Source organism: Cognatiyoonia sediminum (assembly GCF_900129845.1).
Lineage (GTDB): Bacteria > Pseudomonadota > Alphaproteobacteria > Rhodobacterales > Rhodobacteraceae > Cognatiyoonia > Cognatiyoonia sediminum.
In genome coordinates, this window is record NZ_FQXB01000001.1 from 1 (window position 1) to 56,071 (window position 56,071).

Annotated in this window: 59 protein-coding genes, 2 tRNA genes and 1 pseudogene (1 of these 62 cut by a window edge); 33 read left to right on the plus strand and 29 right to left on the minus strand. The window is 54.3% G+C overall.

The genetic code is table 11. The features are described from left to right. From BUA85_RS00005 to cls, 4 genes are all read left to right on the plus strand, one after another. The coding region (locus tag BUA85_RS00005) for an IS3 family transposase (protein ID WP_110559039.1) at positions 1-1,038 on the plus strand (1,038 nt) is incomplete at its 5' end. Positions 1,039-1,243: 205 nt separating this feature from the next. Further along, a complete protein-coding gene (locus tag BUA85_RS00010) occupies positions 1,244-3,082 on the plus strand; it encodes an amidohydrolase (RefSeq protein ID WP_072898319.1) in 1,839 nt (612 codons plus the stop codon). A gap of 196 nt (positions 3,083-3,278) precedes the next feature. Then, positions 3,279-3,962: an endonuclease/exonuclease/phosphatase family protein gene (locus tag BUA85_RS00015; protein ID WP_072898320.1), complete on the plus strand. Its 684-nt coding sequence runs from the start codon at positions 3,279-3,281 to the stop codon at positions 3,960-3,962. Further along, entirely contained in the window at positions 3,959-5,395 is a 1,437-nt protein-coding gene (cls, locus tag BUA85_RS00020) for a cardiolipin synthase (protein WP_072898321.1), read from the plus strand. The genes BUA85_RS00015 and cls overlap by 4 nt, the downstream gene beginning before the upstream one ends. Positions 5,396-5,497: 102 nt before the next feature. Here the strand turns inward: cls and BUA85_RS00025 are convergent, their stop codons facing one another. Beyond that, complete coding sequence (locus BUA85_RS00025) at positions 5,498-6,016, minus strand: HdeD family acid-resistance protein (protein WP_072898322.1); 519 nt, start codon at positions 6,014-6,016, stop codon at positions 5,498-5,500. A 262-nt stretch (positions 6,017-6,278) separates the two neighbouring features. Further along, entirely contained in the window at positions 6,279-7,349 is a 1,071-nt protein-coding gene (locus tag BUA85_RS00030) for an alpha/beta hydrolase (RefSeq protein ID WP_072898323.1), read from the minus strand. A 199-nt stretch (positions 7,350-7,548) separates the two neighbouring features. Here BUA85_RS00030 and BUA85_RS00035 point away from each other — a divergent pair, with 199 nt between their 5' ends. After that, positions 7,549-9,105, plus strand: a complete 1,557-nt coding sequence (locus BUA85_RS00035) for a phospholipase D family protein (protein WP_072898324.1) — start codon at positions 7,549-7,551, stop codon at positions 9,103-9,105. Between the two features lie 76 nt (positions 9,106-9,181). On the opposite strand, the gene BUA85_RS00040 is transcribed toward BUA85_RS00035, so the two are convergent. From BUA85_RS00040 to BUA85_RS00050, 3 genes and pseudogenes are all read right to left on the minus strand, one after another. Then, positions 9,182-9,562, minus strand: coding sequence for a DUF333 domain-containing protein (locus tag BUA85_RS00040; RefSeq protein WP_072898325.1), 381 nt, complete (start codon positions 9,560-9,562; stop codon positions 9,182-9,184). Next, positions 9,559-10,602 (minus strand): annotated as a pseudogene (locus BUA85_RS16875) (linear amide C-N hydrolase). Before BUA85_RS16875 ends, BUA85_RS00040 begins: the two are co-directional and overlap by 4 nt. Before the next feature lie 211 nt (positions 10,603-10,813). Then, a tRNA-Cys gene (locus BUA85_RS00050) sits at positions 10,814-10,887 on the minus strand. A gap of 144 nt (positions 10,888-11,031) precedes the next feature. On the opposite strand from BUA85_RS00050, the gene BUA85_RS00055 reads away from it, so the two are divergent. From BUA85_RS00055 to BUA85_RS00065, 3 genes are all read left to right on the plus strand, one after another. Beyond that, the gene (locus BUA85_RS00055) at positions 11,032-11,685 is read left to right on the plus strand and encodes a protein-L-isoaspartate O-methyltransferase family protein (RefSeq protein ID WP_072898327.1); all 654 of its coding nucleotides are present in this window, start codon (positions 11,032-11,034) and stop codon (positions 11,683-11,685) included. Between the two features lie 54 nt (positions 11,686-11,739). Continuing rightward, positions 11,740-13,098, plus strand: coding sequence for a TolC family outer membrane protein (locus tag BUA85_RS00060; RefSeq protein ID WP_072898329.1), 1,359 nt, complete (start codon positions 11,740-11,742; stop codon positions 13,096-13,098). Positions 13,099-13,186: 88 nt separating this feature from the next. Continuing rightward, the gene (locus tag BUA85_RS00065; RefSeq protein ID WP_131802741.1) at positions 13,187-14,287 is read left to right on the plus strand and encodes a hypothetical protein; all 1,101 of its coding nucleotides are present in this window, start codon (positions 13,187-13,189) and stop codon (positions 14,285-14,287) included. Here BUA85_RS00065 and BUA85_RS00070 read toward each other — a convergent pair. Beyond that, a complete protein-coding gene (locus tag BUA85_RS00070) occupies positions 14,279-15,736 on the minus strand; it encodes a cobyric acid synthase (RefSeq protein ID WP_072900316.1) in 1,458 nt (485 codons plus the stop codon). The genes BUA85_RS00065 and BUA85_RS00070 overlap by 9 nt on opposite strands. Positions 15,737-15,788: 52 nt before the next feature. Between BUA85_RS00070 and BUA85_RS00075 the strand changes: the two genes are divergently transcribed. Then, a complete protein-coding gene (locus tag BUA85_RS00075) occupies positions 15,789-16,364 on the plus strand; it encodes a cobalamin biosynthesis protein CobQ (RefSeq protein WP_072898333.1) in 576 nt (191 codons plus the stop codon). A gap of 79 nt (positions 16,365-16,443) precedes the next feature. Here BUA85_RS00075 and BUA85_RS00080 read toward each other — a convergent pair whose 3' ends face one another. Then, complete coding sequence (locus BUA85_RS00080; protein ID WP_072898335.1) at positions 16,444-16,767, minus strand: DUF6280 family protein; 324 nt, start codon at positions 16,765-16,767, stop codon at positions 16,444-16,446. A 224-nt stretch (positions 16,768-16,991) separates the two neighbouring features. Between BUA85_RS00080 and efp the strand changes: the two genes are divergently transcribed. Continuing rightward, positions 16,992-17,555 carry an elongation factor P gene (gene efp, locus BUA85_RS00085; RefSeq protein ID WP_072898337.1) on the plus strand — a complete coding sequence of 188 codons (564 nt, stop codon included), beginning with the start codon at positions 16,992-16,994 and terminating at the stop codon, positions 17,553-17,555. A gap of 1 nt (position 17,556) precedes the next feature. On the opposite strand, the gene ygfZ is transcribed toward efp, so the two are convergent. Genes ygfZ through BUA85_RS00100 form a run of 3 tightly spaced genes read right to left on the minus strand, consistent with a single transcriptional unit; the run spans position 17,557 to position 20,679 of the window. After that, the gene (gene ygfZ / locus BUA85_RS00090) at positions 17,557-18,288 is read right to left on the minus strand and encodes a CAF17-like 4Fe-4S cluster assembly/insertion protein YgfZ (protein ID WP_072898339.1); all 732 of its coding nucleotides are present in this window, start codon (positions 18,286-18,288) and stop codon (positions 17,557-17,559) included. Beyond that, positions 18,281-20,026: an ABC transporter ATP-binding protein gene (locus BUA85_RS00095; protein ID WP_072898341.1), complete on the minus strand. Its 1,746-nt coding sequence runs from the start codon at positions 20,024-20,026 to the stop codon at positions 18,281-18,283. The genes ygfZ and BUA85_RS00095 overlap by 8 nt, the downstream gene beginning before the upstream one ends. Beyond that, the gene (locus BUA85_RS00100; protein ID WP_072898343.1) at positions 20,023-20,679 is read right to left on the minus strand and encodes a fused DSP-PTPase phosphatase/NAD kinase-like protein; all 657 of its coding nucleotides are present in this window, start codon (positions 20,677-20,679) and stop codon (positions 20,023-20,025) included. The genes BUA85_RS00095 and BUA85_RS00100 overlap by 4 nt, the downstream gene beginning before the upstream one ends. A 155-nt stretch (positions 20,680-20,834) precedes the next feature. On the opposite strand from BUA85_RS00100, the gene BUA85_RS00105 reads away from it, so the two are divergent. Next, entirely contained in the window at positions 20,835-22,088 is a 1,254-nt protein-coding gene (locus tag BUA85_RS00105) for a pyridoxal-phosphate-dependent aminotransferase family protein (protein WP_083526200.1), read from the plus strand. Positions 22,089-22,186: 98 nt separating this feature from the next. On the opposite strand, the gene BUA85_RS00110 is transcribed toward BUA85_RS00105, so the two are convergent. Beyond that, positions 22,187-23,299, minus strand: a complete 1,113-nt coding sequence (locus BUA85_RS00110) for a pyridoxal phosphate-dependent aminotransferase (RefSeq protein ID WP_072898347.1) — start codon at positions 23,297-23,299, stop codon at positions 22,187-22,189. A 132-nt stretch (positions 23,300-23,431) separates the two neighbouring features. Continuing rightward, positions 23,432-26,485: a valine--tRNA ligase gene (locus BUA85_RS00115; RefSeq protein WP_072898349.1), complete on the minus strand. Its 3,054-nt coding sequence runs from the start codon at positions 26,483-26,485 to the stop codon at positions 23,432-23,434. 75 nt (positions 26,486-26,560) lie between these two features. Between BUA85_RS00115 and BUA85_RS00120 the strand changes: the two genes are divergently transcribed. Both BUA85_RS00120 and BUA85_RS00125 read left to right on the plus strand, forming a co-directional pair. Further along, positions 26,561-27,310, plus strand: a complete 750-nt coding sequence (locus BUA85_RS00120) for a DUF3592 domain-containing protein (protein WP_072898350.1) — start codon at positions 26,561-26,563, stop codon at positions 27,308-27,310. A 183-nt stretch (positions 27,311-27,493) separates the two neighbouring features. Then, positions 27,494-27,952: a hypothetical protein gene (locus BUA85_RS00125; protein ID WP_072898352.1), complete on the plus strand. Its 459-nt coding sequence runs from the start codon at positions 27,494-27,496 to the stop codon at positions 27,950-27,952. 121 nt (positions 27,953-28,073) lie between these two features. Here the strand turns inward: BUA85_RS00125 and BUA85_RS00130 are convergent, their stop codons facing one another. Further along, positions 28,074-28,667, minus strand: coding sequence for an HD domain-containing protein (locus BUA85_RS00130; protein WP_072898354.1), 594 nt, complete (start codon positions 28,665-28,667; stop codon positions 28,074-28,076). Continuing rightward, entirely contained in the window at positions 28,667-29,539 is an 873-nt protein-coding gene (locus BUA85_RS00135; protein ID WP_110559041.1) for a phytanoyl-CoA dioxygenase family protein, read from the minus strand. Before BUA85_RS00135 ends, BUA85_RS00130 begins: the two co-directional genes overlap by 1 nt. Positions 29,540-29,675: 136 nt before the next feature. Here BUA85_RS00135 and BUA85_RS00140 point away from each other — a divergent pair, with 136 nt between their 5' ends. Together BUA85_RS00140 and BUA85_RS00145 are read left to right on the plus strand one after the other, a co-directional pair. Continuing rightward, entirely contained in the window at positions 29,676-31,976 is a 2,301-nt protein-coding gene (locus BUA85_RS00140; RefSeq protein ID WP_072898356.1) for a xanthine dehydrogenase family protein molybdopterin-binding subunit, read from the plus strand. Continuing rightward, the gene (locus BUA85_RS00145) at positions 31,963-33,027 is read left to right on the plus strand and encodes a DUF2235 domain-containing protein (protein WP_072898358.1); all 1,065 of its coding nucleotides are present in this window, start codon (positions 31,963-31,965) and stop codon (positions 33,025-33,027) included. The genes BUA85_RS00140 and BUA85_RS00145 overlap by 14 nt, the downstream gene beginning before the upstream one ends. Before the next feature lie 41 nt (positions 33,028-33,068). Here the strand turns inward: BUA85_RS00145 and BUA85_RS00150 are convergent, their stop codons facing one another. Then, positions 33,069-33,551 carry a PaaI family thioesterase gene (locus BUA85_RS00150; RefSeq protein WP_072898359.1) on the minus strand — a complete coding sequence of 161 codons (483 nt, stop codon included), beginning with the start codon at positions 33,549-33,551 and terminating at the stop codon, positions 33,069-33,071. 36 nt (positions 33,552-33,587) lie between these two features. After that, positions 33,588-34,454: a methylenetetrahydrofolate reductase [NAD(P)H] gene (gene metF / locus BUA85_RS00155; protein WP_072900318.1), complete on the minus strand. Its 867-nt coding sequence runs from the start codon at positions 34,452-34,454 to the stop codon at positions 33,588-33,590. A gap of 94 nt (positions 34,455-34,548) precedes the next feature. Between metF and BUA85_RS00160 the strand changes: the two genes are divergently transcribed. Together BUA85_RS00160 and BUA85_RS00165 are read left to right on the plus strand one after the other, a co-directional pair. Beyond that, positions 34,549-35,472: a LysR family transcriptional regulator gene (locus BUA85_RS00160; RefSeq protein ID WP_072900319.1), complete on the plus strand. Its 924-nt coding sequence runs from the start codon at positions 34,549-34,551 to the stop codon at positions 35,470-35,472. Positions 35,473-35,565: 93 nt separating this feature from the next. Then, positions 35,566-36,357, plus strand: coding sequence for an inositol monophosphatase family protein (locus BUA85_RS00165; protein ID WP_072898361.1), 792 nt, complete (start codon positions 35,566-35,568; stop codon positions 36,355-36,357). On the opposite strand, the gene BUA85_RS00170 is transcribed toward BUA85_RS00165, so the two are convergent. Continuing rightward, positions 36,354-37,100, minus strand: a complete 747-nt coding sequence (locus tag BUA85_RS00170) for a rhomboid family intramembrane serine protease (RefSeq protein WP_072898363.1) — start codon at positions 37,098-37,100, stop codon at positions 36,354-36,356. The genes BUA85_RS00165 and BUA85_RS00170 overlap by 4 nt on opposite strands. A gap of 122 nt (positions 37,101-37,222) precedes the next feature. On the opposite strand from BUA85_RS00170, the gene BUA85_RS00175 reads away from it, so the two are divergent. From BUA85_RS00175 to BUA85_RS00190, 4 genes are all read left to right on the plus strand, one after another. Next, complete coding sequence (locus tag BUA85_RS00175) at positions 37,223-37,759, plus strand: tetratricopeptide repeat protein (RefSeq protein ID WP_072898365.1); 537 nt, start codon at positions 37,223-37,225, stop codon at positions 37,757-37,759. A gap of 40 nt (positions 37,760-37,799) precedes the next feature. After that, positions 37,800-37,885 (plus strand) — tRNA-Leu (locus BUA85_RS00180). Positions 37,886-38,054: 169 nt separating this feature from the next. Beyond that, the gene (locus tag BUA85_RS00185; protein WP_072898367.1) at positions 38,055-38,780 is read left to right on the plus strand and encodes a SpoIIAA family protein; all 726 of its coding nucleotides are present in this window, start codon (positions 38,055-38,057) and stop codon (positions 38,778-38,780) included. A 299-nt stretch (positions 38,781-39,079) separates the two neighbouring features. Further along, positions 39,080-39,649 carry a Hint domain-containing protein gene (locus BUA85_RS00190; protein WP_072898369.1) on the plus strand — a complete coding sequence of 190 codons (570 nt, stop codon included), beginning with the start codon at positions 39,080-39,082 and terminating at the stop codon, positions 39,647-39,649. Between the two features lie 4 nt (positions 39,650-39,653). Here the strand turns inward: BUA85_RS00190 and BUA85_RS00195 are convergent, their stop codons facing one another. Both BUA85_RS00195 and BUA85_RS00200 read right to left on the minus strand, forming a co-directional pair. Then, positions 39,654-40,076 (minus strand): hypothetical protein, encoded by a 423-nt coding sequence (locus tag BUA85_RS00195; protein WP_072898371.1) that lies wholly within the window; start codon positions 40,074-40,076, stop codon positions 39,654-39,656. A 141-nt stretch (positions 40,077-40,217) separates the two neighbouring features. Then, positions 40,218-41,420 carry a pyridoxal phosphate-dependent aminotransferase gene (locus tag BUA85_RS00200; RefSeq protein ID WP_072900320.1) on the minus strand — a complete coding sequence of 401 codons (1,203 nt, stop codon included), beginning with the start codon at positions 41,418-41,420 and terminating at the stop codon, positions 40,218-40,220. Between the two features lie 42 nt (positions 41,421-41,462). Here BUA85_RS00200 and BUA85_RS00205 point away from each other — a divergent pair, with 42 nt between their 5' ends. The 3 genes from BUA85_RS00205 (at position 41,463) to BUA85_RS00215 (ending at position 42,759) form a co-directional block, all read left to right on the plus strand. After that, positions 41,463-41,894: a helix-turn-helix domain-containing protein gene (locus tag BUA85_RS00205; RefSeq protein WP_242648962.1), complete on the plus strand. Its 432-nt coding sequence runs from the start codon at positions 41,463-41,465 to the stop codon at positions 41,892-41,894. Further along, positions 41,891-42,163, plus strand: a complete 273-nt coding sequence (locus BUA85_RS00210; protein WP_423219892.1) for a succinate dehydrogenase assembly factor 2 — start codon at positions 41,891-41,893, stop codon at positions 42,161-42,163. Before BUA85_RS00205 ends, BUA85_RS00210 begins: the two co-directional genes overlap by 4 nt. A gap of 74 nt (positions 42,164-42,237) precedes the next feature. Beyond that, the gene (locus BUA85_RS00215; RefSeq protein ID WP_072900322.1) at positions 42,238-42,759 is read left to right on the plus strand and encodes a MarR family winged helix-turn-helix transcriptional regulator; all 522 of its coding nucleotides are present in this window, start codon (positions 42,238-42,240) and stop codon (positions 42,757-42,759) included. Here BUA85_RS00215 and BUA85_RS00220 read toward each other — a convergent pair. The 4 genes from BUA85_RS00220 to BUA85_RS00235 form a co-directional block, all read right to left on the minus strand. Further along, on the minus strand, positions 42,753-43,478 hold the full coding sequence (locus tag BUA85_RS00220; protein WP_242648963.1) for a DUF1194 domain-containing protein: 726 nt from the start codon (positions 43,476-43,478) through the stop codon (positions 42,753-42,755). The two genes, BUA85_RS00215 and BUA85_RS00220, sit on opposite strands and share 7 nt — an antisense overlap. After that, entirely contained in the window at positions 43,445-43,873 is a 429-nt protein-coding gene (locus tag BUA85_RS00225; protein ID WP_072900323.1) for a VOC family protein, read from the minus strand. The genes BUA85_RS00220 and BUA85_RS00225 overlap by 34 nt, the downstream gene beginning before the upstream one ends. 68 nt (positions 43,874-43,941) lie before the next feature. After that, on the minus strand, positions 43,942-45,375 hold the full coding sequence (locus tag BUA85_RS00230; RefSeq protein WP_131802742.1) for a hypothetical protein: 1,434 nt from the start codon (positions 45,373-45,375) through the stop codon (positions 43,942-43,944). Further along, a complete protein-coding gene (locus BUA85_RS00235; RefSeq protein ID WP_131802743.1) occupies positions 45,344-46,381 on the minus strand; it encodes a hypothetical protein in 1,038 nt (345 codons plus the stop codon). Before BUA85_RS00235 ends, BUA85_RS00230 begins: the two co-directional genes overlap by 32 nt. 172 nt (positions 46,382-46,553) lie before the next feature. Between BUA85_RS00235 and BUA85_RS00240 the strand changes: the two genes are divergently transcribed. The 4 genes from BUA85_RS00240 (at position 46,554) to BUA85_RS16705 (ending at position 48,886) form a co-directional block, all read left to right on the plus strand. Continuing rightward, positions 46,554-47,345 (plus strand): thymidylate synthase, encoded by a 792-nt coding sequence (locus tag BUA85_RS00240; RefSeq protein WP_072898381.1) that lies wholly within the window; start codon positions 46,554-46,556, stop codon positions 47,343-47,345. After that, complete coding sequence (locus BUA85_RS00245; RefSeq protein ID WP_072898384.1) at positions 47,342-47,824, plus strand: dihydrofolate reductase; 483 nt, start codon at positions 47,342-47,344, stop codon at positions 47,822-47,824. Before BUA85_RS00240 ends, BUA85_RS00245 begins: the two co-directional genes overlap by 4 nt. A 286-nt stretch (positions 47,825-48,110) precedes the next feature. After that, a complete protein-coding gene (locus BUA85_RS00250) occupies positions 48,111-48,431 on the plus strand; it encodes a TraR/DksA family transcriptional regulator (protein WP_072898386.1) in 321 nt (106 codons plus the stop codon). A 299-nt stretch (positions 48,432-48,730) separates the two neighbouring features. Next, on the plus strand, positions 48,731-48,886 hold the full coding sequence (locus BUA85_RS16705) for a hypothetical protein (RefSeq protein ID WP_165611565.1): 156 nt from the start codon (positions 48,731-48,733) through the stop codon (positions 48,884-48,886). Positions 48,887-48,944: 58 nt separating this feature from the next. Here the strand turns inward: BUA85_RS16705 and BUA85_RS00255 are convergent, their stop codons facing one another. Then, entirely contained in the window at positions 48,945-49,154 is a 210-nt protein-coding gene (locus tag BUA85_RS00255) for a cold-shock protein (protein ID WP_072898388.1), read from the minus strand. Positions 49,155-49,312: 158 nt separating this feature from the next. Between BUA85_RS00255 and BUA85_RS00260 the strand changes: the two genes are divergently transcribed. Both BUA85_RS00260 and BUA85_RS00265 read left to right on the plus strand, forming a co-directional pair. Next, the gene (locus BUA85_RS00260; protein ID WP_072900324.1) at positions 49,313-49,645 is read left to right on the plus strand and encodes an arsenate reductase family protein; all 333 of its coding nucleotides are present in this window, start codon (positions 49,313-49,315) and stop codon (positions 49,643-49,645) included. Positions 49,646-49,685: 40 nt separating this feature from the next. Then, positions 49,686-50,051, plus strand: a complete 366-nt coding sequence (locus tag BUA85_RS00265; RefSeq protein WP_072898390.1) for a hypothetical protein — start codon at positions 49,686-49,688, stop codon at positions 50,049-50,051. Here BUA85_RS00265 and BUA85_RS00270 read toward each other — a convergent pair. The 5 genes from BUA85_RS00270 to thrS form a co-directional block, all read right to left on the minus strand. After that, on the minus strand, positions 50,011-50,577 hold the full coding sequence (locus BUA85_RS00270) for a DoxX family protein (protein ID WP_072898392.1): 567 nt from the start codon (positions 50,575-50,577) through the stop codon (positions 50,011-50,013). The genes BUA85_RS00265 and BUA85_RS00270 overlap by 41 nt on opposite strands. A gap of 13 nt (positions 50,578-50,590) precedes the next feature. Then, entirely contained in the window at positions 50,591-51,331 is a 741-nt protein-coding gene (locus BUA85_RS00275) for an HvfC/BufC N-terminal domain-containing protein (protein ID WP_072898394.1), read from the minus strand. After that, complete coding sequence (bufB, locus tag BUA85_RS00280) at positions 51,328-52,182, minus strand: MNIO family bufferin maturase (protein WP_072898396.1); 855 nt, start codon at positions 52,180-52,182, stop codon at positions 51,328-51,330. Before bufB ends, BUA85_RS00275 begins: the two co-directional genes overlap by 4 nt. A gap of 62 nt (positions 52,183-52,244) precedes the next feature. Beyond that, positions 52,245-52,547 carry a BufA1 family periplasmic bufferin-type metallophore gene (locus tag BUA85_RS00285; protein WP_072898398.1) on the minus strand — a complete coding sequence of 101 codons (303 nt, stop codon included), beginning with the start codon at positions 52,545-52,547 and terminating at the stop codon, positions 52,245-52,247. Between the two features lie 220 nt (positions 52,548-52,767). Then, complete coding sequence (thrS, locus tag BUA85_RS00290) at positions 52,768-54,714, minus strand: threonine--tRNA ligase (protein ID WP_072898399.1); 1,947 nt, start codon at positions 54,712-54,714, stop codon at positions 52,768-52,770. A 186-nt stretch (positions 54,715-54,900) separates the two neighbouring features. Here thrS and BUA85_RS00295 point away from each other — a divergent pair, with 186 nt between their 5' ends. The 3 genes from BUA85_RS00295 to BUA85_RS00305 form a co-directional block, all read left to right on the plus strand. Beyond that, the gene (locus BUA85_RS00295) at positions 54,901-55,464 is read left to right on the plus strand and encodes a hypothetical protein (RefSeq protein ID WP_072898400.1); all 564 of its coding nucleotides are present in this window, start codon (positions 54,901-54,903) and stop codon (positions 55,462-55,464) included. A gap of 106 nt (positions 55,465-55,570) precedes the next feature. Next, entirely contained in the window at positions 55,571-55,804 is a 234-nt protein-coding gene (locus BUA85_RS00300) for a hypothetical protein (protein ID WP_072898401.1), read from the plus strand. 158 nt (positions 55,805-55,962) lie between these two features. After that, positions 55,963-56,071, plus strand: the 5' end (the start) of a protein-coding gene (locus tag BUA85_RS00305; protein WP_131802744.1) for a hypothetical protein. 575 nt of this gene lie beyond the right edge of the window; only the first 109 of its 684 coding nucleotides appear in the window; the start codon lies at positions 55,963-55,965; its stop codon lies beyond the right edge, outside the window.

The window sequence follows — 56,071 nt, forward strand, 5'->3', positions numbered from 1 at the left end:
GGCCCTGGAACTTCGATTGCTCAAAAAAAGCATGATCGCGGATGGGGAGCTCGAAGAATGAGATACCCGGCATCCGAGAAGCTGGAGATCATCCGTCTCGTTGAAGGCTCGCACCTTCCAACCAAGCGCACACTGGACAAGCTGGGGGTTCCCAGAACCACCTTTTATCGCTGGTATGATCGGTATTTGGCTGGCGGCCCCAAGGCGCTTGAGGATCGCAGCCCTAGGCCATCCCGGGTCTGGAACCGTATTCCCGAACCGGTGCGCAAGAAGGTCAAAGACCTTGCCTTGGCGGAAAGCGATCTGTCGCCGCGTGAGCTGGCTGTGCGTTTCACTGACACAGAAAAGTATTTTGTGTCAGAGGCTTCCGTCTATCGCATTCTCAAGTCCTACGACCTGATCACCAGTCCGGCCCATGTCGTTCTGTCCGCTGCTGATGAGTTCAAGGACAAGACCACGCGTCCCAACGAGCTCTGGCAGACGGGCTTCACGTACCTGAAGGTCATCGGCTGGGGCTGGTTCTATCTCTCAACAATTCTCGATGATTACAGCCGATACATTATCGCCTGGAAGCTCTGCACGACGATGAAGACCGAAGATGTGACCGACACCCTCGACTTAGCGATGCAGGCATCGGGGTGTGACCAGGCAACGGTGCTGCACAAACCGCGCCTGCTCTCGGACAACGGATCGAGTTACATCTCTGGTGAACTGGCTGATTGGCTTGAAGATCAGAAGATGGATCACATCCGTGGCGCACCGTATCACCCGCAAACCCAAGGCAAGATCGAGCGATGGCACCAGACTCTGAAGAACCGGATCCTCTTGGAAAATTACTACCTGCCAGGCGACCTACGACAGCAGATCGACGCCTTCGTCGATCACTATAACCATCGTCGTTACCACGAGAGCCTGCAAAACCTTACGCCTGCTGATGTCTACTTCGGGCGAGGCCAGACCATCCTAAAACAACGAGAAAGGATCAAACGAAAGACCATCGAAACGCGACGCTTGCTTCACAGCAAATCCGCCGCATAATTAAACCAACGAGATGAGCCTGACCCTCTCTTAGCTCAAGCGCCCATCTGTTCCAAAATCCCTGACGACGGACACAACCACGCTTTCTTCTTCTGACCAAGCACCGGCACCTCCAATTTCTCACAGGTCCAGTTGGCCTTTTGTGCTATTAGAGACTTTTCTACAGAGCAAAGCGCTCGCTCAGATCATTGAAAGGAGCATTGGGATGGAAAAGCAGGTATTTGGCTGCACGTGCTGCAACGGATTTTATAGCGAATTTCTAAAGCACAGCTTTGAAGGGTCGCAGTTCGACAGCGATGGAAGGCGAAAAGGCGGTTGGTCGTGTAGCGGGGCGGCGGAATGGCTGGCTTTGCAGAACGATGATCTGCCGACTGGTCATGTGGCTGAGGCAATTTGGGGTTCTGATGAAGCGCCTGAAGCCACGACGACAACCACAGTTTTTCTGAATGGCACAGTTCTGACGGTTGATGCTGAGTTCTCCCAAGCAGAGGCAATCGCAATTCAGAACGAAAAGATCTTGGCGGTTGGTACGGAGGCCGATGTGCGCGCTGCCGCCAGTGAGGAGGCCACCATTATTGATCTGGACGGCAAAGTTCTTTTGCCTGGCTTCGTGGAGGCGCATACTCATGTGGTTGCGGGTTCGATCGTGGACGCGCTGATGGAATATGTCGGCATGGCGCGCTTTCAATCGACCGCGGAAGTCTTGGACCTTATCGCCAAACGCGCAGAAGCCGCGCATCCGGGCCAATGGCTGACGTTTCGAAATTTTGATCCCGCTGTTCAGGACGGCCCAAAAGAACTGACTTTTGCGGAGCTTGATGCGATCCCTACTGAGAACCCGATTATGATCCTGAATGCTTCGGGGCATTTAGCTTACGCCAATAGCGCTGCCTTCGCGATGGCGGGGATTGATGACAGCGTCGAAGATCCGCCGGGCGGGGAATACGGGCGTGATCAATTTGGGCGCTTGAACGGTGTCATGCGCAACAACGTTTCTTTCACGCCTGTCGCAAACGCCAATCCTGCAATGGCGGAAGTTGATCCCGTGAATGGCTTGATTGCGCTCCTGTCGAAATGGAGTGCGGTTGGTCTCACGACGGTCTCAGAGCTCGCACTTGGGGGTCTTACACAATCGCCCAAGGATGCCGAAGTGATGCTCGGCGCTGCCGCGACGGGTCAGCTAACGGCGCGCATTCGGGGGTATGCCTTCTACACTGTGGGCACTGAGGCTTGGGACGCAGCCGGCGTTGTGCCGGGCACGGGAAATGCTATTGCGCGGGTGGCGGGCTACAAACTGGTCGCGGATGGCTCCAATCAGGGCTTCACCGGTCTACAGCGCGAACCCTATTTGAACACTGATGACTATGGCATGGCCTATATGAGCCCAGAAGAACTTACGGCGACGGCAATCGACCGCGCGTCAAAGGGTTGGCAAATCGCGGTTCATGGGAACGGGGATGCCGCAATCGACAACATTTTGGATGCCTGCGACGCGATGCAAGAGGCGGGGATCGATTTGGAGCAAGTTCGCATCCGGATTGAGCATTGTTCGATTCTGCATGATGAACAGGTTGCGCGCATGAAAGACCTCAAAGTGTCGGCGAGTTTCCTGATCGGACATGTCTACTATTGGGGCGTGGCGATGCGCGACATCGTTTTTGGGGAAGAGAAAGCCCAACTCCTTGATCGCTGCAAAAGTGCGGAGGAGGCTGGGATCGGGTTTTCGCTTCACTCTGACTTCATGGTCACGGATCCCGTCCCGTTGCATATGATGGAAATCGCGGTCACGCGTCGCACGTGGAAAGAGCCTGACTATGTCCTTGCCCCGACAGAGCGGGTGTCGATCGAAAGTGCGATACGTGCGATGACCTATGAAGCGGCGTGGCAGCTCAACTCCGAGCATGAGATCGGGTCATTGGAAGTTGGGAAGTTTGCGGATCTGGTTATCTTGGACGCTGACCCCCGCACCGTCGAACCAGATCAGATCAAATCCATCAAGGTGCTAGAGACCTGGATGAATGGACGTCAAGTCTATGCAGCTTGAGTCACTGTTTGGCTCAATGAAGTTATTGAATTATTTAGAAAGTTCGCATCCATAGGAACGTTACCGTTTGCGAATTAACCTATAGTTGTGCCATACCTTTAAATGTTCAGAATGGCTCCGAACGTGGTGATCGTATCTCTCTTCTGTGCCTCATAGACTGATCGAACAGTACGAACCCTGGGAGCGAGGCTGCTGAGTGCGCGTTGCGAGCTATAACATCCGAAAAGCCGTCGGTCTGGATTGGCGCCGCGATCCTGAGAGGATAGTCGATGTCCTGGCAGAGATCGATGCGGATGTCGTCGTTTTGCAAGAGGCAGATAAGCGAATTGGCGGTCGGCAAGGTGTTCTGCCGTTAGAGCAGGTTGAGCGGGATCTTGGGATGATCTTGTGCGAAACCTCTGTCCGACCACTTAGTCACGGTTGGCATGGGAACGCCATTTTCGCGAAGCGAGCACTTTCCGACTATACGACAGATCGCATTGATGTTCCGTCAATTGAACCCAGAGGCGCTGTCGCCGCACATTTTCATAAGCCCAACGTGGAAGTTTTGGGCGTACATCTTGGGCTAACAGCTGGTACGCGCCAGCTTCAGATGGCGACGTTAAATGATGTTCTCAAAACGAGAAAACACCCCGTTTTGATTGCGGGGGACTTCAATGAATGGAATAGAAAGCTCTTGCAGTTTCCAAACGCGGCTTCCATCGTGTTTCCGGGTCTAAGCTTTCATGCCGCTCGGCCAGTGTCAGCCTTAGACCTTTTTGTAATGACCAAAGGACTACGCGCCATCTCCAGCCGAGTGCATTTTTCAGAACTCGCCAGACGCGCATCAGATCACCTGCCGATCGTGATCGACCTAGAAATAACAGGGGACAATCCATGACGGCGCTTATTCTGCTTTCTTTGCATATCTTGATATTGGTGACCTTTACGACCCGAATTCTTCTTAGGGACGACCTGTCGCCACAAGCACGATTGGCATGGTTCGTTGTGCTGATGGTTTTGCCATATACTGGTTTTCTCATCTACTTTCTGTTTGGCGAAATTGATCTTGGAAACAAAGCCAATACCCGACATGAAATGACATTTGGCCTCATCCGAGAGCGCGCAGGCTCTCTTATGGGCGCGCCAGAGAACACCGACCGCATGATCGACCTGACATATAGGCCTGCGTTCCGATATGCGGCCTCGATCAATGGCTTCCATCCTGTTGATGGGAATAAAGCTGAATTGATGGCAGATGCTGCCGAAACCACCGCCCGTTTGATCGCCGATATTGATGCGGCTGAGAACTATGTTCACGTGCTCTATTATATTTGGCTGGACGACACGACGGGTGTGGATGTCGCTCAGGCGCTGATCCGTGCGACGAAGCGTGGCGTTGTGTGCCGCGCTATGGCAGATGGGCTTGGTTCAAGGGCGTTTATCAAATCTCCGCATTGGCAGGCCATGAAAGACGCAGGCGTGAAAATGGCCGTTGCGTTGCCGCTGGATCAGCCGGTACGCGCTCTTTTGACCAGTCGGATCGACCTGCGGAACCACCGCAAAATTACGGTAATCGATAGCAAAGTTACCTATTGTGGCAGCAGCAACTGCGCTGATCCTGAATTTCGCGTTAAGCCAAAATATGCGCCTTGGATCGACATTATGCTTCGGTTTGAAGGGCCAATCGTTGCGCAGAATGAGTTGTTGTTCTTGAGTGATTGGTTTCAAGCCACCGACGAAAACCTTGATGATTTCATGCTGACGGCGACGTCCATCGAAGGTGGCTTCCCCGCCCAGATCATGGGCGACGGCCCGACAGAGCGAAAAGGGGCCACGCCGCAACTCTTTGCAAACCTCATTGCCTGTGCACGGCGTGAAATCACGCTTACGACGCCCTATTTTGTGCCGGATGCCACGGTGCTTGAGGCGCTTTGCTCTGCGGCACACCGAGGTGTGGATGTGACACTTGTTTTCCCGAAGAACAACGACAGTTGGATCGTGGCGGCGGCGAGTAGGAGCTATTACCGTAAATTGCTTCAAGCCGGCTGTCATATCTTTGAGTACAAGCCGGGCTTGCTGCATGCGAAGACCCTGACCGTTGATGACAAGGTCTCTCTGATTGGGTCATCCAATCTGGATATTCGCAGCTTTGATCTGAACTACGAAAACAATCTCATGCTTCAGGACGATGAGGTGACAGGCGGTATCTGCGACAGACAAATGGCCTACATTGAGGACTCGGACCCGTTGTATCTACAGGATGTTCTGGATTGGCCATACCGCAAGCGTATCTGGAACAACGTCATCGCAACGATCGGGCCCATCCTATAGCCTAAAGAGAAGCGCCTCGGAGTGTTTCTGCTCCGAAGCGCTCATTGATTTTTTGCGAAAGCAGCGCTTCTTGGAATCGCTGCAAACAATATTTCGTTGACCCTAGGCCGCTGCTTCGTCTTCTCCGCGACCCAAGAACATCATCGCTACACCGCTGGAGATCAGCTCAACTGAGAGCAGGATACCAAGCAAGCTGACGGCGGATGCTGGGTAGTTAGCGAGGATCATGAACGCCAAGATGACGGAGATGATGCCTGACAGGAGCATCGGCCAGAACATGGGCGTACCGCGCATGCCGAAAGACATAAAGAATTTCACGAGGCCGCTCGCCCCGAACAGAATGCCGATGACAAATGTAAGCGCTAGAACGCCAGCAAGCGGATTGCTCAAAAGCGAAATACCGACGAACACATTGACGACAACAAGCAGAAGCGCCCAGATACGTTGACCCCAAGTGTCAACTTTGAAGATCGCGACCACTTGAATTACGGCTGCGATGAGGAACATCCAGCCGAGCATCAGCTCAACTGCGATGGTTGCCCGGAATGGATTCAGCAAGGCGATGATACCAAAGACAATCATCAGCACACCGATAGCTGGCCAGACTATGGATGGTTTCATGGATTTTCTCCTTAATTATTGTCGATCGCCGATCCACATGTTCGCGCGACCAAAACTCCATGGGGCGACCCTATCACAGCTTTGTGAGGTCACGACAACAACTTATTATTGAAATTCAGATACTTGGCAAGTTTTCAGGGTAGTGTGATTTATTTGTTAGGTTGAATAGTAGGGGTATCGCTCGCGTTAATCGCGAACACTCGTTCGCAATTTTTAGCGTGCGGCAATCGTCGAACCCTAAATCTGTGAAAAAATTCCGAATTTAGTCATCGTCAAAAGGAACGAGAGACCAGCGGTTTTCGCTGATTTGTTTCAAATTTGGTCGATCCGCCGCACCCAAGCTTTGCGTTAACAGCAAGTTCAAATCAGTGCCGACTTCATCTGAATAGAGGTGATACAAGTGTCCGCTGGGGGAACTGTTGTCTAAATCGTCGGTCTCAATGATCTCGACGCCTTCCAGAAGGGCAACATCATTGCCGCTTTCGCCAAGGCGTTCATACCCATGCAGTTGCCGAGACAAACCTAATGGGCGGTCATTTGGTGCTGTGTAGATTGTTATCCGATTTGCGAGCCCGATGACGCGGGGCAGCAATTTTCGGAAAATCTCAAAATCAATATCGGGGGCAAGAAGGACAACGTTGTCGGCCTGAACTTGCGGGTCCAAGTTCGACAGGTGGTACAATGACAAGAACAGTCCGCGCGTTCCAAGGCTGTGACCGACTAGGTTGTACTGGTCTTCGCCAAACTCTTCCTGCATCTCCAGAATTGTCTCAGCGAGATCTGGGACACTCCAATACATGTCCACCTCATCCCGAGCGTAGTTCAGTAGATTGCCGTCCGACGGCCAACTGAACCACATAAATGCGCCTTCGGTCGCTGTGTTCTGTGTGAACGATGCGGCGCGTCGGCACCCTTTTTCAAAACCGATGAAGAAGCCGTGAACATAGAGATTGGGCGCCCGTCCGTTGGCTGTATCTTTGAGTTCGGCCCACAGTGCGTCGCGAGGGACTTCTTCGATCGCTTCGACGCTTAGGATCTCTTCTGGAATCCGGATTGGTGAGATTTCGGCAGCAGTCGAAAGAAAATCAAAACCCCGAATGTCCACAAGACACCGACCCGAACTCATTTCGCTGCGGTCTTGGCCATAATAGTCGTCGAGGTCATCAGAGCCTGTCCGGTCCCTTAGTGTGATGTAAGGAATAACAACGTCAGCTTGGGTTGTTTGTGCCGACGGTTGGGACGGAACGATTGAAACCGCGATAGAAACGAAACAAGAAAAGGCTAGGACGCCGAACCAATTGGCGACGAAAATTCTCAAAGGCAATGCAGTCATAAAATGATGGGCTCCCGCACTCATAAGTAGAATATTGTGTTGATGAATCGTGGCATTATTGAAAAATCTACATCGGACTCGCAAAAAAAGTCATGCGAATTCTATCAGCTACGCTTAGAGTTGTGATTAATACGAATGAAAACACACTTGTCGAAGTCTTTGGTGCAGATCGCATCGCTGGGCGGCAGGGGAGGGACACTTGCTAAAATTTCTCAAAAATCTGCTGATTATCATTATCTTGTTTGTCGGCGCTTCATTCATTTTTCAGGTTATCTTTCCGGTTCCAAGCAATGAAGGCCGCGAAAACTCGACCTACATCGCCGCATCAACTGACACGCAGATGGGTGAATTGATCCTTGGCATGGCCGAGGAAAACCCTGGAACATCAGGCGTTCTTCCTCTCCTTGGGGGGCCAAGCGCTTTTGCTGCTCGGGTCGCCATGGCGCGCGCCGCTGAACAGAGCATCGACGCGCGGTATTATATTTGGCAGCGGGATATCACTGGTATCCTATTGCTCGATGAACTTAAGAAGGCAGCGGATCGCGGGGTGCGGGTCAGGTTCCTTTTGGATGACAACGGCATTCCTGATCTCGATCCAGAGTTTGCGGAGTTGGACGCCCACCCCAATATCGAAGTGCGCGTTTTTAACCCATTTGTCCTCAGATCGCCTCGCGTTCTTACCTACATCTTCGATTTCCTTCGGATCAATCGTCGTATGCACAATAAGTCGATGACATTTGATGGCGTCGCGACAATCGTGGGTGGCCGCAATATCGGCGATATCTACTTCGACCGAAATGAAGAAGTGAACTACTTCGATTTCGACGTCGCTGTGATCGGTGATGGTGCACGCGACGTTGATGAAGATTTCGATCTTTATTGGGCAAGCGAATCCGCGGTGCCGTTCAGCGAGTTGAGCGATCCTGATGATCCAGCGACGGATACGTTGGCAGCGACCTATGCAGAAATCGAAAATGATCCAGCGACGGATACATACCTTCAGGCCATCGAAGAGTCGTTGATCATTCCGAACCTGAACAATAATGCCGAAGTCTTTGAGTGGGTCGAGGTCGCTTTGGTCAGTGATGATCCGGCCAAGGCGCTGGGCGCGATGGACCCTTCCGGCTACATGGCAGTCCGCCTCTACGAAATTCTTCCGACACCGCAATCAGAAATAGATCTGATTTCCGCCTACTTCATTCCTGGTGATTTCCTAACGGATCGCCTGACCGGATGGGCTCAAGATGGATTGCTCGTTCGGACATTGACGAATGCGCAAGAGGCAACCGACGTGTTGCCGGTGCATGGCGGCTATATCGGGTATCGCGAGGCGCTTGTCGAAGGTGGCGTCAAAGTCTTTGAGCTTAAGACCGCGCAAGAACTACGATCCTTGACGGAACAGTTCGGACTGACCGGCGAAAGCCGTTCAAGTCTGCACGCCAAGACCTTTATTATCGATAGGGAACATATCTTTGTTGGGTCTTACAACTTCGACCCTCGGTCTGCCCGTTTGAACACCGAAATGGGGTTCTTGGTTGCCAGCCCGTCGATATCGACGCTGGTCGTCGAAGGATTGGATGAGAATATCGCAAACCGAGCCTATGAGGTTGTGTTCGCGGAAAACGGTGATCTTGAATGGATCGACGCAGGTGCGGAAGGCGGACCAAAGGTTTGGGATACGGAACCCAATACCACTTGGTTTAGCCGCTTCCTTGCATCTTTCATCGGTATCTTGCCAATTGAATGGATGTTGTGACGGCCTCACTTCAAACGCAATAACTAAAAAGGCCCGCTTTTCGCTGCGGGCCTTTTTAGTTTTGACCACGACGGTGCTAGTGATTGGCCCGATAGTAGTCCCAAGCGTCGTAGGTTTTTGCTTCCAAAACCACACAAAGTCCGCGTTGCGCGCCAGACACATCCGTCACGATTTGATAGGCGCCACCTTGTTCGACGCAGAAGACAGCAGCAGGATTGGACAAGCGCTGTACCGTGGTTTCCAATACTTGGCTCTGACGGAAATAGTCCCAAGCATCGACATGTGTTCCGTCCGATTGGACGCAAATACCTGTCGCACCGTTCGCACCTTGGACAATTTCATATGAACCACCGTTCTCGATGCAGTAGGTTGCCGCAGGGTTAGGAGACAGCTGCTGTGCGCTTGCTGTACCGGCGGCAAAAGTGAGACCGGCTATGGCTAGGGTGAGTTGTTTCAATGTCGTTGCTCCACTGCTGCGGCTGAGAATTCGCCATTAACTGGGATGATCTGTATGTCATCACCGATGAGGTCGAGATCATCCAAAACGACCATCTGCAGGTTAGGGTTGCCGTACACTCTAAAGTAGATGCGGCGATCTCGTAAATCCGTCACGCTCGTCCACTGCGTGTACTGCGGCATCGTGCGCCCGTCGATGTGTACATATTCTTTGAAACCTAGAGGGAGGTCGAAGTGGTGTAGGAGGTTCAAAACATGTTGAACGCCTTCCGTACTATCTGCCATTGGCAAGGCGTTCTGACTAAATACTGCGGCCCTCACAAACCGAGCAGCGGAGGTGAAAATACCAGGGTAGTCAGCCTTTTTGCCGACATCTAACCCAGACGCGCCTTCTGCCTCAGAGTCTCAAGGGAGCGGAGGTGTTTGATCGATGGGTAAACTGGTGAACAGTTTAAGGTTTTGTTGGTGCCAACTGAATTCAGGTTGGTTCGTGATTGTTCCAGGCGGATTGTCGAAAATGTGCAGTTCGCCGTGCAGATATTCCACGACAATCGATGCACCGGTCACATCGTTGATTGCAAAATGTATGAGGGGTTCAAATTCCCAACCTTCAGTTGCTGGGGAAGGGACAGAGTCTACAACGAGGGTATCTTTAAGTAGTGTTTTGGCGTGTTCAACTGAGCTTGCCTTGCCAAGCAACAAACTTGGAAGCTGCCAACTCGAGATGGTCTCCGTCAGACGCTCAGGATCAGGGTCCTGAAAACGGGCTTTCTCAAAAGGCATAAAGAAGAACACGCCAACCTGAAGACCCGCGTCATTTACACCTTCGGTTGGGGAGAGAAACTTTGATGGGCTTGCGGAGACAAAGCTATGATCTGCTGTCCAGTCCATTCCGTCATAGCCATCTTTGGTGTGCCCTTTGTAGGCTTTGCCATCGGGCGAGGCGATAAGTTGGAATTCCAGCACATCCGAACCAAATTCCATCGTGCGGCCAAAAATAGGCGCGCCATCTTCAGTGATCAAACTAAGACCTGTGCACATAAAATCGTTCCTCCAAAACCTACTCAACCATACCGAATGAAGTAGTGTGAAAAATCCATGCGGCCGAGTGTAAGGCACGTTTGGCAAGAATGATGGTTGGCGTTCTCAATTCTTTGGCTACACAAAAAGTGTAACCGCATTCCATCATTTTGCAACTTTGGATTGATTGGGGTCCATGCCCATCACTCAAACAGAACTATCGGGATAAAAATGGAGGCGAGTACCGGAATCGAACCGGTGTACACGGATTTGCAATCCGCTGCGTCACCACTCCGCCAACTCGCCAGCCGTGTGGTTGTTGCCGGATATACTAAGGCTCAAACCCGCGCAAGAGATCGAATGCGCAGATTTACTGCTTCGGGCATTGCTGAGCGCTGGAGGCTATGGCATTGGTAGCGAGACCGAAAGCTGAACAGAAGAGTTTAGATTGTGATCGATTTTGCTCAACGCCGTACGATGATGGTGGACACTCAAGTCAGACCGTCTGATGTCACAAAATTCCCAATCATCGACGCTATGCTCGACACCCCGCGCGAAGCCTTTGTGCCCGAAGCACTACGGGAAGCTGCATATATTGGCGAGAACCTCGATCTCGGTGGTGGACGGACGTTGTTGGAGCCGCGGACTCTTGCCAAAATGATTGATGCCTTGGCGATTGAGCCGACAGACATTGTCTTGGATGTGGCTTGTGGCTTGGGGTATTCGACCGCAATCGCAGCGCAGTTAGCCGATTTCGCGGTTGGTGTGGAAAGTGACGAGACCCGCGCGTCCGAGGCGCAGTCAATCCTCTCTGAACTCGGCATCGACAATGCCGCGATTATCGCTGGCGATCTGACCGCTGGGGCGGCAAAATCTGGCCCATACGACATTATCATGATCCAAGGTGCGGTTGAGGCCGTAAGCGCTGAGATAAGCGATCAACTCAAAGAGGGTGGCAAGATCGCTGCGATCTTTGCTGAAGGTGTGCTAGGGGTTGTCAGAATCGGTCATAAGCAGGACGGTGAAGTGACCTGGCGCTTTGCATTTAATGCATCTGCGCCACTTCTGGCCGAATTCGACAAGACAGACGGCTTCGTGCTCTAACATTAAGACTTTTGTGACCTATCTGATGTCACGTCACAGCAAGGGGATACAAAGATGATGTTTCGCAAATACCTCGCAATCGTTTTGGGTGTTGCAACATTGAGTGCCCCTGCAGCTCGGGCTGAGACATTGATTGACGCGTTGACCGACGCTTACAACCATTCAGGTTTGCTCGAACAAAACCGCGCTCTATTGCGCGCCGCTGATGAGGATGTGGCGATTGCTCTGTCGGCGACCAAACCTGTGGTCAACTGGTCGGCAAGTGCCAATTACAGCAACCCGCGCCCGCCTGGTGCGGATCTGGTCACGGAAAACATCGCGATCTCAGGTCAATTGACGCTCTATGATGGCGGTGCCAATCAATTGGCAGTGGACGCGCAGAAAGAAATTGTTCTGGCGACACGGCAGTCGCTTGTTGATGTTGAACAACAAGTGCTGTTCCGCGCCGTTCAAGCCTATATGAATGTCCGCCGTAGCTTGGAATTCGTCGCATTGCGCGAAAGCAATGTCCGTCTGATCACCCAAGAACTTCGCGCGGCAGAAGATCGGTTTGAAGTCGGCGAAGTGACGCGGACGGATGTGTCTTTGGCTGAAGCAAGATTGGCGGCGGCACGTAGCCTTTTGGCGTCTGCCCAAGGCAGCTTGGCTCAATCGGTTGAAGAATTCCGTGCGGCGGTCGGGCGTGCACCGAACCAGCCGGCACCAGCCTCCGCAGCCCCTGTTTCGCGCACCGTCGGTGACGCTAAAGCATACGCCGTCAGAAACCACCCCAATATCTTGGAAGTTAGACATTCTGTTGCAGCGGCGGAATTGAACATCATGCGGGCGGAGGCTGCAACAAGACCGATTGTTACGCTTGGAGGGCAAATTGCCGTCGATGGCGATTTCAACGATTCCAGATCGTTCAACTTGACCGCTTCTGGCCCAATCTATGCTGGCGGGCGGATCGCTGCCCAGAAACGCCAACTTATCGCGCGCCGTGACGCAACACGTGCCGGTCTGCACCTGACACGGCACAATCTGGAACAGCAGGTTGGAAACGCCTATGCCAATTTGGCAGTGGCGCGCGCGTCCCGACAGGCATCTGATGAGCAAACACGCGCTGCGACGGTCGCGTTCCGTGGCGTTCGGGAAGAGGCATCCTTGGGATCGCGGACGACTCTTGATGTCTTAAACGCTGAGCAAGAGCTGCTTGATGCGCGTACCAACACGATATCCGCTCAGGCTGATGAAGTGATCGCGTCTTATTCTGTGCTTCTGTCCATGGGGCTTTTGACGGCGGATCATTTGCGGCTTCCGGTCCAGCAATATGATCCAACCGAATACTACAACCTCGTAAAAGACGCGCCTGCAGGGCTGTCCGCTCAAGGTCGTGCGTTGGATCGAGTGTTGGAAGCGATCGGCCAGAACTAAACATCGCCACGGAAACTCGAGCCGTCTGTTGTTTCGTTAAGAACTTCCGGCTACACTTACGGGTGGGGGCCAAGCAGGAAGACACATTATGTCGGATCCAGTGACGAATATGGAGATTGAGGATGTTTTGTCTTCAATCCGCCGCTTAGTGGCCGAAGGTGACAAAGCAAAACAGGAAAAAAAGAAGGAATTTGGCTCTGTTCAAGCAGAGGCGGAGAAATTCGTTCTGACGCCCTCACTGCGTATTTCGGAAGAAGAATCATCAGAATCAGATGCGCCTATGACGTTGGAGGCACCGGTTGGTTTTGCCGCTGTGCCGGCGTCGGAGGAAGAGGAACTTGCCGAACGGTCAGCCTCTCTGAAGGATGTTTTTGCGGGTGAACCGCAAGTCAAACCTGAAGTGGAACCAGTTGCAGAGGCGGACGAAGAGGTTGCGGAACCTTCGGAACTGGAACCTGTTCTGGAGCCTGAGACATCTCGCGCCAGTTTGGAGGCGACGATTGCAGCGCTCGAAGCTGCCGTTACCGGAAGTGAAGACGAATTCGAACCAGACGGGAGCGAGATGGCGCCTGTCTCATCATGGGGTAATGAGGTAGAGGAAGTCGTTTTCGATAGCCGTCGAAATCATACCGAAGAACCTGCGCCCATGGAGCCTTTGGCCCTGACCCCTGAACAGGCTGTCTCGCCGATCTCGATCGTGGAAGATGCGCCAGAGGAAATAGCTCCCGACCTCGCTGAGGAAGAAGCTGCACCCGAACCAATGGAAGATGACAACGCACCCGAGCCTGAAGTTGCCGTTGCAGCCGCTGCGGCTGCGGTCACAACGGGTCGCATTTTCCGCGTTGTACCGGACACTACACCGGAAAACGAGCCAGAGGTTGATGAGCCTTTGGAAACTGCTGTGCCGCAAGGAACGGCTGCGATGTATCATGGATCAGAAGCCTTCGCTGAAGAAGACCATGGCGATGACCTCATGGAAGACGAGGGCGAGTTGGTCGCCCCAGATGATGACATTGACGGGCTTTTGGCAGATGGCGCCACGTTGGACGAAGAACTCATCAGACAGGTCGTCGCAGAGGTTGTTAAGGGTGAGCTTGAGGGCAAACTTGGCGAAACGATCACGCGTAATGTGCGCCGTTTGGTCCGCCGCGAGATCAACCGCGTCTTGACCCATCAAGAGCTAGAGTGACACCTCACCAGCGGCTCTTAGTAGGGCATCAATGTCAAAATGGGCCTCTAAGTGGTCAGCAAGCGCATCTAGCGTTTGCTCCACATCTTCGCGGTAGTCTTGCTGAGCGACGTTGAAGCCCAAGTCTTTGAAGTAGCTCGACCGGAACGCATCGGCAGCGAATAGGCCGTGGAGGTAGCAGCCTTTGATCTGACCGTTTCGCGCGCTCGCACCTTCGGATTGACCGTTCACCGAAAGCCATGCGTTGTCGCGGTCAGGGCCATGCGTTTTTCCAATATGAATTTCGTACCCCTCGACAGCGTCACCCGTTGGCAAATAGGTCGCCTGTGTCAGAGCAAGCCGCTTCTCGGGCTTCATTTCTGTGATTACGTCCAAAAGCCCCAAACCCTCAATGCGGGCAGGGGCCCCTTCGATGCCGTCATCATCCCAAATCTCTTTGCCAAGCATTTGATAGCCGCCGCAGACACCTAGCACCGCGCCGCCTCGGCGCACGTGGGCATATAGATCAATGTCCCACCCCTGCGCCTTGAAATGAGCAAGATCCGCGATGGTTGATTTAGAGCCAGGGATCAGGACCAAATCCGCATCGCCGGGGAGGGGGCGTCCAGCTTCGATGAGATCGACGGTCACCTCTGGCATGGCTGACAAGGGATCAAGATCGTCGAAATTCGCAATCCGGTTTAGGCGCGGCACGGCGACTTTGATGTCGCCACCCGCATGACCTTTGACATCCATGATGTCTTCGGCAGGCAATTTCCAAGCATCTGCAAACCAAGGGATAATCCCCAACGAGGACCATCCGGTCTGCTCTTCGATGATATCCATCCCGTCGGAGAAGAGTGTCGTGTCACCTCTGAACTTATTGACTGCAAAGGCTTTAATGCGGTCCCGATCAGAGGGTGGCAAAATCACATGCGTCCCAACAAGCTGCGCGATCACGCCGCCGCGGTCGATATCGCCAATCAAAGCCACCGGAATATCCGCAGCTTCGGCAAATCCCATGTTGGCAATGTCACCAGCGCGCAGGTTTACTTCAGCAGGGCTACCTGCACCTTCGATCAATATCAGATCAACCCCTTCAATGAGGCGGTGAAAGCTCTCCAACACCTTTGGAAGAAGCGTGCCCTTCTGCTTGCCATACTCCCGCGCTTTCATCGTGCCAAACCGCTTGCCCTGCACGATGATCTGAGCGCCAACGTCGGTTTCAGGCTTCAAAAGGACAGGGTTCATATCAACGATTGGGTCTCTCCCCGCTGCCATCGCCTGCAATGCCTGCGCCCTGCCAATCTCACCACCATCCACGGTCACGGCCGCATTGTTCGACATGTTCTGCGGCTTAAACGGAGCGACAGAGAGGCCTCGCCTGACGCAAGCACGAGCAATACCGGCGACCAACATGGATTTTCCCACGTTTGATCCCGCACCTTGTATCATGATGGCCTTGGTCATCGCGCCCTCCTGCAGTACCGTCATAGCCAGCCGCCCAGCCCGAGGAAAGATCATGAACACGCCCGCGCATCTGATTTTTGGTCTCGCCGCATTCGGTAAACCCGAAAGCAAGGCTGTGACCGCCGCCGCTTTGATCGGGGCGTTGCTTCCCGATTTCTCTCTCTATGCCATGGCGGGTTGGCACTTGAACGTTTTGGGTACGCCGCCCCAGGTCGTTTTTGGAGAGCTCTATTTCTCGGATACTTGGCAAAGCATCTTTCGCATCGACAATTCAATCGTGATTTGGAGCATCGGTTTGGCGCTCGCCATTATGTTCCGTTCGAGCATTGCCTTTGCCCTGTGTGGGGCGGCCCTCCTGCACCTTGGCTTGGATTTACCGCTTCACAACGATGACGCGCGCGCGCATTTTTGGCCGATCACCAATTGGATTTTCGCAAGTCCCGTCAGCTATTGGGATCCCGACTACTACGGCAATATCGTTGGGCCAGTCGAAATTCTGCTTTCATTGATTGCCTGTGCTTATCTGTGGCGGCGTTACAAAGGCATTCCGATGCGCATCCTAATAGCGGTCTTAGGACTTATGGAGTTTGCGCCAGTCATCCTCTTCACACTCATGTTTGCCGGCTGACGCTACAAAAGAAAAACGCGGCCCGAGCAGAGACCGCGTTTTCTGTCGAACCTGGCCGGGTTCATGTATGTAATGTGCTTTAAGCTGCTTGAGCTTCCTGCTCTGCCGCGTTGCGACGTTCGCTTTCTTCGCGAGACAGGGCAACAGATGTACGCACGCCTTTGCCAACGAATTCCATCAAGCCAGAAACAACGCGCTCGTTCGGATCGATGCCTGCGCAAGATAGAACTTCACGGCCGTCGCGCGAGCGTGCCCAACGGGCGATTTGCTCTGGACCATTGCCATACTTCTTATCATCTGCGATAGCGTCATCGAGAGCGGCTAGTACGACAGCTGCAAACAGTTTGCGTGAGCGGTTTCCCTGCTCATTATTGAATGCACTACCGTCGACGAAATCTCTCATGTGTTTTCCTTCGTTTTTGTTCTTGTACTTTCCGCGTGACCGCTAACATGCACGAAATTTGTGCGATTCGGGGAACCTCTTTTGGAATGGCTGCTATGCACTCAGCGCATACCAAAAAGCGAATTTCAGCCGAATACGGTGTCTGGACACGGTTTTTCCTGCCAGATATAGGCCAAGACAGGTTATCTTCAACCATTCGACACAATTTTGACACGATCTGAGACATGCCAAAAATCAACGGAAACGAGATTCGCCCCGGAAACGTTCTGGAACATGAAAACGGCCTTTGGGCAGCGGTTAAAGTAGACCACGTCAAGCCCGGCAAAGGCGGTGCCTTTGCGCAGGTTGAACTGAAGAACTTGCGCGATGGTCGCAAACTCAATGAACGCTTCCGGTCTGCTGATAAGGTAGAGCGCGTACGCCTTGACCAAAAGGACCAGCAGTTCCTTTACGAAGCCGATGACATGCTGAACTTCATGGACAGCGAAACCTTTGAACAGATCGCGCTGCCAGCTGACATTTTGGGGGATCGCCGTCCGTTCCTTCAGGACGGTATGGTCGTGCAAATCGAATACTACGGCGAGGAGGCGTTGAACGTCACCTTGCCACAAAAGGTGACCTGCAAAGTGGTAGAGACGGAGCCGGTGGTCAAAGGTCAAACCGCTGCGAACAGCTTTAAGCCTGCGGTTCTGGACAACGGTTTACGCGTGATGATCCCGCCTTTCGTGGGCCAAGACGAAGACATCGTGGTCAACACGGAAACCTTCGAATACTCTGAACGCGCCTAAACTAGATGCGGGTGAGGGTCGCTTCACCCGCAGTCAAAACGCCATCCGCGCGATCAAAGCGCAGGTAGGCGAGGCCTGTATCGCCCGAGACGGTATGCAGGGTCCCGACGGCTTTGCCATCCTTGGTGATATCATCGCCCTGTGATGCTTTACCGTCGATGCGCACTTGAACGATCCCTTTGCGCAACTCGGTTTTATGCTTCGTCCTCGCGACAATCTCCTGACCGACGAAGCAACCCTTTTTGAAATCGACACCGTTGAGCCGTTCGAACCCCGCTTCGAGGATGTAGGTGCCAGGGCCGAGTTCGATGCCGGTTTCCGGCACAGCGTTTGACACCCTTACCGCATCCCAATCGACCGCTTCAGACAAATCCTCCGCCCCATAAAGACGCCAACCCAACGCATCCGACCTTGGGTCAGTCAACGCACCGGAAGGAGCCGTGTCCAACCCACGCGATACGATCAGCTCAGTTGCTTCGATCTTCACGTCAGCGCGCAGCCGATACATGTTCAGCCTTTGGAACAGAGTGGCTGCATGGCTTTCAGCCACGTCAATCAACAGGCGATCGTCTTCTGAGACGACAAAGAAATCCGCGATGAATTTGCCCTGCGGCGTCAGAAGCGCGGCATAGGCGATTTGGCCGGCGTCTTCCGGCACGTTGTTGGTGATTAGTCCTTGTAGAAACGACACACGGTCTGAACCAGTGACGGAAAGAACGGTGCGATCAGGCATGAGCATCCTCTGAAAACTGCATACGATAAAGATCGGCATAGATGCCACCGCGTTCAAGAAGCGCCTCATGTGTTCCTTCGTCCACGACTTTGCCGCGGTCCATTACGACAATCTTGTCGGCATTGCGAACAGTGGACAGTCTGTGCGCAATCACCAGTGTCGTGCGCCCTTTGGATAGGGTTTCCAACGCCTCTTGGACAATGGCTTCTGATTTCGTGTCGAGGGCGCTAGTTGCTTCGTCTAGAAGCAGAATTGGGGTCTCTCGCAGCAAGGCGCGCGCGATGGCGACCCGCTGCCTTTGCCCGCCTGAGAGGTTCGACCCGCGCGGCCCCGCTTCGCTGTCGAGGTCGTTTGGCAGTTTCTCAACGAAATCGGTGATATGTGCAGCGTCCATAACGCGCGCAAGCGTCTCTGAAGGTACATCTTCGCGCCCCAAAAGTATGTTTTCGCGGATTGTATCATCAAACAATGCCGCGTCCTGTGTGACGACAGAATACAGACCCCGCAGCGCGCCAATATCCAAAGACGTGATGTCAGCGCCATTAACGGTCACGCTTCCTGAATGCGGGTCAATCAATCGGGTCAGAACGTTGAAGATCGTACTCTTACCAGCGCCTGATGCGCCAACAAGTGCCGTTGTTTTACCGGCCTCAGCTTCGAAAGACAGACCGCGCAAAACGGGTAATTCATCATACTGAAGTTCGACGTCGCTCAGTACCAAATTCGGCTGCCCATCCGGCAACGCGATAGGATCGCTCGGTGAAACGAGCGTCGGAGCGACGTTGAAGATCTCGCGGACACGATCCATGCTGGCTGCCGCCATCTGCCAGGTGCCGCTCATTTGGCCAAGACGACGTAAGGGTTCGAATGTCAGGCTCATCGCGGTGAAAAACGCCATAAACTCGCCGACGGTTTTCTCACCCGAGATGATCTCACCGCCACCGTAAATCATGACGCCTAGGAACCCGATGCCTGTCATAATGTCGATCAAAGCTGGCACCATGGCTTGGCCTGTCACAGCGCGGACCTCTGCCTTCACGCGTTGATCCGATAGAGCATCGAACTGATCGCCTTGATAGTCTTCCAAAGCGTTCAATTTGATTGGATTAACGCCGTGAAACGCCTCGTCGAGTCGTGTGGCCATTCGCCCCGCCAAGAGCCGCGCCCGTGCGGCGCGCTTGCGGACATAGCGTTGAGCAAGAAGAGACGGCGCGATCATGAAGGGAATCCCGATCAGTGCAATCAACGTCCATGCCCAATCAATGGATAGTGCCACGCTGAAAAGCGCGACAACCGCAATCAGATCGCGCCCAACACCGACCAGCAAAGCCGCCCAGGATCGATTGATGACCTGCACATCGCTTTGCACACGTTCAATCAATTGCCCTGGCGGGTGGGTTTGGTGATAGCTGCTGTCGAGGTAAAGAAGGTGGCGCAAAAGATCGCTGCGCATATCCCGCGCGGATCGTTGGATCACATTGGTCATCGTGATTTTTTGTGCTGCCGAACTGACCGCACGAATGAAAAACACGGTCATAATCGTCGCACCAACCCAGATCAGCGCGGTTTGACTACCTTCCAAAAAGACCTGATCGAACATGGGTTGAATCAGGCGGCTTAGAACAGCCAGCATCGACCCTTCAATCACCATGAAGATAAATGCCAAGGCAATCTTGCCTTTGTGACGGCTCAGATAGTCTCGCCAGAGCCACCTGATATGACTGTCGTTTTGCCTCATATCGGCAAACGCTTCACTTTCGCAAAGCTCTCTGTCAAAGCTTTCGCGTCATATTCATGTGCAATCCAGTCGCGAATGCTGATGGGGCCGTCCTTTAGGCGCCCCTGATAGGTATCAATGAAATGATCCTGAATTCCTGTCTTGGTGTGACGCAGATGCAGGTACTTAATCGAAAGTTCCTGACGGGCCTGAGCGATATCCTCGCCTTGATCTAAGCGATAAAGAACGGCAGCCAGACCCGCGCGATCCGCGCCTGATTTACAATGCATCACGAAAGGCCGCTGGATCGAGTCAAAGGCTTCGAAAAGAGTGTTTAAGTGCCGAACCTGAGGGGCCGCACGGGCGTGAAGTGCGACGCTCTTCAACTCAAGTCCTAGCATCTCGCAACTGCGCACTTCTAAAATATGATGCGGCTTTTTGGGTGATCCGCGCAGGTTCAAAACCGCTTTGATCCCCATTTCCTTGTATTTGACCAATCGATCATGATCAGGCTGGTTGGATCGGTAGACGCCCGGCGCCACTTCTCCGAAATTGGTCCAAAACGTCCGCAACATACCGTGATCGGACCAATACACATACCGCTCAGCGGATTTGCGATCTTGATCTGTCAATGCGCTGGCCAGTTCGCTGACGGTTGCGGTGTCTTTGTCCAATAGTCTCTGCCTTGGCTGATCGGCCTTTCGATGAAGGTCTACGGGCATATGGGGTATGGAGCAAGGTAATCAAGAAAATCTGCCGTGCTGTGTTGACCTTCGGTTTATGCGACGTAAGGTCTGATCAATTCTCCAACACTGAAAGCGGACGCATCATGCCACTTGCCAATGGACGCCAGTATCTTGCCATTCCCGGACCTTCCGTTATGCCGGATGAGGTTTTGAAAGCGATGCATCGGGCATCCCCGAACATCTATAAGGGTGAATTGCATGACCTAACCCACAGCTTGATCCCTGATCTGAAGTATGTGGCGCAGACAGAGGCGCATGTCGCAATCTACATCGGCAATGGGCATTCCGCATGGGAAGCGTCATTGATGAATGTGACATCTCGCGGCGATACTGTTCTGGTGGCAGAGGCCGGTAGCTTTGGCAAAGGCTGGGCCGAAATGGCGGATGCAATGGGCCTTACTGCGGAAATTTTGAGCTTTTCAGAAGACGGACCTGTTGATCCGCAGGGGATCGAAGACGCATTGCGCAAAGACACCAAAGGCAAGATCAAAGCTGTACTGGTGTGCCACGTCGATACCTCAACCGGCGGCAAAAGCGATATCGCCGCCATTCGTGCCGCAATGGATGCAGCGGGCCATGACGCGTTGCTGATGGTGGACTGTATCGCGTCGCTTGGATGCGATCGCTACGAGATGGATGCTTGGGGCATCGATGTCACTGTCAGCGCTTGCCAAAAAGGGTTGATGACGCCAGCAGGCCTCGCGTTCGTTCATTTCAACGACAAAGCCATGGCGCGTCGCGGTGACAACGTGTCCCGTTATTGGGATTGGTCGCTGCGTGTCGATCCGGAAGTGTATTTCATGCATTTTAACGGCACTGCACCGACACACCACCTTTATGGTCTGCGGGTCGCGCTCGACATGATCAAAGAGGAAGGCATCAAAAACGTCTGGGCGCGGCACGAAGGCTTGGCGCAGATGATCTGGGCGGCTTTGGAAACTTGGGCGCAAGACGGCCCAATGAAAATCAATGTGCCAGATCGGACTGCCCGATCATGGGCGGTCACATCTGTGTTTGCTGGGCCGGGCAATGGCTTGGCGCTCCAGGATTGGTGTGAGACGCAAACCGGGCTGACGCTTGGCATCGGTCTGGGGCGTGAACCGTCGGACGCTTACTATCGCATCGGCCATATGGGCCATGTGAACGCGCATATGATCATGGGCGTGTTGGGAACGATCGGAGGTGGATTAACCGCGCTGGGCATTCCACATGGTCAAGGCGCGTTACAAGCTGCGGCTGATGAGCTAGCGCGCCATACGCCGGTCAAGCGCAGTGATCAGCTGATTCAAGCCAAGGGCAACCACAGCAACCCAGAGCCCGCCAGCCAGTGCTGCTAAGACCCAAAAACCCATGAACAAAATACCAAAAACGGTCACAAGAAACGCATTGGTATAGTTTGGCACAGATCGATGGCGTCGCGGGAACATGGCTCTCCTTAGTCTGACTTTGCGCGCTCCAAAGCAGTAGGTAGAGCAGCCGCGAAAGCGTCAAGATCGATGCTAGTCCCACAACTGACGCGAATACAACGGTCTTGTGGGGCAACGAATGGCATGCGCACGAAAATGCCGGCCTCGATCAGATGGCCCAAGACGCGTTTGGCAAAGGCTCCATCACGGCCACAGTCGATGGTGACGAAGTTGGTGGAGGAGGGCAGAGCCGTCAGCCCATTTTCAGCGGCAATTTGTGTGATCCATGCTCGTGCGACTTGCACGTTTTCTTGGACCTGATTGAGCCAATCCTGATCTTTCAGGGCGGCCAGCGCTCCGGCTTGACTAATCCGACACATGCCAAAATGGTTGCGCACTTTGTTGAATGCAGTGATTAAATCCACGGCTCCGATAGCGTAGCCAACGCGCGCGCCTGCCATTCCGTAACCCTTTGAAAACGTGCGCATTCGGATCACCCGCGTGCCGGTTTCGGCAACGGTGGGAGCCGACCCTTCTGGCGCCATTTCGATATAGGCTTCGTCCAAAATCAAAAGGCAGCCGTCGGGGACATTTTCGATCATCTTTTCGATGGTCGCAGCCTTATGTTGGCTGCCCATCGGATTATCAGGATTTGCAAAATAGATGAGTTTTGCGCCGACCTCGTCAGCCTTGGAGATCAGCGCGTCCGGGTCTTCAAAATCGCCCTTGTAGGGCACTTGATGTAGTGTCCCGCCAAAGCCTGCGACGTGGTAATTGAATGTCGGATAAGCTCCGGCAGAGGTGACGACATGGTCACCCGACGTGATCAAAAGTCGCACCAGCACGCCCAGAAGTGTGTCGATGCCTGCGTCGATCATGATGTGATCAGCGCTGATTCCATGGTGATCGGCCAAAGCCTGCCGCAGATCGTGGTTTTCGGGATCGGCGTACATCCACACGTCCGCCGCCGCTTTCTGCATGGCTTCTATGGCGCGGGGCGACGGGCCAAAGACACTTTCGTTCGCGCCAAGGCGGGCTTCAAATGGTGCGCTTCGTGCGCGTTCCTGTGCTTCAGGTCCGACGAACGGAACGGTGGCGGGCAACGTGGCAGCGAGGTTTGTGAGACGAGGGTCATTGGTCATGCAAAATCTTTGGCCTGGGCTGCGCGAGTTTGCAATGGGGCATGGTGTCAAGTGACGGTGGGCTCAACAAGAGTCAGCGCCAAATCGGCGAAGCCGTTCAGCTCCCGACCCTCCCCTCGGGAGGGGGCTTCTCTAACCGATTTCCTCGAGCCGCCCAATCGCTGCAACCAGCTTCGCCTCTTCCTCTTCACGCAAAGCCAAATTCGCCTGCGCCTCAGCCACAACCGCCTCCGGCGCACTTTCCACGAACTTTGGGTTGTTCAAACGCCCGCGCAAACCGCCAAGCTCTTTATTGAGCTTCTCTAGCTGCTTGCCCAAACGCGCCTTCTCGGCGTCCACATCGATGATGTCCGCCAAGGGTAACGCAAAAGACGCACCCGCCGCCGGAACGGTCAAAGAGCCCTTCGGTGCCTCTTCCGCGACCGTAATGCTTTCCATCCGCGCCAAACGCTTCACCAAGGCCTCATTGTTCGCCAAAGCTTGAACCGCGTGGTCATCGGCGGACGTCTGCAACACAGGGATCTTTAAACCCGCCGGCACATTCATCTGTGCCCGTGCGGACCGGATGCCTTCTATCAGGGAAATCACCCAGTTCATCTCACGATCCGCGTCGGCATCGACAAGCTCAGCACCATACTCAGGCCAATCGGCATGAACGAGCATCTTAGCGCGGCTGTCGGCAAAGCCCCACAGTTCTTCGGTGATAAACGGCATGATCGGGTGGAGCAGGATCAACGACTGATCAAGCACCCAACGCAACGTCTTCTGCGTCTCAACCTTCGCGGCTTCATCATCGCCCTGCAGGATCGGCTTGGAGAACTCCAAATACCAGTCACAGACCTTGCCCCAAACAAAGGCATAAAGCGCATTGGCCGCATCATTGAAATGATAGGCGGTCAAGGCCGCATCCACAGCCTCCCGCACCTTCGCGGTCTCACCAATGATCCACTTGTTCAGCGTCAGCTGCGCATCCGGGCGCGGCGCGTCGCCGGGGTAGGGGATCTCGTAATGTTCGGCAAAGCTGAACGCGTTCCACAGCTTGGTGCCGAAGTTGCGGTAGCCTTTGATCCGGTCCTCGCTGAGCTTCAAAACCCCGCCCATCGCGGCCATCTGCGTCAGCGTAAACCGCATCGCATCCGCGCCGTATTCATCCACGATTTCAAGCGGATCAATGACGTTGCCGCGCGTTTTCGACATCTTCTCACCCTTCTCGTCACGGACGAGTTGGTGGAGGTAGACGGTATGGAACGGATCGGTTTCCATCACCGCGTTCGACATCATCATCATCCGCGCGACCCAGAAGAACAGGATGTCCTGACCGGTGATCAGAACGTCTGTTGGGAAGTACTTCTTCAGTTCTTCTGACTGCTCCGGCCAGCCGAGCGTGCCGAAGGGCCAGAGGCCGGAGGAGAACCATGTGTCGAGGACGTCAGGGTCGCGCCAAACTGGCAAACCGCCATTTGATCTGAACTCTGCTTCAAGAGATTTAACGTCTGTGTATCCCCCATGCCGGAATTCATACGTCACGCCTAGCTTGGACAGGTGATCTTCGATAAGAACCATAGCCTCGGCTTCATTTGAAGCACAAAAGCCAACAGGATTTCCAAAATCCAGCTCTGCATCATCGATGCTGTTAGATGTTGCGGATTTCGAGATCGATGGAAGATACCAAACCGGAATCTGATGCCCCCACCACAGCTGGCGAGAGATGCACCACGGCTCAATATTATCCAGCCAATGGAAATAAACCTTCTCCCCACTCTCCGGCATAATCTTGGTGCGCCCTTCGCGCACTGCATCTAGCGCGGGGCCAACAACCTTTTCCGCATCCACGAACCATTGGTCCGTCAGCATCGGCTCGATCACAACCTTCGAGCGGTCGCCAAAGGGCTGCATGATCTTCTTGTTCTCGACCATCGGCACGGTCTCGGCCACCTCGACCTTTTCGCCGTCCTCGTTTTTCTCAACCCGCGTGACGTCATGCATCACAGCCAACCCCTCAGCCGTGATATCCGCAACCACGCGCTTGCGCGCCTCAAACCGATCCAGCCCACGATATTCCTCCGGCACAAGGTTCATCGCGGCGATCTTCGCCTCGTCGAAATCTTCATCCCCGTTCGCAATCGCCTGAGCCGTCGCGGCTTCCTCCCCATAAGGACGCCCATCCGCGCGCATCGCGCCTTTGGTGTCCATCAGCGAATACATCGGAATGTTGCCACGCTTGGCGACTTGGTAGTCGTTGAAGTCATGCGCGCCGGTGATCTTCACCGCACCAGACCCAAAATCAGGATCGGGGTATTCATCCGTGATGATCGGGATCAGACGGCGCTGCTGCTTCGGCCCGACTGGAATTTCACAGAGTTTTCCAACAATTGGCGCATACCGTTCATCTTTCGGATGCACCGCGACCGCGCCGTCGCCCAGCATCGTCTCAGGACGCGTGGTCGCGATAGAGATATAGTCCCGCTCTTCCTCAAGCGTGACGTTCCCGTCCTCATCCTTCTCGATGTAGGTATAGGTCGTCCCACCGGCGAGCGGGTATTTGAAGTGCCACATGTGGCCGTCAACTTCGATATTTTCGACCTCGAGATCCGAAATCGCCGTTTCAAAATGTGGGTCCCAGTTGACCAATCGTTTGCCGCGGTAAATCAGCCCTTTGTTGTACATGTCGACAAAGACCTTGAGCACGGCGTCGTGGAAGTTGCCATCCTCTCCCTTCGGCGCATTCGGCGCACCGGACATGGTGAAGGCATTCCGTTCCCAATCACACGACGCGCCAAGGCGTTTCAACTGATTGATGATCGTCCCACCGCTTTCGGCCTTCCAGTCCCAGACCTTCGCCAGAAAATCCTCGCGCGACATGTCGGTGCGGCGCATGTTGCTGTCTTCCTTCAGCTTGCGCTCAACAACCAGTTGCGTCGCTATGCCCGCATGGTCCTGACCCGGCTGCCACAACGTGTCGAACCCGCGCATCCGGTGCCAACGGATCAGCAAATCCTGCAGCGTGTTGTTAAACGCGTGACCCACATGCAAGACACCTGTGACGTTGGGCGGTGGGATCATGATGCAGAAGGTCGACGCCTCCGGCTTTGCATTGGCACCGGCGCGAAAGCACCCCGCCTTTTCCCACGCCTCATACAGCCGCGGTTCGGCTGATTGTGCGTCAAATGTCTTATCCATCGCCATTGTGGTGCGTCCTTGGTCTGAGTAGGGTCCGTTTACCCAAACCAACGACCCGCGAAAAGGGGGGAAACGCGCCCTATGGCCCCAGCTCAACACAGTCGCACCAAGCCCCGCAGTTGGTTCAGCATTTTCTTCGCCGCGGGTGGTTGGATCGCCGTGATCTCAGCGCTGATTTTGATCGGCCTAACGGTGGCAAGCGTGAGCCAATACCATTCCGCTGTGATCTTTGAAAGAGATGGGCTAACCGTAGAGGCGGAGGTGATCGACAAACGCATTCATCGGACGACCGACGACACGGATTACTATGTGACCTTAGCCTATATGGTCGATGGAACGACCTACCGACGAGAACATGATGTCGGCTCGGGCTTTTATCACGACGTCGCAGTCGGAGGGTCGACGCCGGTTCGATACCTTCCGAGCAATCCGAGTGTTGTGGAGCATTATCCCGGCGAACGCCAAGATTCTGCCACGACGATGCAATGGGTCGCAGGTGCAATGGGTCTCTTCGCGCTGTTCAACTTGTGGATCACAGGACGGCGGGCCAACAGCGCTGTCCTCGCGCGGCGCTACGGCTACAGTTCGACCGCCAAAGTCTATGAAATTATCGAAAGGCGCAGCAAAGGCCGCCCAACTGGGAATGGATATATGGTATTCCGAACGACAGATGGGCCGCCTCAAATGACACTAGATGGCAAGGTTGACCTCTTTTTAGAGATTGGCGAAGGCGCCGAGATTGATGTTTTCGTGCGTGGGAAAACTGCGTGGTGGGAAGGCGACACTGGCCCACGGCCGGAAAGGCGGAACACAATTCCAAAAGTGCAATAAAGCACTTTTAGTGCATTGAAATTCAAGAACCGGTTTGAAAGTGATAAAAATGAGCAGAGCCTTCCGCATGTAGAAACGACAATCAACTCAGGCCTATTGAGCCAACTCACGCCAATAGGTTGCGCTCACATTGCAGAGACCGAAACGACTGCGTAAAAACCAACGCTAGAGAGTAAACGTATTGTGACCAAACCAGATTTTTCCGAACAAGGGCCAAAATCATGGTTCGCGATTTTTCGCGCTGCGGGAGGTGATATATCGCTCGTTTTGTTCGTTTTCGCTTTGCTTTTCTTCTTGTTTGATGACGAGCTGAGTACCTTCGAAACTGTTTTTGCTTTCTGCTACTTGCTCAGCCCGGTTTGGTTTTTGGCGAAGACTTGGAAAGTCATCCGTGTCCGTAACCTTGGCGAAACGAAAACAGCTGTCGTTGAACAAATCGTTGAAAACCTATCTTCAGGGACCCCGACGGGAAATGGTTACCTGATCTTTAGGACGGAAGATGGTCGTCGGGCAGAGAGCCTGAACCACGAAATCCAAAAGCTTCACAAGGTTGGTGTGGGCACCAAGATTGAAGTCTTCGTGCATGGTGACGACGCAAAATGGATCGAAGATGTTGGTTCGAAGCGTGCGAGTTACCTCTGACGTTTTAACTGCACGTCAGTCCGCGAAAGGGGGCGGGGTCAAAATTGCATAAAACCGAGGCCAAAACCCGCTAAAGCTCTCTCATCTTGGCCCAAAAACTCCCCCCGGAGGGCCGCTCAGATCAGGCTTGCAACGGCTCTCTTTCACCCGCACGGATCACCGTAGGATCATAGGGTTCCCGCGCAAACACCTCTCGCACGCGGTCCGCAAAATGTTCAATCGGCAGCGTGTCATAGTCAGGATCGAACGAATTCTGATCCCAACGCTCGCAAAACGTCGCACAATCATCGAAATAGGGATGCCCTGAATAGGCCTGCCGCTTCTCAGGGTTCGCGCCAACGTGTTCGCCGTAATAGACCAGTTGGAAGTCACCGTGTTTCTCAACCACCCAAGTCACCTGCTCCCGCACAAATGGCTTCAAGATCGTGGCTGCATATTCATCATGGTTATAGGGTGCGAAGATGTCTCCAATGTCATGCAGCAATGCTGCGACGACCCAATCGGTGTCTGCCCCATCGCGCTCGGCACGGGTGGCGGATTGCAAGGAATGCCCGAGGCGGGTGATCTGATAGCCTGACAGGCCTTCATCTAAATCCACCAGAGCCTTCAACAACCGATCCGCGGTGCCCTTTGTGTGCTCGATCTCATGTGCCGTCAGAAAGTCGTAGTCTTCCTTGTCGCCATCCTTCATCTGAGTGAATTTGACCTGATCCATCAGCCTGCCTTCTCATATATGGCGCTGTCCTCTTTCGCGCCTTTCATCATCACCTGCGTTTGCAGCTGTCTCACCGCATCATATTGCTTCAATGCGTCTGGTTCAAAAGCAACCTGCGGTACACGGTACGGCGCCCACAACCCGTGATCATCCCTGCCACGCGCCAAATGCGCGAAATCCCGTTCGCCACCGCTTTTCGCAATTTCTGGAATGAGATATCGGATGGCGACTCCGATCCGTCGGTCATCTGACGAATTTGGGCCAGAGCCATGAATTGTCAGCCCATGGTGGAAACTGATTTCGCCCGACCGCAGCTCCATCGAAACCTTGTCTTCCTCCGCAACATCGACCCGAATTTCTTGTCCTCGTGACAGGAGGTTGTTTCCGTCGAAGGTATCCTCATGCGGCAAGATCGGGTTTTTATGGCTGCCGGAAACGACATCCATGCACCCGCTTGTCTTTGTCGCCGGAGACAGGGCCAGCCAGGCCGTTGTCAGCCCATCAATTTCGCCCATGCCCCAATAGGTCAGGTCTTGGTGCATTGTAACCACGGCCTTGGTGTTCGGCTCTTTGATCAAAAATTCGACCGAATAGAGCATGATGTCCGGTCCCAAGACACCTTCGACAGCGTTCAAGATGCCTTCGTGACATCCTAACTCATGCGCGACCGGCATGACGATCTGCGCGTTGACCCGTTTGTAAGTGTTCAAGGGCAAGGGCAGCCCATTGTCGAGCCATTCAGCCTCCAACGCTTCCACACGTGCGCGGAAGTCAGCAGCTTCGTCCTCGGTCATCGCGCGGATTGGGTAGAGGTACCCGTGTTCGCGGTAGGATGCGGCTTGTTCTGCGGTAACATGACCTAGATTGCTCATATTTCGAACTCCCATCGAGTTAAGGTCACTTGAGCGCTGATTCCGCGACATGTCTTGCCAAGAAACGACAGCCTTCGCACTGGACAGTCGTGCCTCAGTGATTAGGTTCCGACCTAAGCAAATGGCGGAGCAGCACATGGAAAAGTTTGGAAAGAGCCAGCCGGTCAAACGGTTTGAAGATCGCCGGTTTCTAACCGGTCAAGGCCGCTATGTGGATGACCTCGCGCCAGAAAGTGCTCTCTATGCTTTCTTTCTCCGCTCCACCCACGGACATGGCGAAATCAAGGGGATCTACGCAGACGACGCACGCGACATGCCGGGTGTTGAATTGATCGTCACGGTCGCTGATCTCGAAGCCGATGGCGTGAACCTTAAGATGTCCGGCTCGCTCGTGACGCAATCTGATGGTTCAAAGGGTGCGGACCCGCTCCGGCCGCTTCTGGCCAAAGATCGGGTTCGGTATGTCGGCGAACCGATCGCAATGATCATCGCGCACAGCTTGTCGGAGGCCAAAGATGCTGCCGATGCAATCGACATCGATATTGATGATCTGCCTGCCCATACTGCACTGGAAATCGGCGGAGAGTTGATCCACGAGGAAGCGCCCGACAATCTTGTTTTCGACTGGGATTTGGGTCGCAAAGAAGAGACCGAACAAGCGCTGAGCGATGCGGCGCGAGTTGTGGAACTCGATGTTTATGACAATCGGATCATCTGCAACGCGATGGAACCGCGTGGCTGTTATGCTGAACTCCAAGACGGTCGTCTGCACGTGGCGGTCAATGGACAAGGTGTTTGGGGCACCAAAAGCGAGCTCGCACGCCAACTGCACATTCCGAAAGAGGATATCCGTGTCACGAACCCTGATGTCGGCGGCGGCTTTGGCATGAAGGCCATGCACTACGGGGAAACCATTCTCGTGGCCTATGCAGCGGGCAAATTGCAACGCCCGGTACGGTGGATGTCCGAACGCACCGAAGGCATGTTGACGGACAATGGCGGACGCGACCTTATGACCGCGGCGACACTTGGGTTTGACCAGAACAACAAGTTGATTGCCTACAAAGTCGATAACCTAATCAACATGGGTGCATACAACTCGACGTTTGCGCAAAACATTCAAACAGATTTGTTTTCCAAAGTTTTGATGGGCACCTACGACGTTCAAAACGCACACATGCGGACGCGCGGCGTCTATACCAACACGACCCCAATCGACGCATACCGAGGCGCGGGTCGCCCAGAGGCGATTTTCATTTTGGAACGCGCGATGGACGAAGCGGCGCGGCAATTGGGCGTTGATCCATGGGAGTTGCGGCGCAAAAACTTCATCCAGCCGAACCAATTCCCTTACACCTCGGTTAGCAAAGTAACGTACGACGTCGGTGATTTTGAGCGTGTCTTAGACAAAGCCGCGGAAGAAGCAGACTTGGCCGGTTTCAAAGCGCGCAAGGATGCGAGTGCGCGTGCTGGCAAATACCGTGGCATCGGTCTGTGCTACTACATCGAGAGCATATTGGGCGCTCCGACGGAAACCACAACCGTCGAGTTTGAAAATGACGGAGCTTTGATCTTTGTCGGTACACAATCCAACGGGCAGGGGCACGAGACGGTCTATGCGCAATACCTCGCGGATCAATCAGGCATACCCGTTGATAAGATTACCGTTGTGCAAGGGGACAGCGACCGAATCGCGACAGGCGGCGGCACAGGTGGGTCCCGGTCCGGTACCGTGCAGAACACCGCAACACTGGCCGCAGTCGAGCAGATGGTCGCATCTTTTTCCGCGTTCCTTGCCGAACAAGAAGGTGTGTCGGTTGATGATGTGAGTTTTGACGACGAACGGTTCCGGATCGCCGGTTCAAATCTGTCGCCTACGATGCTAGAGGCGGCAGAGCTGGCCGAGGATGCAGGCCAAACCGAACTTTTGCGCCATTCTGCAACAATTACCTTGGATGATCGGAGTTTTCCCAATGGCGCCCATGTCGCCGAAGTGGAAATCGACCCCGAAACGGGGGTCACCGATGTGGTTCGCTACACGGTCGTGGATGACTTTGGGAATCTTCTCAACCCAATGATCGTTGCGGGTCAAGTGCATGGTGGCGTCGCGCAGGGTTTGGGTCAGGTTCTGACCGAACATGTGGTCTATGATGAAGACGGACAGCTGCTCACGGCAAGTTTTATGGACTATGCGATGCCACGCGCCGATGATCTTCCCATGATTGACTTTACGACCGAAGGCACACCGTCGCTTTATAATCCGCTTGGTATGAAAGGCTGCGGTGAAGCGGGGACAGTTGGCGCAATCGCGGCTGTGACCAATGCTGTGCTGGATGGGCTTTGGGATGCGGGCGTGCGTCAACTCGATTTGCCCTATACGCCGCATCGGGTTTGGACAGCGTTGCAAGACGCTCAGGCGGACAGTGTCGCTTCGTGATTGGGTCCTTGGCCTCTTAGGAAGGGGCCCAACACAAGAAACCGGACCACGGGTGGTTCGGGGCCACGCCACGCATGTGATTATCTTGGATGGAACGGCCTCCAGCCTAATGCCTGGCTGCGAGACAAATGCGGGGCTCACCTACCAACTCTTGCGAGAGGTTGGGTCGCGCGGCGATCTGTCGATCTACTATGAAGCAGGCATTCAATGGCAGGATTGGCGCGGCACGTGGGATGTGATGACGGGCAAGGGCATCAATCGTCAAATCCGCCGCGCCTATGGTGTTTTGGCGAGCCGCTACAGGCCAGGCGACAAGATCGTGCTGATTGGTTATTCCAGAGGCGCTTATGCGGTTCGTTCTCTCGCAGGTGTTTTGGATTTGGTCGGCCTTTTGAAGCCAGAGGCAGCCACAGTCAGCAATATCCGCACTGCCTATCGCCACTACCAAGCGGGAGCGACATCGCAAGCCGCAGCCGAATTCCGGTGCTATTGCCATGACGACGCTCCGATTGAAGCCGTGGCGGTTTGGGACACGGTCAAAGCGCTGGGTTTTCGGTTCCCGTTGATCTGGCGCTGGACGATGCGCAAACACGCGTTTCACAACCATGCGCTTGGTCCCTCCATTCGCAACGGCTTTCACGCTGTGGCCCGCGACGAAACCCGGATGGCTTACGCGCCGGTGATGTGGATGTGTCCGGTCGCATGGGAAGGCCGGATGGAGCAAGTGTGGTTCAAAGGAACCCACGCCGATATTGGCGGACAGGTTGGCCCGTCGCATCGGTACCGACCGCTGTCTAATATTCCGCTGGTCTGGATGTTGGAACAGTTGGAGCAGGTTGGAATGCCGCTTCCAGAGGGATGGAAAAATCGCTACCCGCAGGACGTCGAAACCCCGTCGATTGGGCGTTGGCATGGGTGGTCAAAACTGTTCTTGCATCGGCGCAAACGCAAGATTGGGGTCTGCCGGTCAGAGAGCCTGCATCCAACGATAGCAGGGGATGTGACTGATGATGCGCGGGATGCTATCCTGATCGGTTCGGAAGCCGGATAGGGCGGATGCCTCCGGCGGAAGTATATTAGGTCAAAAGACGATCAGTTTGGCAGCTTCATAATCAGGCAGGTCGTTGAACCTGTCGCATAAAGCTTTCCGTCCTTTGCGCCACGGATTTCGCCGTGGGCCACACCTGTGCTGCGTCCTGCATGATCTACGATACCGGTGGCGAGGATTTCGGTCCCGATCGGCAGAGCGCGGGTGATATTTATTTTATATTCCAGAGTCGTATAGACCGAACCTTGAGGGACAGTCGTCATCACAGCGCAGGCCATGCAGCTGTCCAATAGCGCGCCATACCAACCGCCGTGAATACCGCGCAGCGGGTTGCAGTGTTCGAACTCGGGCGTCCCACGAAAGATCACTTTCTGAGGCTCGACGGTATCAATTTGATAGTTCAACAGCCCGCTAATCGGCGGCCGCGCGATCTCTCCTGCCAGCATCTTTTGCATGAATTCGAGGCCCGAGATTGCTTTGACGTCCTCAAGCTCGGGCAGTTGGTCTATGGATGTGGCGGTGAACATTTGGCCTCCGATAGTCTTTTCGGAGACGCTGCCGCGTCACGCTACTTTTTGCAACCGCGCTTTTGGCGTCACGCCGAGCGCATGGCACACGTCACGGGTCAATTCGGGTTTGTTCAACGTGTAGAAATGCAGGTGCTCCACACCGCCTTGGATCAAGTCGTCACACAGCTCGGACGCCAGAGCCGTCGCGAGCAGATCGGAGGTGCCATCGCGCTCGGCGTTGGCAAAGGCGTCTGCAATTAAGGGCGGGATAGATGTGCCACAGCTTTCCGCAAACTTCTTTGCGCCGGCCCAATTCTCGACAGGCAGGATGCCCGGAAGAATAGGGGCCGTGATGCCTGCATCCGCACAAGCATCGCGGAACCGAAAGAAGGTCTCTGCCTCAAAAAAGAATTGCGTGATCGCGCGCGTTGCACCTGCATCTACCTTACGTTTTAGAAATTCGATGTCCGCTTTCGTTGAGGCGGCTTCAGGATGTTTCTCGGGATATGCGCCGACCGTGATATTGAATGTGCCGCGTTTGGCAATCGTTTCAATCAGCTCAATGGAATCTTGGAAGCCCTCTGGATGGGGTGTGAACGCATTTGTGCCCTTCGGCGCATCCCCCCTTAGCGCGACAATATCCGTCACCCCTGCTGCGGCATACCCATCCAAAATCTTATCGGTTTCGACGCGTGTTGCGTCCACGCAAGTTAGATGTGCCGCAACTGGCAAATCCATTTGATCGCGCAATGCGACTACAGCTTCGTGGGTCAACTTCCGTGTCGTGCCGCCTGCGCCGTAGGTGACCGAAACGAAAGTTGGGTCCAATGGTGCCAATGTCGACACACACTCCCACAGACGAAAAGATGCTTTGAGCGATTTGGGTGGGAAGAATTCAAAGCTGACGGCGGGTTGGGTCATGGATCGGTCCTCATGTGCGGTTGCTTGTTCTTTCGCAAACACACCTCTATGAAGCAAATTCATAACTCTCAGAAACATTATGAGGTTTTTTGGGGTGCATATTGAGTTTCGACATCTAAGAACGATCAAAGCCATTCACGACACCGGCGGGCTGGCGCGGGCGGCCGACATGCTCAACATCACGCAATCCGCTCTGAGCCATCAGATCAAAGGGATCGAGGATCAGGCGGGCGTCGAATTGTTCGTCAGGCGCACGAAACCGCTCCGCCTCTCTGCAGCGGGTCTCAAGATGCTGGCAGCGGCAGAGACGATTTTGCCGCAAGTGGCAGCCTTAGAGGCCGAGTTCGAAGGGCTGGTCGCGGGAAGTGCTGGGCGTCTTCACATCGCAATCGAATGCCACGCTTGCTTCGAATGGCTGTTCCCTGTGCTGGAGGAATTCCGGAAAGCGTGGCCCGAGGTGGACGTCGATATTCGCCCCGGTTTGGCCTTCGATGCTCTACCGGCCTTGAAGCGGGAAGAGGTCGATCTTGTGGTGTCTTCGGACCCAGAGGACATCGATGAAACAGATTTCACTCCGATTTTCGACTATGAACCTGTTTTTGTCGCTTCATCTCAGCATCCATTGGCGCAAAAGAAATTCATCGAAGCTTCTGACTTTGAGGGCGAAACACTGATCACCTATCCGGTCGAGCGATCCCGCCTTGATGTGTTTTCACAACTTCTCATGCCGGCGGGAGTGGAACCAGCAGAGGTACGGCAAGTTGAACTCACAGCCGTGATCCTCCTCCTCGTCGCATCTAACCGAGGCGTCGCGGTCCTGCCAGATTGGGTGGTGCGTGAAGTGCGATACAATTCGGACTATGTGACGCGTCCTCTAACCGATAAGGGCATCACCCGCAGGCTCTATGCGGCCACACGATCCGAAGATACGGGTTTGCCTTACATGGCGCATCTCCTCCGCCTTGCGCGGCAAGAGGCGGTTAAATTGCAACGTCCGATGCGAGACGCGCACGCATAGCTGCCTTGCGGTAGCAGCGTGAAAGGCGGCTTGCTCAAACGCGGCAGACCGCCTATAGCGCGGCTCTGACCCGAACATCGAAAGACCATTCCAATGGCAGGCTCTGCAAATCTGAACGTTATGATGAAAGTCGCGCGCAAAGCGGGGCGCGGCCTGTTGAAGGATTTCGGCGAGGTAGAGAACCTGCAGGTCAGTGCCAAAGGCCCGGGCGACTTTGTCAGCCGCGCCGACAAACAAGCCGAAGAAACCATCCGCGAAGAGCTGATGGAAGCCCGCCCGACCTATGGGTTCTTGGGCGAAGAAGGCGCAGAGATTGAGGGCAAGGACCCGACTCGTCGTTGGATCGTTGATCCGCTTGATGGAACGACGAACTTTTTGCACGGGCTCCCGCATTGGGCCGTGTCTATTGCATTGGAACACAAAGGTCAGATTGTCGCCGGTGTGATCTATGATCCGGTGAAGGATGAGATGTTCTATGCCGAGAAAGGTTTTGGCGCGTTTGTGAACGAAGCTCGTCTCCGCGTCTCCGGTCGCCACCGGATGGCTGAAGCCATTTTTGCTACCGGCCTGCCATTCTCTGGTCGCCCAGACCTGCCTGAAACCCTACAAGACCTCGCGCGCCTCCTTCCGGCCTGTGCAGGTGTCCGTCGGTTCGGCGCTGCATCGCTTGACCTCGCTTACGTCGCTGCTGGTCGCTACGACGGGTTCTGGGAACGTGGGTTGAACGCTTGGGATATTGCGGCGGGGATCGTCATTCTCAAAGAAGCAGGCGGGTTGATCGAAGCAATGAACCCAGAAGGCGATGTTCTTAACGACGGTGCGTTAATTTGTGCGAATGAGCCGATCTTCGATACATTTGCAAAAGTGATCCGTAAGGGCAGCTAGATCTTATTCCGCGTCACTTTTGGGAATCGGGATTCTATCATCGGATACCGTGCGTCCGGATGATCTGGATGTCCTTCCGTCCTGTTCCAGAACTGCCGACCGCCGCGTTTTAGCCAAAGCGGCAGCGTGAGCAGCAAACCGGCAACAAACCCACCTGCATGCGCCCAATAGGCCACGCCACCTTCGGTGCCTGTCCCAACGCCATAGAAAATCTGCATGGCGAACCACAGCGCCAACATGATCCAAGACGGGATCGGGAAAATCCGTATGTAGATTATCAGGAACAAGAAGATATCGACGCGCGCTTTTGGAAAGAGCAACAGATAGCCCCCCATCACCCCCGCAATTGCCCCCGACGCCCCAACGAGTGGGACCGGTGATCCCGGCGCCAAAGCATAGTGGGCCATGCTGGCCGCAACGCCGGACACCAGATAAAATACCAGAAACGGCACATGGCCCATCTGATCTTCCATGTTGTCGCCAAAAATCCAGAGGAACAGCATATTGCCGCCGAGATGCCAAAAGCCTGCATGAATGAACATCGCCGTTAGGATACCCAGCTGCCCTTCACCATTCGTCAATCGGGCAGGGATCATACCGTAGTCGTAGTAGAGCATGCTGAGTGCACGCTCATCCTGAGCGGTCAAAAGAGTGACAAGAAAGATGAACACATTCAGCGCAATCAGCGTGTAGGTCACATAAGGGGTGCGTTCAGCGGGGTTATGATCTCGGATCGGAAACATGGCGCCACATTCGATAAGCGTGGGCGAATGGTCAAGGTCGCAAAACCTCTTGGGCGAGTTTGCCACAGACGCCCCCGTCATCGTGGACTTGACGGACCTACATTTTGGTCCACCCTTAGAGCATGAGACTAATCATCGCTGCCCTCTTCGCGGCTTCTGCCGCATCCGCCGAAAGCTGCCCGCCCGCGCCAAATCATACGGACGCGATACAAAACCTTGTGTCTCAATATAAATCTTCGTCTCAGCTTGAGGCGCGGTCGTTGACTGGCCAGCTCTGGGCGCTGTGGACGGATGCACCTGATCAAAAGGCGCAAGCCCTTTTGGACGAAGGCATGCGGTTGATTTCCACCTTTGACTTTGATGGGTCGAAGGCAGTCCTTGATGAACTAGTGGCGTACTGCCCAGACTACGCCGAGGGATACAATCAACGCGCCTTCGCGCAATTTCTAGCCAAAGACTACGACGGTGCCTTGGCCGACCTCGATCGCACCTTAGAGATCATTCCAAACCACATTGGCGCAATTTCCGGTCGCGGAATGACCCTCATCGGAATGGGCCGCAGACCCGAAGGCGAAGACGCTATTCGCGACGCACTAGAGCTCAACCCGTGGCTCTCCGAGCGCAGATTCCTGACAGAGCCCGAAGGCACCGACATCTGACCCTTGCCGCCCGCGCACGAACGCCCTAGGAAGGCAGCGTGCCCCCGTGGTGGAATGGTAGACACTGGAGACTTAAAATCTCTTGGGCGTATGCCCGTGCCAGTTCGAGTCTGGCCGGGGGCACCACCTTTTCTCTGTGAAACTATGTTTGTGAATGCTCCGGCCATTCGCATGGGCGGCGTGAATTTGACGCATCACATAGACCCGTTACAAAACCTGAGTTAGTATTGAGTCCACAAAGTTCAATTTTAGGGTGATTTTGCCATCCACCCAGTGAGATTTAGGGAACCAAACAATGATTGATGTAAGCACAAAAATGGATGGGGCTTTGATCGTCGCCACTCTTTCCGGTGAAGTCAGCGGTGACGACTACACGAAGGCTCTTCTTCCCGTTGTTGAGAAAGGCATCGAGACGCACGACATGGTAAAAATGCTCATCGTCGCAGGCGATGAGTTCGAAGATTTCGATGTGGATGCTGCTTGGGAAGACATCAAAATGGGGGTCTCTCATTGGCGCGGATTTGAGCGGATCGCCGTCGCCACCGACAAAACTTGGATGCGACGCGGGATACGTGTTGCGTCGCCCGTGTTCCCCTGTCCGATGAACGTATTCACAATGGCAGAGCAGGACGATGCGCTCCGTTGGCTGCAAGAGTCCTTGGGGTCTATTCACGTCACTGACCTTGGAGACGCAACCATGCGCGTCAATCTCCTCGGCGAAGTTGACGCCTCTGCCTATGAAAATGCCTCAGCCAATCTCGATGCGAAGATTGCTGAAAGCGAGTCCTTTAAGCTGCTTCTCGATGTGACCGAGTTTACCGGTTGGCAAGGTGTCTCGGCCATGGGTGCTCATCTGAGCCTTGTCAGACAGCATGCGCCTATCGCTGAAAAGGTCGCCATTATCGGGAACAAAAGCTGGCAACGGTTTTCAGAAAAAATCGGCAGCGCCTTCCTAAGTGCAGAAGTAAAATACTTTGACGAAGCAGAAGAAGATGCAGCGAAGGTATGGCTTTCGGAATAAGAATTTCTGCGCTGCTGCTTACAAAGCGCGGCCTATTTGACACAGTATTATTCCGAGTGGACTTCGGTTTTGAACGGAAATCGAAACCGAACGCCATCTTCAAAACTTAGGAAAATTGTTATGTTTTAGAGGTTTGGTCCTAATTTAGTTGATTAAACTGCCCTATGCGCAACTTCAGATTGATATTTTCCAATTCGGAAACGTAGGGTTTCTGCCCTGTAGGTTGAAATTTTCGCCCATTTTAGGCAAATAGTAACAGTGGGGTTGTTACAAAAGTGTTATGTTCAAAGGTTGTACCCGTGTCTCTAAACGAATCTGAAAGCGCTCTTCTACAGCGCATCGCCGCACAGGTTGTGCAGCCCGCAGCGAGGGCTCCGATCGATGTGGCTGAACCTGAAATCGACTTGGATGTTGTCGAACAACCATCCGTCGAAAAATTGTGGGACTTTGCCGGATTTGGCCCCAAGTCCCGCATTTTGACGTCTTTCGGCTACGTCCCGATGGAGGCATTGCGCCGCCGTGATCCGATCAAAACCTTCGACGGCCGTTTCCTCGAAGTGGAAAAGGTCGACGAAATTCGCCTCGACCGTCGCTACCTCATCGACCACCCAGAGGCGCAGCCAATCCGTCTGCCTAAAAATTCAGTTGGTGGCGTTGCCCCAAACACTGATCTCTATGTCTCCGGGGCGCAAAAACTTCGGAGTACGGATCGCACAGGTGAAACAGTTACGGCAGAAGATATGATTGGCCGCGCTGGGATCATGCGCAAATCGCACGGGTATTTCACCTACTACCGTTTCCACTGCGGGCAGGCTTGCACAGTGCAAATCGATGGTTTGTGGTGTGAAATTGCAGGTCCTGACGCCTAACCATCTATAGATCGTCTTTACGATCTTCCCGTTTTAGCACGCGATCCGCTTTCTTGCGCACCAAGACGGATCTCAAGTCGTGCATGGCGAGCAAAAGTGAGTCAGTGATCTCATCGAGTTCATCGTTTTCAGCTTTAGACTGAACCCATTGCGTCGTCGCATTCAAATGATCCACCGTCCGATGAATGTCATCGATGGTGCGTCGCGCCAGCAAGGGGACCCGTTCATCCAGCCAGCTTTGAATAGCGGATAGATCGGCCTCGCTCAGTTCATGATCACCGTGCGGTTTGACCTCACCCTTGTTGACGTTCACCACCGCGATCTGGTCCATCTCGATCCTGCGCTGCCGATTTTCTGTGTCGACACGAAACACGATCGCACCGTTCTCACGGGTCCGGAAATAGTAATCTGGTAACTCAGTGCTCATAAGCCCCTCACGCAATGCTAGAATCCTAGCATCCCAACGTATAGCGCACCAGTCTTAGCCTTAAGCAAAACCATATCGTCTTTTGAGTACTAAATACCTCCGCCGGAGGCTCCGAGCTTTCAAAGCTGTGCAAGGTCCAAATCAGCTCAAACCCTCACAAAACACCTTTATCCGGGCGCAGGCCTCGGTCAGTTGTGCATCCGACGTGGCATAGCTGACCCTAAAGTTCGGACTGACACCAAAAGCCGCACCAAAGACAACGGCAACGCCTGTCTCTTCCAATAGCGCTGTCGCGAAATCCTCATCTGTTTCGATCTTCACACCTGATGCAGATGTTTTGCCAATGCAGCCCGCAATAGACGGGTACACATAGAATGCGCCTTCTGGGCGAGGGCAGGAAATGCCAGGGCAGCCGTTCAACGCGTCCACGACCAGATCCCGCCGGCGCTGGAAGAGTTTCGCGTTATCCGCCAGAAAATCCTGTGGCCCGTTCAGGGCTTCTAGCGCCGCGTATTGTCCGATGGAAGACGGGTTCGATGTCGACTGCGATTGTACCTTCCGCATCGCTTTGATCAGCTCTTCTGGCCCCGCAGCATAGCCGATCCGCCAGCCCGTCATCGCATAGGCTTTAGACACACCATTCACGGTCAACGACCGTTCATAAAGCCGAGGTTCCACTTGCGCCGGTGTGCAGAACTTGAAGTTTCCGAATGCCAAATGCTCATACATGTCGTCCGTGATGATCCAAACATGAGGATTTTCAACCAAGATGTCAGTAAGTGCCTTTAACTCATCCCAAGAATACCCCGCACCCGTCGGGTTGGAGGGGGAGTTGAACAAAAACCATTTTGTCTGTGGTGTGATCGCGTTGCGCAGCTGTTCGGCCGTGATTTTGAAGCTGTTCTCTAGGGTTGCCTCGACAATCACAGGCGTGCCGCCAGCCAGCAGAACCATATCCGGATAGCTCACCCAATAGGGGGCAGGGATGATGACCTCGTCACCTGCGTTCAGCGTCGCCATGAAAGCATTATAGAGCACCTGTTTCCCGCCCGTTCCAACTGTCACTTGCGCGGTTTCGTAGCTCAAATCATTGTCGCGTTGGAATTTTGCACAGATCGCCTCTTTCAATTCTGGAACACCGTCCACGGCCGTGTAACGCGTCTTCCCTTCGGAAATCGCTTGCTGACCCGCCTTTTGAATATGCTCAGGCGTATCAAAATCTGGCTCACCGGCCCCCAAAGCAATGATGTCACGGCCTGCCGCCTTTAACTCTGCAGCCTTTGTCGTCACAGCGATCGTCGGGGAAGGCTTTACGCGGTTCAGTGTCGCAGAGAGGAAAGTCATGGTCGGCTCCTTGTAGCCATTTGTCTCGGAAGCTGTCATAGGATGCAGCGTTCACCAGATGCAAGACATGAGGACGTTATGACCGCGACAGAAAACTGGTACGCCGAAGACGCCGCAACATTTGGGGATCGTTTGGCCGCAGCAAGAGAGGCTGCTGGCCTGACGCAAGCTGAACTCGCAAAGCGCCTAGGTGTCAAAACCAGCGTTGTGCAGGCTTGGGAAGATGACATTAAAGAGCCGCGCGCCAATCGGCTGCAGATGCTGTCCGGCATGTTGAATGTCACGTTGAGCTGGCTTCTAACGGGCCAAGGGGAGGGCGTTGACGGACCCTTTGATGAGGCTGGCCCCTCAGATCATTCTATGCAGCTTCTTCTCGCGGATATCCGTGCCCTGCGGGCCGAGATGACTCAATCTGCCGAACGTATGGGACAGTTAGAAAAACGTCTGCGCAAACTGATGGAAGATGACGTTTGATGGAACCGCGCGAGGTTAAGATTAAGCGGCTCGCTATGCGGTCCATGCGCCGCGGCATCAAGGAAATGGACCTCATTCTGTCTGCCTTTGCCGAGAAAAACCTCTCCGCGCTGGCTGATGAAGACCTTTCCCTTTATGACCAACTGCTAAGTGAAAATGACCATGATCTTTACAATTGGGTGAGCGGTCAATCCTCTGCGCCAGAGGCCTATGGAAACTTGATGGCAGAGATTACCAAGGGTGCTCACGGTCTCACCCGTCCAAACTAATTTGCTCTGATTAACTCTATTTTTTGTTTCTGGCGCCATAACCGCTGCAAGCAATGGGAATGGAGTCTTTTTCAATGAGTATGCACAGCGCTTTGTCTGACGTGCCGCAATCTGCCGGTCTGTCACCTGAACGGACGGCTTTCATGGCCAGTTACCTCGAAGGGCTCACATTGGTCGAACGGCTTCACCGATTGCTTTTGGATGTCATCAAGGATGAGTTCGAACGATTGGGCATTTTGGAAATCAATCCTGTTCAGGCGCTCTTGCTTTTTAACGTGGGCGACAATGAAGTGACGGCCGGAGAACTGAAAAGCCGCGGATATTATCAAGGCTCAAACGTCAGCTATAACCTCAAGAAATTGGTGGAAAACGGCTATATGCATCACCAACGCAGCGAGGTTGATCGCCGTTCCGTGCGTGTGCGTTTGACGCAAAAGGGACGGGACATTCGCAAAATCGTTGCTGAACTCTTTGCGAAGCATTCCGAAGGGTTGGTTGGTCGCGGTGTCGTCGATCTGATGGGAATGGACGATATCGTATCCTGCTTGCGCCGGATCGAGCGATATTGGACAGAACAAATTCGATATATCTATTGATCTGCTGGCGCGAGCCAGCCGATGGCGAGGGCTTGAAGCTCACGCACCAGTTTGCGCTCCATCGCGTTTTCGAAATCAACAAATCCAGCAGCCTCTTCAATAAAAGCACCGGCACCCCTGATGACTTCAGTCTCGTAGTACGTCGGCAGATGAAAAGGCTCTCCCTCTGCATCGGTTCTGATCGCCAGCCCGTTCACTGTTACACCCTCGAAGGGAAAGGCCGCAAAAGCTGAGGATGGCGGGAACCCATCGTTGCTTTCGCCATCACCCGAAACATCGATGGTTTTGAAAAGACAGTCAGGTGCGTCTCTCAGAAGCAATGACGCATATCCAAGCGCATGCCCGAGCGCGGTGGGATCGTCTGTGTATTGTCTTGCAGATGTACTCACACGTTCAGACGCGTCTTCAAGGTCTTCAGGCGTCTCGATCAGTGTCCAATCCAAAATCTCTGACTGGCTGAAACGCCCTGACCATTCGAAAATAGCCAAGGCGACGGGATCAGGACTGACAAAAAAGGCGTCTTGAACGTCTTGGGCCAGCAAAGCATTAGCCAGCCCTTGCCGCTGCAACGCATCTTCGCGCGCATCGACGGAAATCGACACATCCATCGCCAGAACCAAGGCCAAGCGGCACGCGTCCGCTGGGTTCGGCAAAACGGCAAGAGCGGCAAAAAGCGAGAGCGTTCTTACCAATGCCCAGTGTTGCCCATGCTCGTCCAAGGTTCAGCCGGTTCTTTGGCATCGCCGGTTTGGATCAATTCTACGGAAATGTTGTCCGGTGACCGCACAAAGGCCATATGCCCATCGTGTGGGGGGCGGTTGATCGTGACACCATTGTCCATCAGATGCTGGCACAAGGCATAGATATCATCCGTCGCATAGGCGAGGTGGCCGAAATGGCGACTGTCGGAGGGCAATCCTTCGTCACCATCCCAGTTATATGTCAGTTCAACGGGGCAATCCTCATCCCCCGGTGCCGCCAAAAAGATCAATGAAAACCGCCCACCTTCATTGTCGTAGCGGCGGGTTTCTTTCATGCCCAGCAGTTCGAAAAACTTGATAGAAGCATCTAGGTCTTTGACGCGAACCATGGTGTGCAAATACTTCAGTGACATCGGCATCCTCTTTGTTCTGTTTCAACAAGACCTAGGCCAGCCAATGCAAAGTGCCAATGGCTAAGAGATCAAAAAGAGGACCGGAAATCCAAACCGACGCTGACACCTTCCGCGTCGAACTGATCCACTGATGACCGCGTGCGCTCAGCGAGGACAGATACAACAGGTTGAAAACCAAAGACTTCGGCCTGAGGCGCGGCCACATCGGCACCAATGCTAACGGTGATGTCCTCGCGATCAAAGGGCGCAAAACGCGTATCGCCAATGTCGGAAAAAACAGCATCAGAGTTGATCGTTACGAAGGTGCCCAAAATGGGTTGCGCAAAAATATAAGACACGCCTGCGGACAACGAGACGTAGTCGCTGTCTTCGATGTCGGAATTGCTGCGAAGGATTTGGAAATTCGACCGCACCCGGTCGCCACTTTCTAGAATGGACAGCAACTGAGCGTTCGCGCCGAACGTCCTGACGGGGATATCGTCGCTATAGCTGGCACTCGCCGATGCGGAAATCCCAAAGGTTAAGAGGTTCTGAGGGTCAAGTAAGAAGGGTTGTGAGGCATTGACGGCCATGTAGCGGTTTGATTGCTCGCTTGCGTACCAGTTCTTACCAATTGAAAGGGCGAACGTCGCTGGACGCAGATCCTCGCCCAATCGCGTGAGGTGCCGAATTCCAAATGACAAAGAGTCGCGATTAAAGTCGCGGTTCGAAGACGTTGGCGATTGCTCTTTGGCTTCATCACTCAGCCGATAGCGCCGAATGCCAACGTCGGCGGAAATAAACGTCGCTGAATTCTCGGTCGCATTAAGACGATATTGAGCGCCAAAGTCCAAGTTCGCTTCTATCCCAGACAAGGCGCGCTCGTTATCACCCAATAGCCGCAACCCAGACTCAGGATCATAAATGCCGAAAAACGCTAAGAATGCAGCCAGACCTTCATCAACGTTGTCATCAAGGTACCCGACGTCGGCCTGACTGCCGCCATTGATATTCGCAGAAGGGGCAACACCGAATGAGGCGTTGAAAGACCAAGGGTTGATGCGACGAAGGGCTTGGTAATCTTGCGCAACTCTGTTTGCCGTCTCTTCATCGGGCGCATTTTCCCGCGCCAATCGCAGCCAGAATTGCGCCCAGCTGAACCTTTCTTCATCAGCATTTGCCGACGCTGCGAGTCGTGCTGCTTCGTATCTGCGAGCAGGGGACTCGGCCAGCCAATAGGCCCGCCGCGCCGCTTGTCGCGCAAGTGAAGGCTGTTCCAAGACCCGCAGTGCACCGGCACGGATGATCCAAGCGCGCTGGTCGTTTGCGTTGGCGGTGATCAAACCATCAGCCACTTCAAGCGCGGCGGCCGCATTTCCATCTACAAGCAAGTTGAACGCCAGCTGGCGCGCTTGCGGAAATGTCAGGTCTAGTGTCGTTTCGGCCGACGCAACTTGCCCACAAGCAAAAAAAAGAGCCGCGCCAATCCCTTTAAGGGTCGAAATCAGGCTGCGCGTCGTCACAGAACGGTCCATCTCCGGCAAGTCCACATTTGGTTAAAACGATTAGTCCAAATTCTTCTTCGTTATCAATTTCGGGGATGAAATCACCAGTCAAGTGGACACCCATGGCGACGCCGGAAGCTTCATTACCACCGAATGTGCCTCCATAACTTCCAACCGCGGAAGCGTCAGGGCGATTTGCCTCACCAAAAAATGTGCCATTTTCTAAGATATCAGCCGGAACGAGACCGATATCAAAAAGAGTAAACGGATCCAACGCGGTCGCTGATGCGACCCTTCGATTTGCAATCCCGCCGTTAACCTGCATATCGACAAAATCGGCGTTGATCAAAACATCGCCAAGTACACGAGCCGGCTGACCGGCGAGTAAGTTAGCCGGGATACCGGAACTTGCTGTTAACAGTTGAGAGTCATCGAGTTCGTCGAAATTCAAAATACCAATATATCGTCCTGTGTAGGCCACGAGCCCATTGTCCGGCTGTGATGAGACATGCGGTGTGTAGTTGTTTTGGGTATAATATACACCGGCAATAAAGCGTGTGAATTGACCCCCATCCATTACCAAAACGCCGGTAGTGTTTCCGTCGTTGCTGGATTGACCGTATCCGACAAAGAAGCGATCCAACGCGTCTTCTTGCTGCGAAAACGCTACATAACCATCAACGTCGAGCGCCGTGTTTCGCTCGTAGACCGCTTCCAATGGCGTTGAGTCCAAAGACGTGATTGTTACCGTCAACGTTTCGTCACCGGCATCGAAGTCCGCTGAAACGAGGTTGAACGCGATTGGTTCAGGAATGCCGTTGTCAGCAAACTCAATCTCTTCGCCTTCTTCGTCCAAAATTGGTTCGCCATCCCCGTCGGTAACCGTGCCCTCGTTTTCGAGGTTTGTTTCTGTTCCGTCGTCAGGAAATACCAAGGGTTGCTCGTTGTCACATGCAGCGAGCAACGCCACTACCGAAACAGCCGTTAAAAAACGTGTCATTTGAATGCCCTGCGCTCGATTCAATTTTAGCTTTTTTTTGTACAATCCTGATGCGGCAGGAATAAGTCAACGTAAGATAAACCGAAGAGCAGCACATTGCCGCCAAATATCGAGGTTTTGCCACACCTCACCTCAAGATATAGTGGTCTGCGACTCATTCACAGCCAGTGGTTGATCAAACGGGCAGGGGACAACGATGCAAGAATACCTCAACGCACTCAAAACCGTGATGGAACAGGGGGTTCCGAGCGATGATAGGACCGGCACGGGCACGATCTCGCACTTTGGGATGCAGTGCCGCTATGACCTGCGCAAAGGGTTTCCACTGGTCACGACGAAGAAGCTGCACCTCAAGTCGATCATTCATGAGCTGCTTTGGTTTCTTGATGGCGACACGAACATCAAATATCTCAAGGACAACGGTGTCAGCATCTGGGATGAATGGGCCGACGAGAACGGCGATCTTGGCCCCGTCTACGGCCACCAATGGCGCAGTTTTCCGAAACCCGGTGGCTCGACCGACCAGATCACGAACCTCATTGAGCAGATCAAAACCAACCCCGACAGCCGCCGCCTGATCGTTTCCGCTTGGAACCCTGGCGAGGTCGATGACATGGCGCTGCCCCCTTGTCACACGCTCTGGCAGGTCCGCGTTCAGAACGGCACGATGCACCTGCAGCTCTACCAACGCTCCGCCGATATGTTCCTCGGCGTGCCGTTCAACATCGCCTCTTACGCGCTGCTGCTGGAAATGCTCGCCCATGTGACGGGCAACAAAGCGGGAGAGTTCATCCACACTATGGGCGACGCACATATCTACTCCAACCACGTGGAGCAGGTTCAAACCCAGCTTGCCCGCGACCCGCGCGAAGCGCCGCGCCTTATCATCAAACGCAATGTCGACAGAATCTTCGATTTCAAGTTCGAGGATTTTGAATTCGAAGGCTACGACCCGCATCCCCACATCAAAGCACCGGTGTCCGTATGATCTCTCTCATCGTTGGACGCGCCCGAAATGGGGCCATTGGGCGGGATGGAGACATCCCATGGCACGTGCCCGAAGACCTGAAATTCTTTCAGCGCGAAACCATGGGTGGGGCCATCATCATGGGTCGGAAGACGTGGGAAAGCCTGCCCTTTAAGCCCTTGAAAAACCGCCTGAATGTGGTCGTGTCACGCGGAGAGTTCGAGGGCGCAGACATCTGCGTCAACTCCGTTACGGCTGCGGTGAACGCTGCCCGCGCCGCTGGTCATTCCCGCATTTATGGGATCGGAGGGGCGGGCATCTACGAGGCGATGCTGCCGCTGGCGTATCGGCTGCTGATCACCGAAGTGGATCTGGAGATCGAGGACGCCGACACTTTCTTCCCCGAGTTCGATGAGAGCGCGTGGAGCGTTGAGCTGGGGATTGTGTTGAAGGCCGAAGGGCCGAGGTGTGTGATGCGGGAGTTTTTGAGGGTTGGGTGAGGAATGTCCTGACTGCCGCGAAAGCCAGTAGGTCATCCTTGGTTCACATCAAGTTTGGCCCGGCAGCGCCGGGCAGCTCCCGGACCTCCCCCCGAGGGGAGGGCGCTTCACGCTCACCCCTGAGGTCCGTTCGCTGCCCTCTGTTTGGCGTGATAGCCGAAGAGTAAGTCTATGCTTCCTGATAACCCCCTGTTAAAATTAACAAAATAACCTTTAACGCGTTTCGCTGCGAAACCGCTCTGCCGCAAGCCTTTCCAGACATCCCCCACCACGCTACGCTCTACCCATGACGCTAACAGACCGCCTCCACGCACGCCTCAAAGACCTCGACGCAGAAGATGCAGCAGGTCAACAGGGCGAGAAAACGGTGGAGTTGGATCAGCAGGCGGTCGGGCGTCTCTCCCGTATGGATGCGCTGCAATATCAAGCCATGGCCCAAGCTCAAGCCCGCCGTCGCGCCGCCGAACGGCAGAAGATCCACGCGGCGCTGAAACGCATAGACGAGGGCGAATACGGGTACTGCACCGATTGTGGCGAGGATATTGAACCCAAACGCCTCTCCGCTGATCCGGCCACAGCGCTCTGCCTCGACTGCCTGCGGGGGTAGGCGATTCGCTGCGAATGTGGCGAAAATGAGTAGGCGGATTGCTGCCTTTGTTTCGGCCAGAAAAACAGTGCTGCAGCGGCGCTTTGGATTGTTTATCGCGTCTCACGATTTTCAAAAGGCGTGGTATTTGGTGGTAAGCATATGACAAATATAAGAAAAATAAAAAGCGAGTCGTAACGTCAACCCCTGAAATCCTGCCTTATTTCCATTTTTGGAATTTGGAGCGCTTCTGACATCGGGCATATTGGGCGGGTGCTTTTTGTAGTTGGTGTCTGGTTTCCAATCTTTGGGGGAAGACAATGAAAACTGCTGCTGTAACGAAATCCGAAAAACCATCCTTTCCAACGATCCGCCACGATCTGTTGGACCGTTTGTCTGAAAAGGCCGAGCAACTCACGCGGCCAGAGCCGAAGTCAGACAAAAAAGCCGCCCCACATAATGGATGGGCGGCGTAAAAAGGGGTTAAGGGCGCGCAGGCGCGCCCTCGCATTCTTTAAAAATGCTTAATCGCTTTTAGGCGGGCTTGCTCAGGTTGCCAGCCATCTGGCGACCGTCACGACCTTCGACCAATTCGTAATCGATCTTTTGGTCATCGGCCAAACCGGTCATGCCGGCCTGTTCTACCGCTGAAATATGCACAAACACGTCTGAACCGCCTTCATCTGGGGCGATGAAGCCGAACCCTTTGGTCGTATTGAACCACTTTACGGTGCCGCTTGGCATGTCTTTTCTCCAATCAATGCGCCAGTCTTGCAGCGCCCCGATTGGGCGTATGTCTTCTGGCCTTATGGGTAAGAGCTTAGCGCGTTTGTGCAAAAGGCAAATGACAACTCATTGTGATCCGCTATGGTGCGGCGAAATTGCTCATCAAGGGGTCTGGAATGCAGGTATTTGCCTTAAAATCATGCGATACATGCCGGAAGGCGGTCAAAGCGCTGACGGCAGCAGGGCGGTCGTTTGAGGTTGTGGATGTGCGCGCTGACGGCGTGTCAGGGGCGGATTTAGCGGCGATCTTGGATCAGTTTGGGGAACAGGCGATCAACAAGGCTTCTACGACATGGAGGGGGCTGGATGAGGCGGAGCGGGTTTCAGCACCACTAGACCTTCTCAAAGCGCATCCGACGCTGATGAAGCGGCCCGTGATCCGGGATGGGGATCAATGGACGATCGGATGGAAAGCTGACGTTCAGTCAATTTGGCTTGGAAACGCATAGGTCTCTGCCTACTTAGGCCAAAGGAAGACGGGAGAGCACGATGCGCAACGCAGCTATGTTTTTGGGAATTATTGCCGGATTGATGGGTATTTTCATCGGCTTTTTCGGCTTTGCCTATGTCGAATTTAGCGAGGCGCAGCCAGATATTGCTGGGGTGATCGGCGTTTTTGAGAACCCTGCGTTGATTCAGATTGCGAGTTTCTTCGCACCGTTGTTGGCCATCGCCGGTGGGGCAATGGCCAGTTCTCGTGGGCTCTGGGGCGGCCTTTTGATGCTGCTGTCAGGCCTGTGTTTCTTTTATGCCTTTGGGTTCAACGTCTTTACGTTCTTCCCGATCGGCTTTGCAGCGCTGGGTGGCGTCTTGGCTATTGCTGCCCGTCAGCCCGATGTCCCAACATCCCATTAAGGGCACGGTCGACAGAGATACTGCCAGCACCTTTGAAGACGAGGACCGACAGACACATCACCCACATTGTTCGCTGATCGAGGATCAGTGAGGCGGAGTCTGCGTCGAACCAAGCACCGAACACGGCTGGGTCGTTGATCGTACCGTGGGCGTAAAGGTCAGTCAGCGACTGCACAAAGATGAAGCCGATCATGCCGAGGGCAGAGAGGCGTGTCAGCAAACCGATGACGATAGATAGCGGTAGAATGAACTCGGCCCATGTCCCAGCGAGAACCACGAGCGTGTGGAAAAAGGACAATTGCGAGACGTCATAACCCACAGCTTCCATCTGTTTTGGGAAGATTTGTGCATATGCGCCTAAGGACGGATTGAGGAAACCGAAGAACCCATCTCCCAGTTTTGTCAGACCAGATTTCCAGAAATAGACCAGAAGAACGGCTGCGAAGGAGAAGCGTGCCATGAGCGGCAGGATTTCATCTCCGGCGCGGGACATGGATGCGCCGACGCGGTTGAAACTTTCTAACATAGGTGGAGGCCTTTCAGTTTAGTTCTATGATGGCGCGTTGGCTGAGCAAAAGCCCAAGGGTTGCGCCTAAGTCGAGATCATCACCAGCTTCGGCAAGTGCCAGCCCGAGGGATTTACCCTCTTGCAGCGCTTTGATGCAGGATGCGTCAGCGGTTGAGATTTTGTGGATCGTTGGATCGAAGTGCGGGCGGGCGATTAGGACGCTTTCGGCACCCGGTTCCGGTTTTGGTGCGTCTTCGCGTGTGTTCGCCATATAGATTGCGTGGATCGGGTAGTCTTTCGAGCTGACCACTTGCACCGCGGGGGCGATCGTCATCTGCAATGCCATGAGGTCTTCGGGAGCGACTGCGGCGAGCGCTTGACCATCAATCGGTTCGGCGTCGGCGGCGTGATAGGATTTACGGATCGCAAGCTCGACACGGGCGATGTCGGGCAGGTAGCGGTGGTTTTTTGTCGGCTCAAACCGTGTGAGGAACTGCGGCAGGTGTTCGCCATAGTGCATCATCAATGGCGATGAAGGTGGGAACTTGCGCAGGTAAACCCCTGCCATGGCGCGGAAAAATTCATCCCCGACCAGCTTGCGAACGACGGGAAAGGCGGACTCCAGCGCGTCTGAGAGGCTGACGGCGACGTTGTTGCGGTAGACGTCAAACCGTTTGGTCGCTTGCGCGCCATCGGGGTTTTGCAGGCCCTCTGGCGCAGGCAATGCAGGGTCTAGAAGACCCTTTCTAAAGGCGGTCTGAGTGACGATCATGCTGCCACCAATTCCAGTGCAGCATGGGCGCGGGCGACTTCAGCGGCGAGAACCGGCCATTCGGGAACGTCTGTGTCCCATTCGATCAGCAACGGTTTTCGGCCTGAGCGTTCAAGCGTGTAGTCGAGCAGGGCCCAGACCGGATCAACGACGGCTTTACCGTGGCTGTCGATCAGCAGTGGCGCACCTGTTTCGTCTTCGTCTTCGTCGTGGCCACCAAGGTGAATTTCTCCAACGGCGTCGAGGGCGAAATCGTCGATATAGGCCTGAGGGGAGGTGTTGAGGTTCGTGGCGCTGACAAACACGTTGTTGACGTCAAGCAGCAGGCCACAGCCGGTGCGGCTGACGATTTCTTTCAGGAAATCTGTCTCTGACATAGTGGATTCAGCGAATGCGAGGTAGCTGGAGGGGTTTTCCAGCAGCATTTTGCGGCCCACAACCTCTTGCACTTCGTCGATGTGATCGGCGACGCGTTTGACTGTTTTCATGTTGTAAGGCAGCGGCAGAAGGTCGTTCAGGAAATGGCTGTCGTGTGTGGACCATGCCAAATGTTCAGAGAAACTTGCGGGGTTCAGCCAGCCGATCAGGTGCTTGAGGCGGGCGAGGTGATCTTTGTCCAGGTCGCCTTCTCCACCGATGGAGAGGCCGACACCGTGTACAGAGATCGGGAATTGTTCGGAGAGGTGACGCAGTTGCGCAATCGGGCGTCCGCCGTCCCCCATGTAGTTTTCGGCATGGATCTCGAGCCAGCCGAGCGGACCGGGGTTGCCCAAAATATCTTTGTAGTGCTGAGGCTTGTGACCGACGCCGGGTTTATTTGGCAGGGCGTTGAAGGAAGTCGCATCAAGCATGGGCGCACCGTGGTCTTCAAAAGGAATAGGGTGGACGTACGCCCACCCTATAGGAATTTAGCTTATGCTGGAAGGTCGCGCTCTAGGGCTTCCAAAGACCCAACGCGTGCTGTGCCGTCTGCCATAGCTGGCAGTTCGATGTCTGCACATGTGCCAGCTGGAACGAGTGTCCAAGCGTTGCCTTGGTAGTCAACTGTGGAAGAACCTGCACATGTTGTGCCTGGGCCAGCTGCGCAGTCATTGGCACCAGCCAATGAAACGCCGTAGCATTTTTCGTTTTCTTGAGCAGCAGCGGAACCTGCGGCGCCAGCAACTGCTGTTGCAACTGCGGATGCGACGATGAGCGTTTTAGATACTGTGGACATGAACTTTTCCTCTATCTGGGCTTGTTAAAGTTGTCCGCCTGATTGGCGATGACCAAAACCTATGCGCCACGTCGGTTTCCTTCCACTCACAGACGCGTGCCTCGCGTTTCCGTGAGCGGATTTTAACGGATTTCCGCCGAGTCTGTTGAAGAAAGGCTAAGAAACAGCAAACCCGCCGAGGTTTGTCGGCGGGTTTGTTACAGTTTTAGCGTTTTGAATGTTACAATCGATCTGGAGGTGTGGCTGACTTGGCCAATTCTGTAACAATCTCATCGAGTGATGTTACAGAAGTCTTGTTCTCGCCCAGCCTTCTGACACTGACGGTCTTTTCCTCAACCTCACGCGCGCCGATCGCCAGAATCACTGGAACCTTGCCGTGGCTGTGTTCGCGGACCTTGTAGTTGATCTTTTCGTTACGAAGATCGGTTTCAGCACGTACGCCGGCCGCTTTGAGGGCGGCGACCACTTCGTTTGCGTAGTCGTCGGCATCAGAGATGATGGTCGCGACCACAACCTGACGCGGGGCGAGCCAGAACGGCAGCTTACCGGCGTGTTCTTCGATCAGAATGCCGATGAAGCGTTCGAACGAGCCAAGCGTCGCACGGTGGAGCATTACTGGGCGATGTTTGCTGCCGTCTTCGCCGACATAAGTCGCGTCCAATCGTTCGGGTAGAACGAAATCCACCTGATGGGTACCGCATTGCCAATCGCGGCCGATGGCGTCTGTCAAAACGAACTCAAGCTTGGGGCCATAGAATGCGCCTTCGCCCGGGTTGAGCGTTGGTTCGATTCCAGCGGCGCGGGTTGCAGCCAGCAAGGCCGCTTCTGCTTTGTCCCAAACTTCGTCTGATCCCGCGCGTTTTTCCGGCCGGTCGGAGAATTTGACGCTGAAATTCTCAAATCCGAGGTCTTTATAGACCGTGCTGAGGAAGCGGATGAATTCTGCGGTTTCGCTTTCGATCTGATCTTCGCGGCAGAAGATATGGCCGTCGTCTTGGGTAAACCCGCGCACACGCATGATGCCATGGAGCGCTCCAGAGGGTTCATAGCGGTTACAGGATCCGAATTCTGCCATCCGCAGAGGCAAATCACGGTAGGATTTGAGACCTTGGTTGTAGACCTGAACGTGGCACGGGCAGTTCATCGGTTTCAGCGCGTTGACCGCTTTTTCGCGGGCGTGCTCTTCATCCACTTCCACAATGAACATGTGTTCTTGGTATTTGTCCCAGTGGCCGGATTGTTCCCAGAGCTTACGGTCGACGACCTGAGGGGTGTTCACCTCTTGATATCCGCCAGCCCGTTGGCGGCGGCGCATGTAGTCCTGAAGCTCAGTGTAAACTGTCCAGCCATTTGGATGCCAGAACACCTGACCGGGGGCTTCTTCCTGCATGTGGAAGAGATCCATCTCTTTGCCCAATTTGCGGTGGTCGCGCTTGGCCGCTTCCTCAAGCATATTGAGGTGCTTGCGCAGGCCTTCTTTGTTGGTGAAGGCGGCGCCATAGATGCGTTGCAACATCGGGCGGTCTGAATCGCCGCGCCAATAGGCCCCGGCGATGGACATCAGGCGGAAACCATCAGCGGGGACTTGACCGGTATTTTGTAGATGCGGGCCACGGCAGAGGTCTTGCCAGTCGCCATGCCAGTACATGCGAAGCGGCTCATCGCCGGGGATGCTTTCGATCAGTTCAACTTTATAAGGCTCGCCGCGGTCTTTATAATATTGGATCGCTTTATCACGTTCCCAAATCTCAGTTGTGACCTCATCGCGCTTGTTGATGATCTCTTTCATCTTTTTTTCGATGAGGGCGAGGTCTTCGGGCACAAAGGGGTCTTTGCGGTCGAAGTCATAGTACCAGCCGTCTTTGATCACGGGGCCGATGGTGACTTGCACGTCGGGCCAAATCTCTTGCACGGCGCGGGCCATGATATGGGCGAGGTCGTGCCGCACGAGTTCGAGCGCCTGCTCTTCATCCTTCATGGTGTGCAGCGCGATGGAGCTATCCTCATGGATCGGCCATTGCAGATCCCAGTGCTGACCATTCACGGTCGCAGAGATCGCCTTTTTGCGCAGGGAATTGGAGATGTCGGCGGCTACGTCTGCTGGGGTGACGCCAGCGTCGTAAGAGCGTGAATTGCCATCGGGAAGTGTCAGGGAAATTTGAGCCATCTTGGGCCAAGCTCCTCGTCTGTTTGGCGCCTACGAAACGCCGGGTTGCGGGTTATGTGTGCGGCTCAATGCCGTGGTGCGTGCGATGTGTCAACCGACTCGCCTGCTATTCCATATCAATCGGGTGATATTGTTTGCGGTCGTAACTTTTGGCGCAGTGGTCCTTGAGCAAATTCTGAGGATGCCATGAAACACTTACCCCTTGTCGCCATGTGTCTTGTTTCGGCTTGTGGAGGTGCCACGACTGGTCACGTCACATTCCACGCGCCGATTGAGGTGGAACCTTACCGCGCGATCAACGAACTCACGCCCTTGGACGAGGTACCTTTGAATGGGTCGGCGCAATATTCAGGGACCATTGGTTTTGGGAGCAACGATGTGAATACCATCGACGATGCACGTGTGGTGGGGGATATGGCGTTAGACGTCGATTTCCGACGAGATCGAGTCAGCGGAACTTCGGACCGGTTTGTGGATCGCCTGACAGGTGAACGATTGACGGGCGCATTGGAGAGTGATTTGCGGATTTACCGTGACGCCGAGGATACGGCGTCGGATGCTTTGGCAGGTTTCACAGATGGAATTTTGCGGCGTCCGAATGGGAGGCGTGTGGACGTCGAGCTTGATGTGTTTGGTGATTTCTACGGCACTCGCGGACGACGGATTGCTGGAACAGTCGAGGGTGAGGCAAAGGGCTTGGCCGTTTCGCCGACAGATACTGTGAACGGCGTTTTTGATGTCCGGCGATGACGTTGCGAAAGTATACATATGAATACGTTGACTGCGACACGTGGTGGTTTAAATCCGACTTAGTTTCCGATCGGAAACCGGAGAGTCGCAAGGGAGTAGCCGCCAAATGCCGAAGTACAATCGCCAATTTGATCTCAATCAAGATGAATTGTCTCTGATCGAAACTGCGCTGCGCGAGCGGTCGGCGCGATTGGTGGATGCAAAGGCAGTGGCAGAGCATGGAAATGTGTCTCAAGCGCATATCGAAGACACAATCCGTGCCGGTGAAGAGCTGTTAGGGCGGTTGCACAATCAGAAGGTTTTTTATCGCCCTAAGAAGCAGGTTTACATTGGCGGCTAAGCGACTTCTGAGTAGGTCCCCAACTTAGCACTCCACGTTGGAAATACTCTGTTTCCGCGACGTTCTGCCCACAGCTTGGTAATATAGCTTGTCAGTCCTGCGGATGAGATTTAGCGTGTTTCGGGTTACCGGCTGTCACCGGTTGAGGGGATGTCTTGATGTTTGCACGGAATTTTCTGAGATCTGCGCTGGCGTTGGGCGGATTTGCGGCTCTGGCGAGTTGCGGTGGTGGCAGCACCTCGACCCCTGCGGCGGCAAGTTTCGCGG

Coding starts and splice junctions, on each gene's coding strand:
- BUA85_RS00010 (WP_072898319.1), top strand. CDS start 1,244: ATGGAAAAGCAGGTATTTGGCTGCACGTGCTGCAACGGATTTTATAGC.
- cls (WP_072898321.1), top strand. CDS start 3,959: ATGACGGCGCTTATTCTGCTTTCTTTGCATATCTTGATATTGGTGACC.
- BUA85_RS00025 (WP_072898322.1), bottom strand. CDS start 6,016: ATGAAACCATCCATAGTCTGGCCAGCTATCGGTGTGCTGATGATTGTC.
- BUA85_RS00030 (WP_072898323.1), bottom strand. CDS start 7,349: ATGACTGCATTGCCTTTGAGAATTTTCGTCGCCAATTGGTTCGGCGTC.
- BUA85_RS00060 (WP_072898329.1), top strand. CDS start 11,740: ATGATGTTTCGCAAATACCTCGCAATCGTTTTGGGTGTTGCAACATTG.
- BUA85_RS00065 (WP_131802741.1), top strand. CDS start 13,187: ATGTCGGATCCAGTGACGAATATGGAGATTGAGGATGTTTTGTCTTCA.
- BUA85_RS00070 (WP_072900316.1), bottom strand. CDS start 15,736: ATGACCAAGGCCATCATGATACAAGGTGCGGGATCAAACGTGGGAAAA.
- BUA85_RS00075 (WP_072898333.1), top strand. CDS start 15,789: ATGAACACGCCCGCGCATCTGATTTTTGGTCTCGCCGCATTCGGTAAA.
- BUA85_RS00080 (WP_072898335.1), bottom strand. CDS start 16,767: ATGAGAGATTTCGTCGACGGTAGTGCATTCAATAATGAGCAGGGAAAC.
- efp (WP_072898337.1), top strand. CDS start 16,992: ATGCCAAAAATCAACGGAAACGAGATTCGCCCCGGAAACGTTCTGGAA.
- ygfZ (WP_072898339.1), bottom strand. CDS start 18,288: ATGCCTGATCGCACCGTTCTTTCCGTCACTGGTTCAGACCGTGTGTCG.
- BUA85_RS00095 (WP_072898341.1), bottom strand. CDS start 20,026: ATGAGGCAAAACGACAGTCATATCAGGTGGCTCTGGCGAGACTATCTG.
- BUA85_RS00105 (WP_083526200.1), top strand. CDS start 20,835: ATGCCACTTGCCAATGGACGCCAGTATCTTGCCATTCCCGGACCTTCC.
- BUA85_RS00110 (WP_072898347.1), bottom strand. CDS start 23,299: ATGACCAATGACCCTCGTCTCACAAACCTCGCTGCCACGTTGCCCGCC.
- BUA85_RS00115 (WP_072898349.1), bottom strand. CDS start 26,485: ATGGCGATGGATAAGACATTTGACGCACAATCAGCCGAACCGCGGCTG.
- BUA85_RS00120 (WP_072898350.1), top strand. CDS start 26,561: ATGGCCCCAGCTCAACACAGTCGCACCAAGCCCCGCAGTTGGTTCAGC.
- BUA85_RS00130 (WP_072898354.1), bottom strand. CDS start 28,667: ATGGATCAGGTCAAATTCACTCAGATGAAGGATGGCGACAAGGAAGAC.
- BUA85_RS00135 (WP_110559041.1), bottom strand. CDS start 29,539: ATGAGCAATCTAGGTCATGTTACCGCAGAACAAGCCGCATCCTACCGC.
- BUA85_RS00140 (WP_072898356.1), top strand. CDS start 29,676: ATGGAAAAGTTTGGAAAGAGCCAGCCGGTCAAACGGTTTGAAGATCGC.
- BUA85_RS00150 (WP_072898359.1), bottom strand. CDS start 33,551: ATGTTCACCGCCACATCCATAGACCAACTGCCCGAGCTTGAGGACGTC.
- metF (WP_072900318.1), bottom strand. CDS start 34,454: ATGACCCAACCCGCCGTCAGCTTTGAATTCTTCCCACCCAAATCGCTC.
- BUA85_RS00165 (WP_072898361.1), top strand. CDS start 35,566: ATGGCAGGCTCTGCAAATCTGAACGTTATGATGAAAGTCGCGCGCAAA.
- BUA85_RS00170 (WP_072898363.1), bottom strand. CDS start 37,100: ATGTTTCCGATCCGAGATCATAACCCCGCTGAACGCACCCCTTATGTG.
- BUA85_RS00175 (WP_072898365.1), top strand. CDS start 37,223: ATGAGACTAATCATCGCTGCCCTCTTCGCGGCTTCTGCCGCATCCGCC.
- BUA85_RS00185 (WP_072898367.1), top strand. CDS start 38,055: ATGATTGATGTAAGCACAAAAATGGATGGGGCTTTGATCGTCGCCACT.
- BUA85_RS00195 (WP_072898371.1), bottom strand. CDS start 40,076: ATGAGCACTGAGTTACCAGATTACTATTTCCGGACCCGTGAGAACGGT.
- BUA85_RS00200 (WP_072900320.1), bottom strand. CDS start 41,420: ATGACTTTCCTCTCTGCGACACTGAACCGCGTAAAGCCTTCCCCGACG.
- BUA85_RS00205 (WP_242648962.1), top strand. CDS start 41,463: ATGCAGCGTTCACCAGATGCAAGACATGAGGACGTTATGACCGCGACA.
- BUA85_RS00215 (WP_072900322.1), top strand. CDS start 42,238: ATGAGTATGCACAGCGCTTTGTCTGACGTGCCGCAATCTGCCGGTCTG.
- BUA85_RS00225 (WP_072900323.1), bottom strand. CDS start 43,873: ATGTCACTGAAGTATTTGCACACCATGGTTCGCGTCAAAGACCTAGAT.
- BUA85_RS00240 (WP_072898381.1), top strand. CDS start 46,554: ATGCAAGAATACCTCAACGCACTCAAAACCGTGATGGAACAGGGGGTT.
- BUA85_RS00245 (WP_072898384.1), top strand. CDS start 47,342: ATGATCTCTCTCATCGTTGGACGCGCCCGAAATGGGGCCATTGGGCGG.
- BUA85_RS00250 (WP_072898386.1), top strand. CDS start 48,111: ATGACGCTAACAGACCGCCTCCACGCACGCCTCAAAGACCTCGACGCA.
- BUA85_RS16705 (WP_165611565.1), top strand. CDS start 48,731: ATGAAAACTGCTGCTGTAACGAAATCCGAAAAACCATCCTTTCCAACG.
- BUA85_RS00255 (WP_072898388.1), bottom strand. CDS start 49,154: ATGCCAAGCGGCACCGTAAAGTGGTTCAATACGACCAAAGGGTTCGGC.
- BUA85_RS00260 (WP_072900324.1), top strand. CDS start 49,313: ATGCAGGTATTTGCCTTAAAATCATGCGATACATGCCGGAAGGCGGTC.
- BUA85_RS00265 (WP_072898390.1), top strand. CDS start 49,686: ATGCGCAACGCAGCTATGTTTTTGGGAATTATTGCCGGATTGATGGGT.
- BUA85_RS00270 (WP_072898392.1), bottom strand. CDS start 50,577: ATGTTAGAAAGTTTCAACCGCGTCGGCGCATCCATGTCCCGCGCCGGA.
- BUA85_RS00275 (WP_072898394.1), bottom strand. CDS start 51,331: ATGATCGTCACTCAGACCGCCTTTAGAAAGGGTCTTCTAGACCCTGCA.
- bufB (WP_072898396.1), bottom strand. CDS start 52,182: ATGCTTGATGCGACTTCCTTCAACGCCCTGCCAAATAAACCCGGCGTC.
- BUA85_RS00285 (WP_072898398.1), bottom strand. CDS start 52,547: ATGTCCACAGTATCTAAAACGCTCATCGTCGCATCCGCAGTTGCAACA.
- thrS (WP_072898399.1), bottom strand. CDS start 54,714: ATGGCTCAAATTTCCCTGACACTTCCCGATGGCAATTCACGCTCTTAC.
- BUA85_RS00295 (WP_072898400.1), top strand. CDS start 54,901: ATGAAACACTTACCCCTTGTCGCCATGTGTCTTGTTTCGGCTTGTGGA.
- BUA85_RS00300 (WP_072898401.1), top strand. CDS start 55,571: ATGCCGAAGTACAATCGCCAATTTGATCTCAATCAAGATGAATTGTCT.